Here is a 50,050-nt window from a genome sequence, read left to right as displayed (position 1 = left end):
TGGAAGCGGCCGGAGCAGACCGCGGAAACGCTGGAAAGCGGCTGGCTGCACACCGGCGACATCGCCCGCAAGGACGAGCGCGGCTACATGTTCATCCTCGACCGCAAGAAGGACATGATCGTCTCCGGCGGCTTCAACATCTTCCCGCGCGAGGTCGAGGATGTGCTGTCCTCGCATCCCGATGTCGCCATGGCCGCGGTGATCGGCGTGCCGCACGAGAAGTGGGGCGAGACGATCAAGGCGCTGGTGGTCGTGGCGGACGGCGCGTCGGTCACCGAGGCGGAGATCATCGCCCACTGCAAGGCCAGGCTCGCCGGGTACAAGGCGCCGACGTCGGTCGAGTTCCGCGACGCCATCCCGCGCACGGCCACCGGCAAGATCCAGAAGTTCCGGCTGCGCGAGCCCTACTGGGAGGGGCTGACCCGGAAGGTGAACTGACCCACCCCCGGTGTGCCCGTGACACGTGTGGTTGATGGTGCACGTGTGCCCGGTGGCGACAACGGGGTGGGGGTGGCACGCTGCCAGGAAGCACCGGTACTAGGCCGTTCGGCCCAGTACCGGCGGGCTGAACGGTGGGAGGTGACGTCGTGTCCACACGACGGGCGGTCGCTCGGATGGCGGTCTCCGCGCTGGTGGCGGTGGCCGTGGCGCTCGCGCAGGCGGGTCCGGGGTCCGCGGCCCCACCCCCACCGTCCAACCCCAGCGACTCGGACATCAGCGCCGGGCGCGCGGACGCCGACGCGAAGGCCGCCAGGGTCGGCGAGCTGACCGGTGAGCTGACCCAGGCCGAGGCGCGCCTGCAAGAGCTGACCGACGAGGTCTCGCGCAAGATGGAGCTGGTCAACAAGGCCAGGGTCGACCTGGAGGCGGCGCAGGCCGAGGCCGCGAAGGCCCTCGCCGACGCCGAGTCGGCCCGCGTCGAGGCCGACGCGGCGGGCAAGGCCGTCGAGGACGGCAGGCGCGACCTGGACGAGTTCGCCGCCGCCAGCTACCAGCAGGGCAGCACCATCGGCTCGATCAGCGCGTACCTGGGCGCGACCAGCCCCGAGGACCTCCTAGCCCGCGCCCAGCTGCTCGAAGCGGTGTCCGGGTCGAGCCTGAACGCCATGGAGCAGATCGAGCTGAGCCGCACGGAGAAGGCGAACAAGGACTCCGCCGCCCGCGCCGCGCTCGACGAGGCGAACCGGAAGCAGGCCGCCGCCGACGAGGCCAAGAAGGCCGCCGACGAGGCTCAGGCCGTCGCCGTCCAGGCCCAGCAGGACCAGGCGGGCCAGGCCGCCCTGATCAGGGACAGCAAGGCGGGCGTCGAGGCGCAGCTCGCCGAGGCGCTCGGCGCGGTCGACGGCCTCACCGCCCAGCGCGCCCAGTACGACGAGTGGGCCGCGAACAAGCAGCGCGAGGACGACGAGAACGCCCGCCGCGCCGCCGAGTCCGCCGCCGCGCAGCAGGAGGAGGACGACGCCCCCGCCCAGGCCCAGCCCGCCCAGCGGCCGCGCCCCGTCCAGTCCGCCCCGAGCGGCGACGGCGTCGAGATCGCCATCTCCCGCGCCATGGCGTACATCGGCACGCGCTACTCGTGGGGCGGCGGCAACTACAACGGGCCCACCGTGGGCATCCGCGACGGCGGCGTCGGCGACTCCTACGGCGACTACTACAGCGTGGGCTTCGACTGCTCCGGCCTGATGATGTACGCCTTCGCGGGCGCGGGCGTGTACATCCCGCACTACAGCGGCTACCAGTACAACTCCGGCCGCAAGGTCCCGCTCAACCAGGCGCAGCGCGGCGACATGCTGTTCTGGGGTCCCGGAGGCGGCACCCACGTCGCCCTGTACCTCGGCGGCGGCATGATGATCGAGGCCCCGTACTCCGGCTCCAGCGTCCGCGTGTCCCCGGTCCGGTACGGCGGCATCATGCCGTACGCGACCCGGCTGCTCTGATCGGTCACCCGTTCCGGATATTCCCGTTCAGGGCGAAGAACTCCGCAAAGATGCGGATTCCGAATGCTCCATTCGGATGTCTTCCACTATCCCGCGGTCGCGGCGACGTGCTGTTCCGGTCACCTCCCGAATAGCCCGAAGGGCTGAACCGTTGCCAGTGCCGCTCGATTGTCGAACAATCGAGCGGCACTTCGTCCTAGGCTGCCCCGAACACGGCTAAGGTGGTCCGGTGCACCCGCCTGGGGTGAATTCGTGGGGGTGGTGCTTCGTGGCGTTACACCGGGCGATCGTCCTGGTCGACATCGCGGGCTTCACCGATCCCCTGCGCACCGCCGAGGACCAGAAAACCGTGCACCACGCCCTTTACGAGATGCTCGACGGCACCTTCGCCGAATCCGGGCTCGACCTGGAGCGGTGCTCGGTGGAGGACCGGGGCGACGGCGCGATGGTCCTCGTCCCGCCCGAGTTCCCGAAGATCCTCCTCGCCGACCAGTGGCCGACCAGGCTCGCGGCGGCCCTGCGCAGGCACAACGCGGTGCACTCCGAGTCCTCCACGATGCGGCTGCGGGTCGTCCTGCACGCCGGTGAGATCCACCTGAGCAGCAACGGCGTGGTCAGCCAGGCGGTCAACCTCGCCTTCCGCCTGCTGGACGCCCAGGCCGCCCGCGAGGCGCTGGCCGAGTCCGGCGGCGTGCTCGCGCTGATCGCCTCCGAGCGGTTCTACGAGGAGGTGGTCCTGGCCGACCCGGCCGCCGACCCCACCTCCTACCGCCGGATCCCGGTCTCGGTGAAGGGGACGGAGACCTCCGCCTGGCTGCGGCTGCCCGACCGCAACGGGGCGGCACCGCGCCGGGAAACGAATCGCGCGGCGCGGCCGGGAAACATTTTCGAACTGGTCGACGCGGTGCTCGACATCGCGGTGGTGAACGACGTGGCGGGCAGGCAGTCCGTGCTCGACCTGTTGAGGCCGGAAATCAGCGCCTCGGTCCCCCACGATTCCCGCACGCGGGTGCACGTCGTGTCATTGCTGCGCACCTGTCTGCGGTACGACGGAGGTCTGGCGGAACTCGTCGAGGTGTTGAGCGCCTTCGACGGGAATACGCCCGCTGTGCGCCGTCTGGTCGAGGTGTCCCGGAATTGGCCGTCGGATCCGCCGCGCTGAATCCGGCGACCGGTCATCCGGGTCACGACCAGCCGACGAGGGAGGGGTGTGGGGTGCGATCACCGACCGGTCCGGACGCGTCGCTGTGGGTGCTCGTCGACGCGCTGGAGCAGGTGCACGTCCTGCGCGACCCCAACGGCCGGATGCTGTGCCTCGACCTGCTCGCCGACGAGCTCGGGTTCACCCCGCAGGTGCAGGCCTTCCCCTCCCTGCGCATGCACCTGTTCAGCATCGTGCTGGCGTGCAGGCAGCACCGGGACGGGCTGGTGACGCTGCTCAAGGTGCTGGACCAGATGGATCCGCGGTCCACGACGGTGCGGCGGGCCTGCCAGGTGTTCGAGAACATGCGCGCCGCCGACCTGCTGTCGCACCGCGAACGGGAACGGCTGCTGGACCTGTTCTCCCACACCACGTGCACGACCGTGGCCGAGCTGTGCCGGACCGCCGCCGGTCCCGCCGCCGCCGAGCCCGCCGTGGAACCCGAGGAGCTGGCCGACGCGCTCGCCCACCTGGAGCAGCTCAACGCCCGGTCCGACGGCCTTCCCCCGCTCGTGGTGTTCGTCGAGCACCTGGCGAGGCGCCTGGACGGACCGCACGCGGACCAGCTCAGGGACTGGAACGACCAGCTGGCGCGCAAGCTGGACGTGGTGGACCAGCTCAGGTCCCTGCGCGGCCGCGACGCCGAGGTCGACCCGCCAGAGGTGGACGTCGAGGCCTGCCTGGTGCTGCGGATCGAGCGGCACGGCTTCGACCGGGACACCTTCGTGCTCACCGACTGGCGGCAGAGCCACCCGACCGGCTGGTACCCCCAGCGCGGCGACGACTTCAAGGGCTCCCTCGCGGAGATCGAGGCGCGGGTGGCGGACCTGGTGGAGGAGGCCGAGGCGCACTGGGCCCGGAACGCGGACTCCATCCGGGTGGAGTTCCTGCTGCCCCACGACCTGCTGAACCTGCCCGTCGACCAGTGGAAGCTGGAGGCGAGCACCGACCTGCCGCAACCGCTCGGACTGCGCTACCAGGTCGTGCTGCGCAGCCTGGAGCGCGCCCGCACCCACCACTGGCACCGGAGGTGGCGGCAGCGGTGGGCGAGGCTGCGGTCGAGCCGGGACCACTCGGTCAACGGCGTGCCGATGACGCACTGGTGCTCGGGGAAGGCCCGCGACCTCGGCGCGCTGGAGCGGGTGCTGGTGCTGCGGGAGGAACTGGTGTCGCTCGTGCTGAGCGCCCCGCCGCCGCCCGCGCCCGCCACGACCGTCGACGAGGTCGTCATCGGCCTGCGCAGCGGCCTGCCGGTGATGATCTGGCACCGCGACGACGGGTCCCGCCGCCCGTTCGACGCCGCGATCCGCCCGCTGCTCAAGGGGCTGGGCGAACTGCCGGAGGGCGTGAGGCTGCTGCGCGGGCGGGCGCCGGGCACGGTCCGGTCCACCGGGCGCATCGGCGGCCACGTGTCGCTGCTGTGGGACGACCCCGATCGACCAGTCGAGCCGGTGGAGCTGCCCACCGCGCCGTGCAAGGAGGTACCCGCCCCATGAACCAGACGGACCCGGTCGGCGACGGCGACCCGCGCTGGTGGATCTACCGCGGCACCGGCCGGCCCCGCGCGGAAGCCGATCCGACCTCCGTCCTGCCGCCACCGCCCTCGTGGCGGACGTTCGACGGCGGCCCGGTCACACCGGTGGACCTCACCGGGGGGCGGACGGAGTACGAGCGCAGGCTCGGCGTCACGTCGGTGGTGCGGATGCAGGACATGCCCACCGACGAGATCACCATGGTCAACGCGGCCCTGTACCTGCGTCGGCCGCTCCTCGTCACGGGTCGGCCCGGCACCGGGAAGTCCAGCCTCGCCTACAAGATCGCCAGGGAGCTGAAGCTCGGTCCGGTGCTGCGGTGGCCCATCAGCAGCCGCAGCACGCTCCAGGACGGGCTCTGGGAGTACGACGCCATCGGCCGCGTGCAGGCCGCCGCGGTGCAGCGCGACCAGGAGCCGGACATCGGGGAGTTCGTCCACCTCGGACCGCTGGGCACGGCGCTGCTGCCGTACTCCTCGCCGAGGGTGCTGCTGATCGACGAGCTCGACAAGTCCGACATCGACCTGCCGAACGACCTGCTGAGCGTGTTCGAGGACGGCGAGTTCCGGATCCGGCCCCTGCTGCGGATCGCGGGCCGCCAGCCCGACGTCCGGGTGTTCACCGCCGACCAGGACAGCTCCGCCGTGGTGCACCGCGGACTGGTGCGCTGCAACGCCTTCCCCGTCGTGGTGGTCACCAGCAACGGCGAGCGGGAGTTCCCTCCCGCGTTCCTGCGCCGGTGCCTGCGCCTGGAGATGCCGGAGCCGACGGTCGAGCAGCTGGCCAACATCGTCGCGGCGCACTTCCACGGCGTGGAGCTGACGCACGCGACCGAGCTGATCCGCTCCTTCGTCGACCGCAGCGCCCGCGACGGGGGACTGGCCGCCGACCAGCTGCTGAACTCCATCTACATGGCGACCTCGGGCGCCTACGCCGTCGACGACAGCTGGCAGCGGCTGTGCGACTCCCTGTGGCGCGAACTGGGCGTGGCGGGCGTGGAATGACCGGGGGGCGACGCGACCACCTGGGCACCGGCCAACTCAGACCGGACGAGTTGGCCGACGCGCTGTGGCTCGCCGCCCAGATCCGCAACGCCAGGGACGCGCCGCCCACACCCCCGCCGGGGGCGCGGCCACCCGCGCCCCCGGCCGAGCCGCCGGAACCGCCGGGGTTCGACCCGGTGGACCCGGCCCTCCCGGAGACCACCGGCGGACCCGTCGACCGGGTGCCCGGCCGGGGTGAGCTGACGGTCGACGTCGTCGAGCCCGCGCACTTCCGGTCGGCGAGCCGCCGGGTGGCCGCCCGGTGGCGGGGGCCGTCGCAGCTGCCCGACGCCCGCGGTGTGGTCCGCGCGCTCCGGCCGCTGACGCGCACCGTCCCCTCGCGGGTGGACCTGGTCCTCGACGAGGAGGCGACCGCCGTCCGCGCCGCCGAGGAGGGCCTGTGGCTGCCCGCCCGGCGGCCCGCGCAGGTGCACCCCTTCGACGTCGTCCTGGTCGTGGACGACAGCGCGTCGATGCGGATCTGGCGCAGCGGGGTGGTCGAGTTCCGCGACCTGCTGCGGCGGCAGGGCGCGTTCCGGGACGTGCGGGTGGTGCACCTCGACACCGACCGCGAGCACGACGCCCTCGTCCTGCGCGGGCAGTCGCCCGGTGCGGTGCCGCAGGCGCCCGCCAGGGTGGCCGACCCGACCGGCCGCCGGATCATCCTCGTGCTCACCGACGGCGTCGGCGCGGGCTGGCGCACCGGGGGGATGCACGACCTGCTCGCGGGCTGGGGCCGCAGCGGACCGGTGGCCGTGGTGCAGGTGCTCCCGTCGGGCATGTGGCCGTCCTGGTCCGTCATCCGCACCGCCATGGCCAGGTGGAGCAGCCCGGCGCCGCTGCTGCCGTCCGCGCGCTGGGTCGCCGTGCCGACCGACGCCTCCGTGCTCCACGACCACGAGGGCGTGATCCCGGTGCCCGTGCTCGAACTCGACGGCCGGTGGTTCGGCCGCTGGGTGGACCTGGTGACCGCGAGCGGGACGGGAGAGGTGGAGCTGCCCGCCCTCCGACCCGCGGGTCTCGCCCCCGCGGACCCAGGGCCCGCGGTGCCGTCCGACCCGGTCGAGCGGATCCTCCGCTTCCGGCGGATCGCCACCCCGACCGCGTTCCGCCTGGCCGTGCTGCTCGCGGCGGCGCCCCTGTCCGTCCCGATGATGCGGGTCGTCCAGGAGGCGCTGCTGCCGTCGTCGACGGCGGCGCACCTCGCGGAGGTCTTCCTCGGCGGCCTGCTCCGCCCGTACGCGCATTCGGCCAACGGAATCAGTACGGGCGTACTCGAATACGATTTCCACCCCGGTGTGCGGTCGGAGCTATTGGCGGGCGGAGCGCGGTCGGACACGTCGGCGGTATTCCGGCTGGTAGCGGATTTCCTCGGCCCCCGCGTCGAGGCCGTGGGCAATCTGCGCGAAGTGCTGCGGGCACCGGACACCGCCGCGATACCGGTCCTTTCCGGTGCCGCTCTCCCGTTTCTGAGACTCCAGCACACGGTGCTCCGCGCGCTCTCCGGTCCGTATGCGCGCCGGGCGACCGCGCTCGAAGCCATAATATCGCCCAATAGGGGGGCATCGGGGAATTGGGGGGCGCCGGAGCTTGAGTCAGATGGACGAAAGCCGATAGGTTCAGCGCCGGCCGGACGGCCGGCGGTCACGCATGCGTGGCCGCCTGAGGCGATGAGAAAAACTGATGGGGTGGCTCGAATTCATGCGCACCGCGAAGACGACGTGACCGCGCTCAGCCCGAACAGGGAAGCAGCGGTGCTGCCGCACGCACGTCCCGCGCAGCAGCCCGCCGTGCTCGGCGGCGTGCCGCTGCGCAACGTCAACTTCACGGGGCGCGCCGCACTCCTCGACGACCTCCACCGGCGGCTCAACCAGGGCGACACCACAGCGGTCCTGCCGGAGGCCCTGCACGGCCTCGGCGGCATCGGCAAGTCCCAGGTGGCGGTCGAGTTCGTGCACCGCCACATGGCCGACTACGACCTGATCTGGTGGATCTCCGCCGAGGACGTCGACCAGATCCAGGCCGCGTACGTGAACCTGTGCGCCAAGCTCAAGCTGCGCGCCGAGCCCGCGGCCGACACGGCGGTGCCCGCGGTGCTGGAGGCCCTGCGCCTCGGCGACCCGTACCGCCGCTGGCTGCTGATCTTCGACAACGCCGACTCGCCGGAGGAGGTCCGCAGGTACTTCCCGCACGGCGCGGGCCACGTCCTGATCACCTCGCGGAACGCGAGCTGGGCGAGCGTGGCGTCCTCGCTGTCGGTGGACGTGTTCACCCGCGAGGAGAGCCGCAAGCTGCTCCAGCGCCGCAACCCCGCCCTCCCGGACGCCGACGCCGAGCGGCTCGCCGAGGTGCTCGGCGACCTGCCGCTCGCGGTCGACCAGGCCGCCGCGTGGAGCGCCGAGACCGGCATGTCCGCGGACGAGTACGTCCAGCTCTTCGAGGACAAGCGGGCCGAGCTGCTGAGCCTCGACCCGCAGCCCTCCGACTACCCGCTGACGGTGGCCGCGGCGTGGGACGTGTCGCTCGACCGCCTGCGCGAGCAGCACCCCGCCGCGTTGCAGCTGCTGCGGGTCTGCTCCTTCTTCGCCCCGGAGCCGATCGCGCGCAAGCTCCTCGCGGGCGTCCGCAACCTGCCGTTCCCGCAGGAGCTGGCCGACGCGCTGCGCGACCCGGTGCTGCTGGGGCGGGCGATCCGGGCGATCAACCGGTACAGCCTCGCCACGATCGACCACCGCAACGACACCCTCCAGCTGCACCGGCTGGTCCAGACCGTGCTGCGCAGCCAGATGAACCCGGAGGAGCTGCGGCAGATGCGCCACGTCGCGCACCTGCTGCTGGCCAACGGCGACCCGAACCAACCGGAGGACGTCAGCCACTGGCCGCGCTACCAGGAGCTGCTGCCGCACGTGCGCGCCACGCGGCTGATCGAGTGCGACGACCCGTGGGGGCGCAAGCTCGCCATCAACATCGCGAACTTCCTGTTCTCCTGGGGCGACCCGGAGCGGGCCCGCGTGCTGGCGTCGGAGATGGTCGAGAAGTGGAAGGTGCAGCTGCCGCCGGACCACCTGGACACGCTGATCGCGAGCCGGTGGCACGGGCGGGCACTGCGGGCGGTCGGCCGCTACGCCGAGTCCGGCCGCATCGCGGAGAACACCCTCGACCGGCTGCGGGCCACGCTCGGCGACGACCACGAGGAAACCCTGCTCACCGCGCACGGCGTCGCGTCCGACCTGCGGGCGCGCGGCGAGTTCCAGACGGCGCGGCTGCTCAACGAGGACACCTACCTGCGGGCGCGCGCCGCGTTCGGCGAGGACGACCCGGAGACGCTGCGGGCGGCGAACAACTACGCGTTGAGCATGCGCCTGACCGGCGACCTCCAGGCGGCGAGGGAACTCGACGACGACACGTGGCGCAAGCGGGCCATCGCGCTCGGGGAGGACCACCGGTTCACCCTGCTGACGCTCGACAACCTGTCCGTCGACCTGCGCGAGTGCGGTGACTACAACGGGGCCTGCCGCTTCCAGGAGAACACCGTCCGCCGGTTCCGGGACATCATCGGCAGCCACAACAGCCTGACGCTGTCCGCCATCAAGAACCTGTCCGTGGCCAGCCGCAAGGCCGGTGACCACGAGGGTGGCCGCGCGCTGTCGGAGGAGTCCTACCGGGGGCTGCTCGACCGGTACGGCGCCCGGCACCCCGACGCGATGTCCGCGGGCATGAACCACTCCGTGTCGCTGCGCCAGACCAAGGACCTGAAGGGCGCCAGGCAGCTCGGCGAGAAGATCTGGGGCCTGTACCGGGACGCGATGGGCGAGGACCACCCGTTCGCCCTGGCGGGCGCGACGAACCTCGCGGTGACCCTGCGCAACCTGGGGGAGCCGGAGAAGGCCAGGGAGCTGAACGAGCGCGCGTTCGCGCGGTTCGAGCACGTGCTGACGCCCAACCACTTCTTCACGCTGGTCTGCGCGACGAACCTCGCGAGCGACCACCACGCCCTGCGCGACTACCGGACCGCGTACGACATGGACGTCGCCGCGCGGGAGCGGTCGGAGCTGGTGCTCGGCCGCGACCACCCGTCGACCCTCGCGCTGGACGCCAACATCGCGCTGGACCTGCGCGGTCTCGGCGACGACGACCGCGCCGACGAGATCCAGGCCGAGACGGTCTCCCGTTTCCAGCGGGTGCTGGGTCCGAACCACCCGGCGACGATGGGTGCGATGCACAACGTGCGGGCCGACTGCGACATCGATCCTATGCAGATCTAACCCGTCGTGTTCCATTCGGTCGCCTTCCGGTCAACCGAATCGGAGCAGCGGCCGAAGTACGAGAATTGCGGAGAACGGACTCGCCCGGTGCCGCCGGGGTGAGTCCGTTCTCGTCATTCGGTGTGCTTTACGTCTAGTGGCGCTGACCCCGGCGCTCGATCTCATGCATGATGAAGTCGTGTCGTCGCCATTGCGAGGAGGATCGACATGATGGGGACCCCTGCGGCTGATCTGGAAACAGACCTGGCAGACCTGTCCGAATTGTCCTTGGCGCAGGTGCGGACGACGAACGGCTCGGTGTTGACCGGTTCCGTCGCCAGGCTGGTCGCCCGTACCGAACGCGCGGTTCACGTCGTTCTGGAGAACAGCGTATGCCGCGACAAGAGGTGAAGCGGATCGGCTGAGGGCACGTGACGCGTCCCCACCAGTTGGCCAGAGCGGACTTCGACTCACTCGCCACCGGTGGCGGAGGTCCGAACGCGATCAGGCACCTCGTCACGACCAACCGCAGCAAGCACCTGGCCCTGCTGCGCGCCGTGCTGGACTCGGCCGAGGCGCGGCCCGACTCGCACGGGCCCCTGGCGCCCCCCGGCGCGGCCTGGGACCTCCTGGCCGCGGCTCAGCGCGACCGGCCCGAGGTCGTCGAACGCCTGCTGCGCCACCCCGTCGTGGCCGTCTGGGCGGTGCACGCGCTGCGCAGGCTGCACCGCGCCACCACCGACCCCGCCCCGCTGTGGGTCGCGCTCGGGTACCTGCACTGCGTCGCCGCCGCCGCGGCGGTCCTCGCGGGCCTGCGGTTCAGCCTGGACGTGCCGGTCGCCGACGGGGCGGTGGTGCTGCCGACCGTCGGGCTCGCGCGCGTCCCGCACGTCCGGGAGCGGTGGGCGGTCGCGACCGCGGGCGGTGGTCCCGGCAGGCTGCGGGTCCGCGGCCCCACGGGCACGGTGCGCGTGGACGGCGACCTCACGGCCGACGCGGACGGCTGGTGGGCCGCGCACCGGCTCCGCGGTCCGGCCGCGGACCTCCTGCTGGACGACCTCGACCCGTTCCGCGGCTTCACCGGCAGGCTGCCGCCCTCCCGGCTGAGCGAGGACGAGCTCGCCCGGTGGCAGACCGGCCTGACCGAGACGTGGACCCTGCTGACCGAGCACCACGCCGAGACCGCCGCCGCGCTTGCCACGGGGCTGACCGTCCTGGTCCCCAGGCCCCCGGCGGGGCCGTTCCAGCCCTACAGCGCGTCGGCCGAGGACGCCTTCGGCTGCGTGGCGCTGTCGCTGCCGCCCACGGCGGTCGACTTCGCGGCGACGTTCGTGCACGAGTTCCAGCACAGCAAGCTCTGCGCCCTGCTGGACCTGGTCGAGCTGCACCGCGACGACGGCTCCGACAGCCGGTTCTACGCCCCGTGGCGCGACGACCCGAGGCCGCTGGGCGGGCTCCTCCAGGGCACCTACTCGTTCGTCGGCGTCGCGGGGTTCTGGCGCGCGCAGCGGCGGGTCGACGACACGCCGCTGGCGCACTTCGAGTTCGCGCACTGGCGGGAGCAGACGCGCCGGGCCGCCCGCACGCTGCGCAACGCCCCCGCCCTCACGAGCCTCGGCCGCCGGTTCGTCGCGGGCATGTCGGAGCAGCTCGCGGCGTGGTGCGCCGAACCCGTGCCCGCCGACGTGCTGTCGACGGCGCGGCTCGCCGCCGCCGACCACCACGCGACCTGGAGGCTGCGGCACCTGCGCCCCGACCGGGAGCACGTGGCGGCGCTCGCGACCGCGTGGCTGGCGGAGCGGGCGCGCCCGCTCCTGCCGGAGCCGCAGCCGACCATGATCCCGGCCACCGAGGCCCCGGACGACCCCACGCCGCGCACGACCCTGGTCCGCGCGAGCCTCGCCGACCCGGACCGGTTCGCGGCGATGACCGCCGACCCCCGGACCGTGCCCGGCACCACCGAGGCCGACCTCGCCCTCGTCACCGGCGACCCGCGCTCCGCCGCCGACGGCTACCTGGACCTGGTGCGCGACCGGCCCGACCACGCGTGCGCGTGGACCGGGCTGGGCCACGCGCTGCACGCCCAGCCCGCGGGGGCGGCGCTGCTGCACCGGCCGGAACTGGTCAGGGCGGTGCACCGCGAGGTCCAGCTCCGGTGCGGCTCCGCGCCCGACCCCGTCCGGCTGGCGGCCTGGATCGGCGTCACCTAGCCACCCCTCGCCGGGTTTCGCGCCGGTCAGGACGAGGGCCCACCTGAGCCGGGCGAAACCCGGTGGGGATCGCGGTCACCGCCGCACTGGGCGAGGCCCAGTTGGCGCCTGCCGGTCTCGGTCAGGTCGGCGGCCGTCGGCCTGCCCGTCCAGTCGACCTCGTAGTCCTCGGCCGCGAAGTCGCCGGGGCTCCTGCCCTCCAGGAACGCCCGGCCGCACCGCTCGGCGTAGGCGGCGTTCTTCTCGCAGTGCGGGCTGGCCGGGATGTACATGACGTTGCCCCAGCCCTTCTGGTCGGTGACCTCGCCGACCGAGTGGATCACGTCACCGTGCCACCAGACCGTGTCGCCGGGTTCGACGGCGGGGATCGGGGTGAGGGCGGGCAGCAGGACCGGGTGCCACCGCTCGTCGACCGGGAGGGCCTGGCCGTTGGCCGCGCCGCACAGGTCGTCGTCGGCCACGTCGTCCCGCAGCGCGCGCAGCAGGAGGTAGGCCATCGCCGACGGGATGGGGACGACGTGCAGGACGCCCTCCGTCGGCTCCATGTCCGACAGCGCCGTCCAGCCCTGGAAGGTGCGGAAGGCCGAGCACATCACGGTGGACTCGAACTCGTGCACCTCGGTGCGGTAGGCGCCGTCCCACGGGTCGTAGGCGTCGACGTCGCCGTCGAAGACGTGCCGGAACACGTCCTGGTAGGCGGGGAGCAGCCAGCGCTCGACCGAGCCGGAGTCGGTGTGCGGGGACAGGCCGCCGGAGGTCGCGCCGGGCGCGCGGCGGCGGACGCGGTCGGGGTAGGCGGTGTCGCGGGTGGGGTCGAACCAGGTGCGGCCCAGCGATTCGTGCTTCCAGAAGCCGTTGAGGAAGCGGCGCACGGCGACCATGCCGTCGTCCTCGCGGGCCTCCATCTGGGGCTTGGACCAGTAGATCGGGAAGATGGACGGCTTGCCCGCGGCCAGTCCGCCGAAGACGCCGTCGTCGACGTACTCGTAGGTCTTCTCGAACTCGTTGCGGTCGAGGTAGTCGACCAGTTCGCGGTCCCACGCCTCGGCCCGTGCGCGCGGGAAGGTGCCCTTCACCACGGCGCACCCGCGCCGCCGGACGGCCTCCACGACGTCGGCGGGCACGGTGCCCGCGGCGACGTCGGCGAAGCGGACCACCGGCCAGACCTGCTCGCCGCGCTCGCGCTGGGCCACGACCTCGGCGACCTCCGCGCGCATCAGCTCCTCGGCGCGGGCGAACGCCTTCTCGACATCGCCGATCCGGGCGCGGAGCTGGGCCTTCACCGCGGCGATGGCGGCTGGCACGTCCGAGGGAACCGTGGTCACGGGGTACCTCCGAGTATTTGGTAAGGTGACCTAACTAGAACATTCGCCTACCGTAGGCCCCCCGACGGAGGGAGCGCAAGGGTGGAACGGGCGTTGCCCCAGTCGGTCCTGCGCGCGGCCACGGACCGCGCGCTGTTCGACGAGGTCGTCGGCCGTGACCGCGTGACGAGGGCCGAACTCGCCGCCGCGACCGGCTTCTCCAAGCCCACCGTCTCCGAGTCCGTGCGTCGGCTGACCGGCGGCGGGCTGCTCGCGGCCACCGGACCGCAGGAGACCGGCAGGCGCGGCCGGGTCGGCACGTTCTACGAACTCGGCGCCGCGGCGGGCTGGGTGCTCGCGGTGGAGGTCGACCAGTCCGGCGTCCAGTCGTGGTCGGCCGACCTCGCGGGCCGCGTGCGGCACCGGCACGAGCGGCCGCCCGGCGGCGCGGGCGACACCGGCGCGCTGGTCGACGCGCTGCGCGCCGTCGTCACCTCGGCGCTCGCCACGGCCCCGGCGGGCCCGCTGCGCGCCGTCGCGGTCTCCCTGGCGAACCCGGTCCACCCGACCACGCACGAGGTCATCGCCCTGCCCGGCACGCCGTTCCCGGAGGGCCTGGTGAGCCCGTCCGCCGTCCTCGCGGACCTGGTGACCGCGCCCGTGCTCGTCGACAACGACGTGAACCTCGCCGCGCTCGCCGAGCAGGGCTCCGTCGGCGCGTCGAGCTTCGCCTACGTCTACGTCGGCGCCGGCCTCGGCCTCGGCCTCTACCTCGGCGACCGGCTGGTGCGCGGCGCGCACGGCCTGGCGGGGGAGATCGGCTACCTGCCCGGCTCCGGCCCCCGCACGCTGGCCGCCGAACTCGCGGCCGACGGGTTCGGCCGCTCCGACGCCCCCTCCAACGACGTCGCGGCGGTGCTGGAGGCCCTGGACGGGCACGACCGCAGGGCGCTGGCCGTGCTGGTCTCCGCCGTCACGCGCGTCGTCGCGTCCGTCACGGCCGTCGTCGACCCCGAGGTGGTCCTCCTCGGCGGCCCGGTCGGCACGCACCCGACCCTGCTCGCCCCGGTCCGCGAGGCCATGGCCGCCCTCTCGCCCAGCCCCACCCTGGTCGACCACGGCACGCTCGGCGTCCTCGCCCCGCTGCACGGCGCCGTCCGCCTGGCGCTCGACCACGCCGTGCGGACGGCCGTCACCGCCCTGCCCTAGCGTGGGGGGCATGACGAACTGGGCCGCGATCGTGCTCGCCGGGGGCTCCGGGCGCAGGCTCGGCGGCGTCGACAAGGCCGGGGTCGTGCTCGGCGGCGCGACGCTGCTCGACCGCGCCCTCGCGGCCGTCGCGGGCGCGGCGCCCGTCGTCGTGGTCGGGCCCGAGCGCGCCGCCGACGGTGTCGTGTGGACACGGGAGGACCCGCCCGGCGGGGGACCGGTGGCGGGACTGGCCGCCGGGTTGGCGGCCGTGACCGATGTGGACCTCGTGGCCGTCCTCGCGGTCGACCAGCCGGGGGTCACGGCCTCCACTGTGGACCGTCTGCGCGCCGCCGTCGGCGACGCGTCCGGCGCGGTCCTGGTCGACGACGGGCACCTCCAGTGGCTCGCCGGGGTGTGGCGGACGTCCGCCCTCCGCGCGGCGCTGCCCGCGGAACCCGGGGGGCTGCCGCTCCGGTCCGTGCTCCGCCCGCTCGCCCCCGTCGAGGTCCCCGCGCTGGCAGGCGAGGCGGACGACGTGGACACGCCGGAGGACCTGTCCACCCTTCACAAGCGCCATACCGGTGACCGGGTTGACTAGGCTCGCGAAACCGCCAGTGCCGTGTGTTTTCTAGGAGGTTGACACGTGACCGAGTCCGGTCCGGGTACCGAGGGTGCGGTGGGCGAGTCGACGCCCAACACCCCCGCGCGTGATGCCCAGTTGCTCGAACGGACCGTGTTCGAGGTCAAGCGTGTGATCGTCGGGCAGGACCGGCTGGTCGAGCGGATGCTCGTCGGCCTGCTCGCGAAGGGCCACCTCCTCCTCGAAGGCGTGCCCGGTGTCGCCAAGACGCTCGCGGTCGAGACCTTCGCGAGGGTCGTCGGCGGCTCGTTCTCGCGCGTCCAGTTCACCCCCGACCTCGTGCCCGCGGACATCCTCGGCACGCGCATCTACCGGCAGAGCAGCGAGACGTTCGACGTCGAGCTCGGCCCGGTCGTCGCGAACTTCGTCCTCGCGGACGAGATCAACCGCGCGCCCGCCAAGGTGCAGTCGGCGATGCTGGAGGTGATGGCGGAGCGGCACGTGTCCATCGGCGGCAGGACGTTCCCCATGCCGAACCCGTTCCTCGTGCTCGCCACCCAGAACCCGATCGAGAACGAGGGCGTCTACCCCCTCCCGGAAGCGCAGCGCGACCGGTTCCTGTTCAAGATCCAGGTCGAGTACCCCACGGCCGAGGAGGAGCGCGAGATCGTCTACCGCATGGGCGTCGAGGCGCCCGTGCCGAGCCAGGTGCTCAGCCCCGAGGAACTGGTGCGCCTCCAGGGCGTCGCGTCCCGCGTGTTCGTGCACCACGCCCTGGTCGACTACGTCGTCCGAGTCGTGATCGCGACCCGCGCGCCCAAGGAGCACCAGCTCGACGACGTCGCGGGCTGGGTCGCCTACGGCGCCTCGCCCCGTGCCAGCCTCGGCATCATCGCCGCCGCCCGCGCGCTCGCGCTGGTCCGCGGTCGCGACTACGTGCTGCCGCAGGACGTCGTCGACGTCGTGCCGGACGTGCTGCGCCACCGCCTCGTGCTGTCCTACGACGCGCTCGCCGACGGCGTGCCGCTCGACCACATCATCACGCGCGTCCTCCAGACCGTGCCGCTGCCGCAGGTGTCCGCCCGGCCGCAGCCGCCCACCGGCCAGCCGGTCGCGCAGGCCGGGATGGCCGGCAGGCCGTGAGCGCCGAGAAGGCCGGCGAGCGCCCGTCCTGGGCGCCGCCGGTGATGCACGGCGGCCGCATGGAGGCCGCCCTGCGCACCCTCGAACTGGAGGTGCGCCGCAGGCTCGACGGGTTGCTCCAGGGCAACCACCTGGGTTTCGTGCCCGGCCCCGGCTCCGAACCGGGTGAGGCGCGCACCTACCAGCCCGGCGACGACGTGCGCCGGATGGACTGGGCCGTCACCGCGCGCACCACCGTCCCGCACATCCGCGAGACGGTCGCCGACCGCGAGCTGGAGACGTGGATGGCGATCGACCTGTCGCCCAGCCTCGACTTCGGCACCGCCGTCTGCGAGAAGCGCGACCTGGCCATCGCCGCCACGGCCGCCGTCGCGCACCTCACCAGGGGCGGCGGCAACCGGATCGGCGCGCTCGTGTCGACCGGCGACACGCTCGTGCGCGTGCCGGCCCGAGGCGGTCTCGCGCACGCCCGCGGCCTGGTCCGCCGCGTCGCGGAGACGCCCCGCGCGCCCGAGGGCACCAGGGGAGACCTGGCCGGGGTTGTCGAGCAGCTTCGCCGCCCGCCGCGCCGCCGCGGTCTCGTCGTGGTGGTCTCGGACTTCCTGGGCGACACCGGCTGGCAGCGCCCGCTGCGCGCCCTGTCCGCCCGGCACGACCTGGTCGCGATCGAGGTCGTCGACCCCCGTGACATCGACCTGCCCGAGGTGGGCACGGTCGTGCTCGCCGACCCGGAGACGGGACGGCAGCGCGAGGTCACCGCGTCGCCGCTGCTGCGCCGCGAGTTCGCCGCCGCCGCCGCGGAGCACCGCGCCGACGTGGCCTCCGGTCTGCGCCAGGCGGGGGCGGGCCACCTCGTGCTGCGCACCGACTCGGACTGGATCGCCGACGTCGTCCGCTTCGTCGTCGCCCGCAAGCGCCGCTGGTCTGGAGGAGTCGCCTGATGTTCGGGCTCAGCTTGGGTGGGTTCGCGACTCCCTGGTGGTTCCTGCTCACGATCGCGGTCGCCGCGCTCGCGGGCGTCTACGTCGTGCTCCAGCGGGTGCGCCGCAGGCGGATGCTGCGCTTCGCCAACCTGGAACTGCTGGAGAGGGTCGCCCCGAAGCGCGAGGGCTGGTACCGCCACGTCCCCGCCGCGTTCCTGCTGGTCGCGTTCCTGCTGCTGACGGTCGCGCTGGCCGGGCCGACCGCCGAGCAGAAGGTGCCGCGCAACCGCGCCACCGTCATGCTGGTGATCGACGTGTCGCTGTCGATGAAGGCCACCGACATCCAGCCGTCCCGCCTGGAGGCCGCCCAGGTGGCCGCGAAGTCGTTCGCCGAGGGCCTCACCCCCGGCATCAACCTGGGCCTGATCTCGTTCGCGGGCTCGGCCACCGTGCTCGTCGCGCCGACCACCGACCGCGACGCCGTCAGCCAGAGCATCGGCGACCTGAAGCTGGCGCAGTCGACCGCGACCGGTGACGCGATCGTCGCCGCCATGGCCGCCATCGACTCGTTCGGCAAGGTCGTCGGCGGCGCGGACGGCCCGCCGCCCGCCCGCATCGTGCTGATGACGGACGGCAAGGAGACGGTCGGCACGCGCAAGGCGTTCGACGCGGCCGAGGACGCCAAGACCGCGGGCATCCCGATCTCCACGATCTCCTTCGGCACCGAGGAGGGCGTGGTCGAGATCGAGGGCCGCCGCCAGGACGTGCCGGTGGACGACGACTCGATGAAGGAGATCGCCAAGCTGTCGGGCGGTGAGTTCTTCAAGGCCGCCAGCGCCGAGGAGCTGCGCCGCGTGTACGACACGCTCGGCGAGCAGATCGGCTTCGAGAAGAAGCAGGCCGACGCCAGCAAGCCGTGGCTCGTGCTGGGCACGATCCTGGCCATGCTGTCGGCGGCGGGAGCCCTCGTGTTCAGCCAGCGCCTGCCGTAGCCCCCGGAAATTGTCGGACCCGTTCGGCAGCATGAGCCGTGTTGCCCGATCCGACGACGAGGAGAAGCACGTGGCACTGGTTCCGGTCGACCTGCCCAGCCCGCGGGACATGCGCGCGAGGTGGGCCGCGCACTCGGCGGTCGTCGCGGCGCTGGGGTACGGCGACAGCTCCCACGCCGACGGCGGCCGGTGGTACTACGACGACGGTGGCGGCAACTGGGTGGAGCTGCACCGGCTCGACGGAGACCGGGCGGTGCTGCTCGGCCACGACCACGAGTACTCCGACACCTACTACGGCCAGGCCGCCGAGTACTTCGGCGAGGACGAGACCGACCTGCTCGACGGCGCGCCCGACTGGTGGGGTGAGCCGGTGCGGGCGACGGAGGAGCCGGGGCGCTGGATCGGGTTCGTCTACGGCTACGAGGACGGCGGGTGGCAGCGGGCCGACTACGACCTGGCCGACGGCTTCACGTCGGTCGCGCCGCCCGCGGTGTCCGACGAGAGGTGCCGCGCCCTGATCGCGGCGTTCACCGGGAGACCCGAGGACGACGCGGCGGTCAGCGGCCTGATCGCCGCGGGCGCCGCTGCCACGGAGGAGCAGGTGGCGGGCGTCGTCGGCCCCTCGAAGGACGCGGCGGCGGGGGTGGTGGCCGCACGGAGGTTCCTCGACTAGGGCCGTCCGGTGCTGCTCGCCCGCGTCGTGCTCGTCGGTGGCGGGCACCGACGAGCCCGTCGCCGTGGATCGCTGTGGTCCTGCGTCGGTGTGGGTGGGCTCGGGTGGTTCGGGAGTCGCGAACCGGGCGTCCCCGCCCGTCTACCCGTGCAGGTCGCGGTAGGCGGCGGCGGCTCCGGGGTGCAGCGGGACGTCCGTGGTGCCGATGAGGCTGCGGGCGTCCAGGAACTGGGTGCCCAGTGCCTGCTCGGGCACCAGTGCGGCGGCGCGCTCGACCAGCACGCGGGTCACGGCTCCCGCGATGTCGTCCGGCAGGTCCGGGCGGCAGACGAGCAGGTTGGCGACGCCCACCGTGGGGACCTCGGCGGGGGCGCGGTAGACGCCCGCGGGAACGGAGACGGGTTCGTAGGCGCGGCCGTAGCGGTCGCGGAGGGAGGGCAGCAGATCGGAGAGCGGGAGCAGGCGGATCGGGATCCGGTCGTCCAATGTGGACACCGTCGGCGTGGGGACGCCGCCGGACCACAGGAACGCGTCGATCCGGCGGTCCGCCAACGCTTGCGCGGCCTCCGCGAGCGGCAGGTGGTCGACGCGCTCGCCCAGCTCCGCCTCCGCGACGAGCCGGTCGCCGAACACGCTGGCGCCCGAGCCGCGAGCGCCGAGCGACAGCGGTCGGCCCGCCAGGTCGCGCGCCGAGCGGGCCGGGTCGTCGGCGCGGACGACGAGCTGGAAGTAGTTCTCGTAGACGCGGCCGAGCGCGCGCAGGTCGGTGCCCGTGGCGGTGTCGGCCAGCGTGAGCCCGAGGTCGGCCCGCCGGTCGCGCAGCAGCGACAGGTTCTCCAGGCTGCCCGCCGTGACGCGGGGTGTGACGCGCACGGTCGGCCCGAGCTGGCGGGCGAGCAGCGTGGCGAAGTCGAGGTAGAGGCCGCCCTGTTCCCCGGCCGCGAGGGTCAGGTCGGCCGTCGGCGCGGTGGTGCCGCAGGCCGTGACGGCCAGCGCGCCCAGCAGGAAGGTCCGGCGCTTCACAGCGGCGGCTCCAGGGGGAGGGTGAGGCGGGCGCGCAGGCCGTGCGGGTCGACCGGCGACAGCACCAGCGCACCGCCCCGCGCGGTGGCCACGCGGTCCGCGATGGCCAGACCGAGGCCGGTGCCGCGGGGCTTCGCGCCGCCGGTGTCGCCGCGCCAGAACCGGGTCGTGGCGAGCGGGAGGTCCTCGGCGGACAGACCGGGGCCGTGGTCGACCACCTCCAGCCAGGCCGTGCCGCCCGCCCGGTCCGCGCCGATCGACACCCGGCCGCCACCGCCGTACTTGGTCGCGTTGTCCAGCAGCACGTCCAGGACCTGCGCGACGTCGGACTCCGGCCAGCGGACCAGGATCGCGAGCCCGGTCGGCACCTCGGCCTCCGCCGACCAGAAGTCCGCGCGGTCCGCCACCACGGCGCCCAGGTCGGCCAGCGCGGGCTCCCGGCCACCGGCCGCCGCCTCGGTCGCGGTGCTCTCGGCGGTGGCCAGCGCCAGCAGGCCGTCCAGCAGGGACTCCAGCCGCTCGACCTCGGCCACGGCCGCGCGGTAGGTGCCGTCCGGGCCGACCTGAGCGGACAGGACGTCCATCCGCAGCCGCAGCGCGGCCAGCGGGTTGCGCAACTGGTGCGAGGTGTCGGCGATCAGCCTGCGCTGCTGGTCGGCGGCCTCGCTCACGGCGTCGGACATGCGGTTGAACGACTCGGACAGCGCCCGCAGCTCCTTCGGGCCGCTGCTCCCCGGCACGTGCGCCCGCTGCTGCCCGGCCGCCACCGCCCGCACACCGCCCTCCAGTTCCGCGAGCGGCCGCAGCAGCCACCGCGACACCACCAGCGCCAGCAGCACGCACCCCAGCGCGGCGGCCAGCGCGCCCGCGAGCACCCACGCCCAGCCGACCGCCACGTCGGCCGCCGCCCGCTCGGTCGACGCGCGCAGCACGACGACACCGGCGACGCTCGTCCCGGTGCCCACCGGCCGGGCGAACACGACCGGCCCTCCCGACCACGGCCGGACGGTCGGGACCGGCGCGGCGGGCTGGTTGCGCAGCGCGGCGTCCACCGCCGCGGCCAGCGCCGGGTCGTCGGGGGAGAGGTCGCCGGAGCGGGCCACGACCCGCCGCTGCACGTCGATGACCAGCACCGGTTCGTCGTACAGCGCGGTGTAGGCGGTGATCTCGGCGGTCAGCGCCTCCCGGTCGCCCGTCGCGAGCGCCGCGAACCGGTCCACGTCGGCCGTGCGGCTGATCGTGAACCGCTGGGTGCGCTCGGCCGCCGTGCTCGACAGCAGCGGCAGCGCGAACGCCGTGACGGCCGTGGCCGAGAACAGCAGCAGAACGACCAGCAGCCGCCTACGCATCCGCGCTCAACCGGTAGCCGAACCCGCGGATCGTGGTCAGCACACCGGGCCGGTCGAGCTTCGCCCGCAGCTGCGTGAGGTGCACGTCCAGCGTCCGCGACACCGCGAGGTACGCGTCACCCCACACCTCGTCCATGAGCTGCTGCCTGCTGACCGCCGTGCCGGGACGGCCCGCCAGCACGGCCAGCACCTCGAACTCCTTCGTCGTCAACGCGACCTCCTCGCCCGCCACGAGCACGCGCCGCGCGTCCAGGTCGATCTCCACGTCGCCGCACCGCACCACCCGGCCGCCGGGCGCGGCCCGAGCGGCCGACCGCCGCGCCACCGCGTCCATCCGCGCCAGCAGCTCCGCCAGCCGGACCGGTTTGACCAGGTAGTCGTCCGCGCCGAGCCGCAACCCGCGCACGATCGTCCGCTCGTCACCCCGCGCCGTGAGCACCACGATCGGGATGTCGGCCACGCGGCGGACCTTCCGCAGCACCTCCAGCCCGTCGGTGTCCGGCAGGCCCAGGTCGAGCAGCAGCAGGTCGAAGTCGCGGTGCGCCGTCAACGCGTCCGCGCCCCGCCCGACCCGCTTCGGCTCGTGGCCGTTCGCCCCGAGCGCCTCCACCAGGGCGTCGGCCACCCCGTCGTCGTCCTCGACGAGCAGTACCCGCACAGTGCTCCTCCCGCGTGTGGTGGTTCAGTATCGCTTCCGGGGTGTGGACAATGCTGGGGTGAGCATCGACGAAGTGGAGTCGGCGGCCCGACTCGACGAGGCCAGCGCGGCCCTGGAAGACCTCCAGGGAGTGCTGGCCGGGGAAGAGCCCATCGAGGAGGCCCTGAAGGGGCTCGCCGAAGCCGCCGTGCGGGTCACCGCCGACGCGGGAGCGGTCAGCATCACCGTCATCGACGGCGACGACGCCAGGACGGTCGCGTCCACCAGCGACGACGTCATCCGCATCGACGCCGAGCAGTACGCCTCGGGCAACGGCCCGTGCCTGGAGGCCGCCCGCACCCTCACCCCGGTGCGCGTGGTGGTCGGCGAGACCCTCGAACGCTGGCCCGCGTTCGCCGACGCGGCCACCGACGCGGGCGTCCGCGCCTACCTCTCCGCGCCCCTCGCGGTCGGCGACGACGTCCTCGGCTCGCTCAACGTCTACGGCTACACCGACGAGGCCTTCGACCCGTACGACGAGGCCCTGCTCCGCCTCTTCACCACCGCGGCCTCCGGCGCCATCACCGCGGCCCGCCGCTCGGCGCGCTCACGCCAGATCATCGCGAACCTGACCAAGGCGCTCGTCTCCCGCGCCGAGATCGACCAGGCCAAGGGCGCGCTGATGGCCGTGCACGGCATCGAGCCCGACGTGGCGTTCCAGCGGCTCGTGGAGGAGTCGCAGGTGACGAACACGAAGCTGGTCGAGGTGGCGCGAAGACTCCTGCTGTCGCTGCGGGAGAAGTCGGGGTAGGTGCTCGACCAGGGCCGCTGAGCTGCGCGAACCCCTGTTTCGGGGTTCGGCGCGGCAGGTCGGGGCGCGGGTGTTCCCCGGTGGTGTCGAGAACTCGTCGTGCCACGCCGTCGATCTCGGGTGCTCCCGTTCGTCGGGTCACCGACACGACGAACACCGGAGGTGCGCCACGCGCCACATGCCGCTGATCTGCGCCAGGGAGGGCGCCGACCTCGACGAGGCGGCGGGGATCGCGGGGGCGGTCCTGGTGCCCGAGGCGACGATGGCGCAGCGGCTGGTGCGCGCCAAGAGGAAGATCCGCCTGTGCGGGAGGCCGGCGCGGCTGGTGCCCTCACCCGTCGTGGAGCTGAACCGGGCCGTGGTGATGGCCGACGGGCCCGCCGCGGGGCTGGTGCTCGTGCGGGCGGTGGAGTCGTCGGGTGGGTTGGAGGGCCACCACCTGCCGGCGGTGACGCGCGCGGACCTGGTGCGGCGCTTGGGGTCGCGGGCCGAGGAGGCGACCGCCCACCGGAGGCGCTGGTGCTGGTGACCGCCGACGCCGAGGCGGCGACCGCCTGCCGGGAGGCGCTGGAGCTGGTGACCGCCGACGCCGAGCGGCGGTTCCTGCCGCGGCGGGGGCGGAGGTGGATCAGTCGGGGTCGCCGACGGACTGGAGCCGCAGCGCCCGCACCTCCTCGCGCAGGGCCCGGATCTCCGCCAGCACCTCGTCCGGGGCCTCGCGCGGCGCGGGCACGGTCGGCTGGGCCCCGATCTCGGACTCCATCGCGCTGCACACCACCGCGATGAACAGGTTGAGCATCGTGAACGTGCCGACCAGCAGGTAGCAGACGAAGAAGACCCAGGCGAGGGGTTGGGCGGGCATGAGGTCCCGCATCATGTCCGACCAGCCGTCGCCCGTGGTGATCTGGAACAGGGTCAGCACGGTCGCGCCCAGGTCGCTGAACCTCGGGTCGCCGGTGGGCTGGAACAGGTTGCTGGCCACCACGCCGCCGACGTAGAGGAGCAGCACCAGCAGGCCGGACAGGGAAACCAGGCCGGGCACGGACTTCACCAGCGCCGAGATGACGCGGCGCATGCTCGGGACCATCGACACCAGGCGCAGCGCGCGGAGGATGCGGAGCGAGCGGATCACCGCCAGCGCCCCCGCGGCGGGCAGCAGGGACACGCCGACGACCAGGAAGTCGAAGCAGTTCCACGGGTCCCTGAAGAACCCCGGCCCGTGGGCGTAGAGGCGGGCCGCCAGCTCGGCCACGAAGACGCCGAGGGCGACGCGGTCCACCGCGGTGAGGAACGCGCCGTGCTCGGCCACCAGCGACGGGGAGGTCTCGCAGCCCAGGGTCACCGCGTTCACGACGATGACCGCGATGATCACCCGCTGGAACCGCGCGCCTTCCACGACGTGGCCTACGCGGTCGCGCACCGACATGGGAGCTCCTGACAGGTTCCGTCCTCGCCTCGGCGCTAACTCCATTGGGTGACAAGGGTTGTGCGCCTCGGGTTTGTCCATTGCGGACGATAACAGGCGAGCACGGCTCGGCTTCGCGGTGTGTCCCGGTGGGAGCGGGCGGACGGCGGGGCGTCGGGCGTCCCTAGGGTGGTGGCATGACTGAGTACACGGAAGAGGAAGGCCGGACGTTCCGCACGGCCGTGTTCGGGGCGATGGTCCTGGTGTCCACGGCCGCTCCCGGTTCGCTCGACCAGGAGAGCCACGCGGGCGCCAGGGCGGTGGCCCACCTGTCGCCCGCGCTCCGCGAGGTGCTGCGGGCCGGGAAGCCCGTCCTGCCCGTGGGGTCGGTGGCCGACGTGGAGGACGGCGTGCTCCTCGCGCTGCGGCGGTCCGTCGAGATCCTCGCGGCCAAGGCGCCCGCCGAGGCCGAGGCGTTCCCCGCCGCCGTCGTGGCCATCTGCCGCGAGGTCGCCGAGGCCGACGGCCAGGTCGCCGCCGAGGAGAGCGCGGTGGTCGCGAAGGTGAGGGCCGCGCTCGCGCGGTGACACCCGGCGCGGAGGTCCGGTCCGAAGGGGACCTCCGCGCCGATCATCACGCGGTCCGAGCGCGGAGGTGCTCGCGCCGCGCCAGTTCCTCGTCGTCGACGAGCGTGAACATGGGCTCGCCGGGAGCGCACAGCATCGTCACGGTGAAGCGCAGCGGCGCGTCGGCGAGGTTGTTGCCGTCCTGGTAGTGGACGACGTCGCCGCCCGGCTCCCAGAACGCGTCCCCGGCGCGCAGCACCCGCGCGGGCTCGCCCTCCAGCTCGAAGAGCATCTCGCCCTCCAGCACGTAGCCGAACGCCGGACCGGAGTGCCGGTGGGGCGGTGAACCGGGGTCGCCCGGCGGGAACTCGACCACCACCGTCATGCCGTGGGCACCGTCCGGGATGAACGGGATCTCCACCTCCTGCAACGAGGTCAGCGCCGTCTGCCAGGCGGTCGATCGCGGTTCGGTGTCGGTCACGGGGTCCTCCAGCGGTGGTGGGTGCTCTCGCGGGGAAGACCGGACAGCGGCCACGGCTGTGACAGCCGCGCGCCCGTCTGAGTCATATGACCTTGTCGGACGCCCGTGGTTCCAGAGACTGCACAGGCACGACGGCGATCGGTCCCGCCGCGGAGGCGGGGCGCGGGCACCCACCCGGAAATTCGGGAACACGACCTCTGGTTCCCGTGACACCGGGATCGGGAGGCTCGACCACGACCACACCTGCAGACCGGAGGAAGACCGAATGTCCGCACCCACCGAAGACCGAGGTCAGCTGTCGCACCCCGTCCTCGGCGACCTCGCGCAGTGGCACGAGGCGTTCGTCGCCTACGCGGCGGCGGCCCCGACCGGCAACCCGCACTTCCCCAGCTCCCACGTCGTCGGCGCGCCGTTCGACGCGGACCGGGTGCGGGCGGGGCTGAGCTGGTTCGAGGCGACCTACGGGGGACTGGTCGGGCCGGGGCTGCTGCCGGACCTGGCGACCCTGCGCCAAGCCCTCGACCGCTGGAAGCAGGCGGGTGGGCGCACCGCCGACGGCGTGCACCGGCACCCGCACCCGGCCGCGGCGGCGGGCGCGGCCGTCACCCTGACCGGCGGTGGGCTGGCCGGGTCGGTGGAGCTGGCCTACGGGACCGCCGAGACGAACGACGAGGGATCTCCGTGCCACAACTTCTGGCACTGGCTCAACGGCACGTCCTGAACCACCGCGGGGGCGGTGTTCGCGGATTCCCACGAGGGGGGCGCATGTTATCGGGGTCGACGGCGGGAACTCGGAGGGACAGCGGGGCCGTGCTCGGTTCCCGGCTGCTCGCGGCGGGGGCGTTCGCGCTCGTGGCGGGCGCGGTGGTGGTGCACGCGATCACCTCCACCGCGCCCGAGCACCCGCACAACTGGTTCATCGCGGTCGTGTACTGCCTGCTGGGCGAGCGGATCGTGGCCCACGCGCGGCGCAACGCCGTGGGCTGGACGCTGCTCGTGACGGGCGTGTGCGGCGCCGTCGCGGCGGGGGCCGGGGCGTGGCCGGACGAGCGGTGGGCGGCGTGGGTCGGCACCTGGGTGTGGTGGCCCACGTACGCGGCGCTGCCGGTGGTGCTGCTGCTGTTCCCCACCGGACGGCCGCCCGGCCGCTGGTGGTGGGCGGCCGTCGCCGTCGCGGGCGTCGGAGTGGTGCTGCCGCTGGTCGGGCTCGGGTGGGCCTCGTGGGCCGAACCGGCCGCGTTCTGGCGGCAGGTCTCCAGCGGCACCGCTCGGCGCGGTGTCGCGGTCGGGCTGGCGATCACCGGGTTCGCCGCGTTCGGGGCCGCGCTGGCGGCGGCCGTGGCCTCGCTGGTCGTGCGGTGGCGCGGGGCGCGGGGGACGCACCGGTTCGTGGTGGGGTGGGCGCTGGTGGGCACGCTGGTGCTCGTCCCGACGCTGGGTCTGGAACTGCTGTTCGGCTCCGCCTGGGGCGCCTGGCTGGCGGCCGCGGCGGCGTTCCCTGCGGCGCTGGCGGTCGCGATCGTCCGCCACGACCTCTACGACATCGAGCTGGTCATCCACCGCACGCTGCTCTACGGGCTGCTCGGGGCGCTGCTCGTCTGCGCGTACACGGCCGTCGTGCTGGTCACCACCGCGCGCGTGCCCGCCTACCCGACCGTGATCGCCACCGTCGTGGTCGTGGCCGCTCTCGGTCCGCTGCACCAGAAGCTGCGCCGCGCGCTGGAGCGGTGGCTCTACGGCGACCGCTCCGACCCGTACCGCGCGATGGTCGCCCTGAGCCGCACGCTGGCGGAACCGCGCCGCCCGCACGAGCTGCTGCCCGCGCTCGCCGCGTCGGTCGGCCGGTCGCTGAGGCTGCCCTACGTCGAGGTCCAGCTGAGCGCGGACTCCGCGCGGTCGGGCGTCCACGGGCGCTCGTGCGGGTGGGACCGGCTCCAGGTGGACCTGTGGCACGGCGAGCAGCGGGTCGGGGTGCTCGTGGCCGAGGAGCGGGCGGGGGACGAGAAGCTCGGACCGCGGGACCGCCGCCTGCTGGAGCACATGGCGGTCCAGGCCGCCCCCGCCGTGCACGCGGCGCGGCTCGCGCTGGCGCTGCGCGCGGCCGACGCCCGGTTCGAGCAGCGGCGCAGGCAGGAGCTGCACCGGATCGGCAACGACCTGCACGACATCATCGGTCCCAGCGTCGCGGGCATCCACAAGCAGGTGAAGGGCGTGCTCAGGGCGATGAGCGACGACGACGGGAAGGCCCGAAGACGGCTCAGCGACGCCGCCGCCGACCTCGAAACGCTGACCGGGACGGTGCGGGAGGTGGTCCGCTCCACCCACGTCCTCGACCTGCGGCTGGGGCTGGAGCACGCCCTGCACCGCCTGGCCGAGCGCTTCGACGGCGAGACGGCCGTGCGGGTCGTCGCCACCGGCCGGTTCGACGACGTCCCGGCCGAGGTGGAACTGGCCGCCTACCTCGTGATCAGCGAGGCGCTGACGAACGTCGTCCGCCACGCCGAGGCCTCGAACTGCCGCGTCGACGTGGTGGGCACCGCGTGCGGCCTCGACGTGGTCGTCGCCGACGACGGCAGGGGGATGCCGGACGATCCGGTTCCGGGAGTGGGACTGGAATCCATGGAGGAACGCTGCCAGGATCTCGGCGGGGAGTTCCACGTCGAACCGTCGTCCCCCGGTACCCGCATCACGGCGCGCATCCCGTTCGGACGGACCTGACCAGCCCGTGGTGCCGGAACCCCTGCCGCCGTGTCACCGCACTGGGAGCGCACCATGACGCACACCACCGGATACCGGGTCCTGGTCGTTGACGATCACCCGATCTACCTCAGGGGCCTGCGCGACGAGTTCGAGGACGCGGGGGACGTCCACGTGGTCGGCGAGTGCGCGACCGGTGAGGACGCCGTCGCCCTCGCGGAGCGGGAACGCCCCGACGTGGTGCTGGTCGACCTCAGGATCCCGCCCGCCGCGGGCGTGTCCGCGCAGTTCTGCGGGCCGGACGTGATCCGCCGGATCGTCGAGCGGGTTCCGGAGACGAGGGTCCTCGTGCTGTCCATGCACGAGGAGCCGGAGCACGTCCGGGCCGCGCTCGCGGCCGGGGCGCTCGGCTACCTGCGCAAGGAGGAGAAGGAGATCGTGCAGGCGGTGCGCACGGTCGCCGAGGGCAAGATGGTGCTGGACCCGCTCGTCGGCAGGGCCCTCGTCGTCCAGCAGCCGCGCCCGCTCGGCCGCCTGCCGTTCCGCCTCACCGGCGCCGAGGGCCGCATGCTGGAGCTGATGGTCGGAGGGCTGACGAACCCGCAGATCGCCGCGAAACTGAGGATATCGCCCAAGACCGTGGCCAACCGGGTGCTGGAGGTCCAGCACAAGCTCCAGGTCGCCGACCGCGACGGGGTCGTCGAGAAGGCGAGGGAGATCGGCTTCACGGCCGACGGCGGGCACCCGTGAATCCGGGACGAGGCACCGCTTGTTCCTGGGAAGGCGGGAACGAGAACGTTGCCCCATGGTCAACGCACACACGCGGCACCCCGTCTACCGCATCGCGATCGGGGTCGACATGGAGGGCTCGACGAGCCGCAGCAACCGGGAGAAGTCGGTGCTGCGCGGGGTGGTGCACCAGGCGGTCGCGGAATCCCTGGCCGCGCACGGGGTGCACGGCGACGACATCGACCGGTTGGTGGACCTCGGGGACGGCGTGATCGTCCTCATCCGACCGTCCGACCGGGTTCCGAAGACGCTGCTGCTCGAATCGGTCGTGCCCGAGCTGAGCGGCGCGCTCCGCCGCCACAACGAGCAGTTCCCGAACCTGGCCGTCCGGCTGCGGGCGGTGGTGCACGCGGGCGAGGTGCACTTCGACGAGCACGGCCAGTTCGGCGAGCTGCTGGACGTCGCGTGCAGGCTGCTCGACGCGCCCCGGCTGAAGCTCGCGCTGCGGGAGACCAGCGCGCCGCTGGTCCTCGTGGTGTCCGACGACCTCTACTGGTCGGTGGTGCACCACGGCTACGACGGCATCGCGGTGCCGTCGTACGCGCCGCTGGTGAACGTCCGGATCGGGTCCGTGCCGCGCCAGGGCTGGGTGCACGTCCCCGACGAGCCGCGCGCCTGGCCGCACCCCCTGCCGAGCTGACGCGGTCGGTCAGGTGAGGCGGGCGGCCAGCGCCGCGCGCAGGGAGTCCCAGTTCGGGCGGTCGGCCCAGCAGGCGTGCACGACGGCCTCCGCCACCGCGTCGGCCGGGTTCGGCGCGAGGGCGGCCATGGCGGCGGCGTAGGCGTGGGAGCGGGCCACCAGGGCGTGCTCCTCGGTCGTGTCGGCGCGCCTGCGGACCTGCTCGGCTCGCAGGCGCGCGATCGGGTCCACCTCGTCGGGCGGCGTGCACCGGTCCCAGCGCAGCTCCAGGGCCCGGTGGTAGGCCGCGCGGGAGAGGGCGGCCAGGTCGTCGGCCCGCTCGTGCTCCGACGCCGGGTCGGCGCCGGTGGCGGCGCGGGCCCGTGCCGCCACCTCGGAGGCCAGGTCGCGCAGCACGGCCGGGTCGGCCCCCGGCAGGGCGGCGGACACCTCGGGCGCGTTCACGGCCAGCCAGCCCGCCGGGGCCGCCGGTCCGGCGGGGTCGACGACGGCGGTCGGGTGCGCCGCCGCGGCCCAGTCGGCGTCCAGCCGCACGCCGGAGACCCGTTCGACGAACGCCAGCGCGGACGCGCACAGGACGGTCGCGTCCTCGAAGTCGAGACCGTCCAGCAGCGGCGCCAGCGGACCAGGGGGCGGGTCGCCGCCGATGGTGAACTCGTAGGACCCCACGACGGCGCCGTCCCGCGCCAGGGCGAGCGCGCTGTCGAAGTCGACGTTCCAGTAGGCGCTGGCGGCGACCGAGCCCTCCGACAGGCGGGCCAGCGTGCGGGGGACCGCGCCGCGGAAGCCGTTGTTCTCCACCAGGACGACCCAGCCGTCGTGCTCGCTCACCACCACGAGCGGCAGCTGGTCGGGGAAGGCGTTGGTGGTGGCCGCGCCCGCGTCCGCGAGCGTCGTCGGCCGGGTGGTCCCGGCCGCGTCGAACCGGGCCAGGGCCTCGGCGGTGGACAGGCCGCGCACCGCCGTGAGGCACAGCGCGTCGGACGGCAGGGCGCCGGAGGCCAGCAACTCGGCGTAGTGCTCGACCGCGGGGACCGGTGACGGCATGGTGACGACCTTTCCACGAACGGGCCGCCGGGTCCCGGCGGAACCCGGCGGCCCGTCTCGATCAGGGCTGGATCCACACCAGGTACGGATCACCGTCCAGCACGCGCTTGGACGAGTAGAACGCGCCGAGCGCGGCCCCGCCGTTGCGGTTGTCCGTGGCGTCGATCATGCAGGACGACCAGCCGGTGGGACCGGTGACACCGGTCGGAACGCCCCAGGCGGTGTCCATGTGGCACCAGGCGGTGTTCGGCGGCGCGAACGTGCGCGCGGTGCCCTTGGGCGTCTGGGTCGACGCCCCCTGCTTCGTCGAGCGGAACGGGTACTCGTCGCACGACCTGCCCTGCGGTCGCGCCCACCCCGCCGGGCAGGCGGTGCGGCCGTTGCTCGCCTTGTCCGTCGCGTTCGTGATGCGGTTGAGCACGGCGCCGTTCGGGTACGCCCCCGGCAGCCCGCTCTGCTGGGCGGCCTCGATGTGCGTGGCCAGCGTCGGGTAGAAGCCGGTCTTCGAGTAGACCATCACCGGCAGGATGCCGAGGAAGACGCAGCCCGCGCCCGCCGCCGCGACGGCGAACGCCGGATCGCCGGAGTTGTTCTCGTTGTCCCCGATGGCGTTGTCGCACCGCACGGTCGGCAGGTCGACGTACAGGCTGTTCGTCGGCGGGAACCCGGCGTAGGTCAGCCAGTACTCCCACTGCCCCTCGGCGAGCCCGACCTCGCCCAGCTCGCTGGACGTCGAGGTGTTGTACGCCTCCCCGTCGTTGGCGACGTCGGTGGCGAAGTTGCCGGGACGCAGGCCGGTGTCGGTGTCCTGCTTGCACTCCCCGCCGCACGTCGAGAAGCCCGACACGGTCGCCGCGCCGTTGCCCGCCGCGGTGCCCCAGTACTTCTCCACGCGGATCTGGTGCGCCCACGTGTCCAGGTCCGCGCTGGTGTACGCGAAGTTGATCTCCAACCACTGCGCCTGCCCGAGCAGCCGCACCGGCACGCCGTTCTGGTACAGCCACAGGTTGACCAGCCCGTCGGCGATGCTGCACATCTCCGTGCGGGTGCCCCACCACCCGTCGAAGGCGTGGTCGAAGCACCAGTCCGGTGGTTCGAGGTAGTCCCGCGCCGTCGGCCCGGCCGCGCGCGCCGAGGCGAGCGCGCCGTCCCGCGCCGCCGAGGGCGTGCCCCTCTCCGTCACGACGGCGCACGACACGGCCTTCGCGCCGACGTGCTCCGCGCCGTACTCGGCGCCCACGGGCTCAGCCGACTCGGCCGCCGCCGCCAGCGCGGCCGGTGAACAGCCCTCCGAGCGGGTCGCGACGCCACCCAGCCTCACCGGCGGCACCGGCGTCGCCCTGCCCTCGGCCTCGTCCAGCACCGCGGACGACGTGACCTGCGCCGGTCTGACCAGTGGACCGCCCGCCGACGCCCCCGGCGCGACGAGCCCCCCGCAGAGCAGCGCCACCCCCGTGAGAACGACCAGTGCCCTTCTTCTCAGTGTTCTCGACACGTTTCCCCCACATCGCGGAACAACGGCGCCGCGCGCACCCCGCGCGCGGCGGCGCTCCGACGGGTCGACGGCGACCGATACGCGCGCTGCGCCACCACCCGAGCCTGCCGAGGGCACGAGGTGCCCGAACGTCAGCCGTCACGTGGTCGAGAAAGAAGAGGACACCCTGTGCGGACAACCCCGCGGTGCCGAACCCCCCGGTTCCACCCCCATCGATAACGCGCTCAAAACCTATCGATCCCGTTCGCCCGGTCGCAATACTCCGGTCGGGTAACCCGAGGAACGGCGCGGTGGCAGGAAATCGTCCACTGTGGACGGTGCTCCGGGACGTCGCCCGCCCGTCGGGCGCAGCGCCGCGAACCACGGGTTCGGGCGCGCCACCGGTTCGGGCTCGGCGGCGGCGCGGTGGTGGCGGAGGGAGTCGACGCCCGCCGCGCGCGCGGCGGCGAGGTCGGCGCCCGTGCTCCCGACGAACACGCACGACCCCTTCGGCACGGCACCGCTGTGCACCGCCGAGCTGATCAGGTCCGACACGGGCGGCGGACCGGCGTGGTCCGACTCGACCCGGCCGACCACGTGCCGCACGTGCTCGTCCAGCCCGTGCAGCACGAGGAACGCCCGGATCGCCTCGACGTCCAGCGCGCCGACCACGGTGATCCGACCCCCGGCCGCGGCCACCGCGGCGAAGGCCTCGCGCACCCCGGCCGCGACCCGTGCCGCGGCCACCGCCCCGTGCTCGATCCGCCGCCACTGCGCGTACACCGCCCGCCTGGTGGCGGGCCCGATCGACCCCGCGTGCGCGAGCACCGCGTACGGGTCCCCGGTCCGCAGCACCCGGCGCGGCAACCGGTCCTCGGCCAGCAGCACCCGCAGCCGTTCGGCCACCGACCGCACCGGCAGCTCCTCGGCCACCGGACCGTCCAACGCCACCAGCACGTGATCGCGTTCCACGAGCAGGTCTCCAGCACCCACGACGTCCCCCTCCGATCGGTCGGAGGACCAGGATGTCGTGAACCGGGCGGTCGTGGGGGTGGAGTCCGCTCCGCCCCGGTCCGGCGGTCGGGGGATCGTTCCAGCGCCGCGCGCTCACCAGCGTTCCCACCACGACGAACACCGGGAGGACCTCGCGCGAGCAGCGGCAGCGCTTCCCGCCGCGGACCGCCCTCGTGGTGAGCGGGCCCGCACCGCGGCGACGTCCCTGCCGGGCGGGTCCGCGCGGAAGATCCACAGTGGACCGGTCCTCGCGTTCTCGACCGCGTCCCGCCTGATCGGTCCCGGCCCGCTCGGTGACCCTGGGTCTCGATGGACGTCGTGATGTCATACGAACGTGTGGTTTGCGGTCCGTTCTCCCTCGGCTGCCCCACGATGGCGTGAGCGCGCCCGCGACCTGTCCGCGAGCATCGGGGCCGCGACCGAACGTGATCCGGGAGGTGCGCGTGGCCAGAACGGCGTGGGACGCGGAGTTGGAGCGCTTGGCCGCCGTGCGGTCGCTGAAGCTGCTCGACACGCCCGCCGAGGAGCGGTTCGACCGGATCACCAGGTTCGCCCAGCACGTGTTCGACGTGCCGATCGTGCTGGTGTCGCTGGTGGACCTCGACCGGCAGTGGTTCAAGTCGAGCCAGGGCATGGACACCCGCGAGGGGCCGCGCAGCGAGTCGTTCTGCTCCAGGGCGATCGAGAGCGCGGACCTGATGGAGGTCCCGGACGCCACGTGCGACGCGCGCTTCGCCGACAACCCCGTGGTGCTGGGCCCGCCGCACATCCGGTTCTACGCGGGCCAGCCGGTCAGGGGCCCGTCGGGGCACCGGGTGGGCACGCTGTGCCTGATCGACCGGCGGCCCCGCGAGCTGGGCGTCGAGGACCGGCAGCGGCTGCGCGACCTCGGGAGCTGGGTCGAGGTGGAGTACGCCGTGGCGGCGGCCGAGCGGGACCGCGCGCTGGCGCGGGACGTGCGCGCCGAGTTCATCTCGGTGATCAGCCACGAGCTGCGCACCCCGCTGACCTCGATCCACGGGTCGCTGGAGCTGGTGGGGTCGGGCCGGTTCGGCACGCTCGACCAGCGCGCGGCGCGGCTGGTGTCGATCGCGGCGAAGAACACCGACCGGCTCATCCGGCTGTCCAACGACGTGCTGGACCTGACGCGGTTGCAGAGCGGGCTGCGGCTGACGCTGGCCGACGTGGACGTGGCCGAGGCGGTCGAGAACGCGGTGCACGCCGTCGAGGGCGTTGCCGACCGGACCGGCGTGTCGCTGGAGGCGGACTGCGCGGCGTGCCCCGTGCGGGGCGACCTCGACAAGCTGGTGCAGGTGTTCACGAACCTGCTGGCCAACGCGGTGGAGTTCGCGCCGGCGGGCAGCACCGTCCTGGTGAGCTGCGCCCGCGCGGGCGACCGCGTCGAGGTGGCGGTCCGGGATCGGGGACCGGGGGTGCCGCGGCACGACGTCGACCGCATCTTCGATCCGTTCGTGCAGCTCGAAGGGGCGAGCGCACGCGGGGTCGGGCTCGGGCTGTCGATCACCCGAGGCATCGCCGAGGCCCACGGCGGCAGCGTCGCGGTCCGCTCGACGGTGGGGGAGGGCAGCACGTTCACCGTGGTGCTGCCGGTGGCCGGACCCGCCACCGACCGGCCCTGGTGGTAGGCCTCAGGCCACCCAGTCCAGCAGGGCGGCCAGGTCGTCGGCGATCCGCAGCGGGTCGAACGGCTTGCGCAGCACGGCCAGCGCGCCCAGCCCTCGCAGCTCATCCTCCAGGTCCGGGGCGGCGGTGATGAACACGACCGGGAGCGAGCCGAACCGCACGGCCTCCCGCAGCGCGCGCAGGGTGCGGCGACCGTCCAGCCCCGGCATCTCCACGTCCAGCAGCACCGCGTCGACCCCTCCGGCCAGGCACCGGCGCAGCGCCTCCTCCCCGCCGCTCGCCGTCTCCACCAGCCACTCGTCCCGGAAGCCCAGCGACAGGCTGAGCACCTCCAGCACGTCGGGGTCGTCGTCCACGACCAGCAGGGTCCTCATCGCGCGTCCCGGTTCACCCGGTAGCCGACGCCGCGCACGGTGGCGATGAACCCGGTCGCGCCCGCGCTCGCGAGCTTGCGCCGCAGGTTGGACAGGTGCACGTCCACCGCGTGGTCGTCGGCGAGCCACGGCTCGCCCCAGGCGCGCTGCCGGAGCTGGTCGCGGGTGCGCACCAGGCGCACGTTCTCGGTCAGCAGGTCCAGCAGCGCGAACTCCAGCCGGGTGAGCGCCACGTGCGCCCCGTCCACGGTGACCTCGTGCGCCGCCACGTCGATCCGCACCGGTCCGACGACCCGCTCGGTCGGGAGCGGTGCGGCCGGGGCGTCGCCCAGCGCCTTCGGCCTGCGCAGCATGGCCTGGATCCTGGCCACGAGCTCGCGCGGCGAGAAGGGCTTGGTCAGGTAGTCGTCGGCCCCGGCGGAGAGCCCGACGAGCTTGTCGACCTCGTCCGCCCTGGCCGTCAGCATCAGCACGTAGGCGTGGGAGAAGTCGCGCAGCCGCGAGCACACCTCCAGCCCGCTCGGGCCGGGGATGTTGAGGTCCAGCACCACCACGTCGGGCCGCCAGGCGCGCAGCTCCAGCAGCGCGCCGTGGCCGTCGCCCGCGGTGCGCACGTCGAAGCAGGCCTCGGTCAACGCCATCTCGACGATCTCGCGGATGCTCTCGGTGTCCTCCACGACCAGTACCCTCGTCATGGGCTGGATTGTGCCCAGACCGCTCGGCCCCGGCAGGGCCGGAGAACCGGTCACCTCCGGTCCCGCAGCGCGCGCTTCGCCGCCACGAGCACGCAGAGGCCCGCGAACGCGATCAGCGCCACCTCGACCGGGGCGTGCCGTCCGAGCAGCGCGACCCGGCCGATCCAGGGCACGTCGCCGAGCACGACGGGCACGGTCGCCGAGGTGATGCGCAGCCGCTGGGGGTCGACGTCGGTGTTGTTGTCGCCCTTGGTGCGCAGCAGCGGCTCGCCGCGGGACAGGTCCACCTCGACGACCCGGTGCGCGAACCGCTCACCGGGGGCGTCCGGCCGGGGCAGCACCACGACGTCGCCGACTTCAACCGATCGAGCGTCGATCGGACGGGTGGCGAGCAGGGCTCCGGGGTCGAACGCGGGGGACATGCTCGGCGAGAGCACCGGCGCGAAGCCGACCCGGAAGCCGACCACGAGCACCGCGCAGGCGACCGCGGCCAGCGCGAGCACCGCGAGGACGGCACCGGGGAGGCGTCGGGGGAGCCGCGACGACGTGCGCGCGGCCGTGGAGCGGGTCGCGGCGTGGGCTGCGGGCATGGGTTCCCCTAGGAGTTGGTGGTGGTGGCGGCGCGGACGTGCGCGCCGTTGGCGACGGAGACGCCGACGGTGGCGTTGGTGGTGCCGCTGAGGGCCCCGGTGAGGCTGATCCGGATGCCGAGCTGACCGCCGACCGCGAGGGCCGTGGCGGGCGATCCGGTCCCCGCGGCGGAGGTGACCAGGGTGGTCACCGTCCCGGCGCAGGTGTTCGCGGTGGTGTTCCACGCGGCGCCGACGCACGCGTCCACCCGCACCGGGCTCGCCAGCAGGCCGTTGACCGACGCGGTGTAGGTCTGGCCGGTCAGCGCCGCCGTGCCGGTGTTGCGGACGCTGCCGAACCGCGGTGCGCGGTCGCCGATCACCGCCCACCCCGCGGTGAGGGGCCTGCCGGTCTGGGCGACCCCCGAGCCGTCGACCAGCACGGCCGACCAGGAGAGGCTGGTGGCGCCGACGGGGGGACCGGCGCTCGCGGCGCCCGCCCCCGCGGTGGCGGTGGCGGGGACGGCCGCGACCAGCGCGACCGCCGTCCCGACCACCGCCGCGACCCGCTTCGACATCGGCCTTCTCCCTGGGAGTCGTGGATCAGGAGTTGGTGGTGGTGGCCGTGCGCTGGGTCTCGGCGAAGGTGTAGGTCAGGTTCGCGGTCAGCCCCTGGATCGTCGCGGCGGGCAGGACCCCGTTGACCGTGGTCTCGGTCTGGTCGGGCAGCTGCACCGAGATCTGGAGGCGCTGCACGGCGCCCGCGGCGACCACGCCGGGGATCAGCGACTGCGCGCTCGCCAGCGTGCTCAGCGGGACCGGGCCCAGCAGCGTCGTCGCGCTTCCGCCGCACAGGCCGGTCGCGGGGGTCCACGTGCCGTTCGCGCACTGCCGCACGGTGACGCGCAGCGCCCTCGTGGTGGCGCCGTCGGTGACCAGGCCCGCCGAGCCGGTCGCCGCCACCTGGAGCGTCAGCGCCTGGGCGTCCAGCGTGCCGCCGCTGGTGAGGTCGACGTACCGGTTGACCACGTCACCGGGGGCCATGTTGGCGATGGCCTGGTCGAACCCGGAGCCGTTGGCCGCCATCGCCAGCTTCAGCGTGCCGGTGGTCACCTGCTCGGGCGTCCCGTTGGCCGTCGTCGCGCTCAGGGTGGCCCAGACGCCGCCGCCGACCGCGACGACGGCGGACACCGCGATCGCGGCGAGCGCGATCGGCCGCCAGGGGGAGCGGCGGCGGTGGGGAACGGGGAGGGCGTGGTTCGGCATGGCGCGTCCTTGTCCGGTGTGCACCGCCTGTCGCGGTGCGGTGGAGCGAGGATCGACGGCGGACCTCTGGCCTCCCTCCGCCGTTCCTCAAGCTCCCGTCAAGTTCCCGCCGCCGCGGTCGCCTGTGGACGGTGGACCGAGGCCGGACAACTCCGAGTACCGCTCCCTCACGGGGTGATCCCCCTATCCGGTGATCTCGCCGCCGAATCCCGGCGAAGCTCCGACACGTCGAACTCGATCATGAGACGGTGCCGGGGTGAACAGGGCATTGGGGCGACTCGCCATTCTCACCGCATCCGCGGCCATCGTGTTCGGCGCCACCGCGGGTACCGCGTCAGCGGTGCCCTGGGTCTTCATCGGCAGCTACCCCACGGAGGCGCAGTGCCTCGTGGCCGCTGACGCGTGGGCCAGCAGCGACGTGCGCACCCGGTGCCAGTACACGCAGTCGGACGGCTGGCACCTCTACGCGTACTCGATCGGGGGCTGATCCCGACCGCCGCGGCCGGGTCGCCGTCGACGACACCGACCCGACCGCGGCCGACCGTTCGGCTCCACTGTGGACCACGGCGTCCCCTGTCCCCTGTGGACGTCGGGTGGGCGCGGTCGAGCCGGGTACCCCTCTGACGACCCCGCGGACGGCGGGGACGTCCGTGACGAGCGCGCGGCACTCCTCGACCACGTGGTCCCTCTTGACTGAATGTTCGGTAATGTGGGGGGATGGCGCGACCACCTTCCATCGACGAGGCCGAACTGCTGGACGCGCTCATCGCGGTGTTCCGGGACAAGGGGTTCGACGGCACCGCGATCGGCGACCTGTCGGCGGCCTCGGGGTTGCGGCGGGCGAGCCTCTACCACCGCTACCCCGACGGCAAGGAGGGCATGGCGGAGGCGGTCCTGGCCGAGGTCGGGCGGCGGTTCCGGTGGATCCTGCGACCGATGGGCGAGGACGAGGACCTCGCGCGGGGGATGGACGAGACCGCGCGCAGGCTCGGTGACTTCTACGGCGCCGGTGCGCTGTCGTGCGTGCTGGACACGATGACGCTGGCGGGCGCGCCGGAGAAGGTCCGCGACCAGGCGAGGGCGCTCGCGAAGACCTGGATCGACGTGATGGCCGACGCGTCGCGGCGCGCGGGGCGCGCGCCGGACGAGGCGGTGCGCGCGGCCAGGGACGCGTTCCTCCGCATCGAGGGTGCGCTGGTGCTGGCCAGGGTGCTGGGCGACACCAGCGCCTTCGTCGAGAGCGTGGCGCTGATGCCGAGCATCCTGGCGCCGGGGCCCGCGGAGCGCTGATCCCGGCCCCCTGGTGGGGTCGGACGGTCCGGCAGCAGCCTAGGCGCGCCGTGCGGGAAGCGGGTGACCGTGGACACCTTGAAGTTTACCGTACGTTCGGTAATTATGGTGGGCGTTGGCCTTCCGAACAGCGAGGAGCGCGCGTCCATGAGCAGCAAGACCGCCGTAGTGGTGCTGTCCGACCCGTCCACCGGCACCGACGAGGCCCTGGGCCGCGTCGTCAACGCGCTCGCCGCCGCCCGGGAGTTCGCGCAGGGCGGTGAGGCGCTCGTGCTCTTCCAGGGCGCGGGCACCCGCTGGCCCGCCGTGCCGGCGGACCCGGCCCACCCGGCGCACGAGCTGCACACCGCGATGAGGCAGCAGGTCGCCACGGTGGCGTCCGGCGGCTGCGCGACCGCCTTCGGCGCGACCGGGGGCGTCGAGGCCGAGGACGTCAAGCAGGTCAGCCAGAACCAGGCGCCCGGCACCGCCGGTGTCGCGAGCATCGGTGAACTGGTGCGGTCCGGCTACCACGTCCTGACCTTCTGACGCCGTGGCCGACCTCGTCGACCGGCTCGCCTTCCACCCCGGCGAGCGCGAAGCGCAACGGGTGGCCGGAACCTCCGAGATGGCGGAGAGGGTCCGGCCCATCATCTCGGACGCCATCCCCCGCGGGGCGTTCGACTTCCTCGTGCGCCGGCGGATGCTGGTGCTCGGCGCCCGGGACCGCGACGGGCGGCCCTGGGCCACCGCCCTGGTGGGGCCGGAGGGGTTCCTCTCGGCGGCCGACCCGCACACGCTGCGGGTCGACGCCACCCCGGTGCCCACCGACCCGCTGGCGGACGTCCTGCGGGACGAGGTGGACGTCGGCACCCTCGCCATCGACCTGCTGATGCGCAAGCGGTTGCGGGTCAACGGGCGGTGGCGGCCGACGCCGCGCGGCGGCGAGGTGGAGGTGCACCAGGCGTTCGGCAACTGCCCCAAGTACATCCAGGCCCGCGTCATGACCGGGGAACCCGCGGCCTCCCACCCCGTCGTGCGCCGCGCCGACCGGCTCGACACGAGCCGGTCGGTCCTCGTGTCGACCGCCGACACGTTCTTCATCGCGACGGCGGCCGACGTCGGCGCGGACGTCTCGCACCGCGGCGGCAACCCCGGTTTCGTCCAGGTCGTCTCGCCCACCGAGCTGTCCTGGCCGGACTACGCGGGCAACGCGATGATGATGACCGCGGGCAACCTCGGGGTGAACCCGTCGGCGGGACTGCTGTTCCCGGACTGGGAGTCCGGGGCGACCCTCCAGCTGACGGGCGCGGCGCGGGTGCGCGAGGCCGTCGAACGGGGGAGCGGGCCCGCCAACGGCCTGGAGACCGTCTTCCGCGTCACCGAGGCGGTCTGGACCGAGAACGCCTTCCCCCCGGCCTGGACAGCGCCCGCGTACTCGCGCTTCAACTGACCGCCCCCGACCCGAGGGGGCGGTGCGATGAGCACGCCGTCAGGACTTGCCGCGGAAGAAGGCGCGGATGTCGTTCGCGAGCAGCGTCGGCACCTCCATCGCGGGGAAGTGGCCGCCCTCGGTGAACTCGCTCCAGTGGTCGACCGCCCTCCACGGGTCCACCACGCGGCGCACGAGCGGGTGGGTGTCGAACACGGCCCACCCGGACGGCACGTCGGAGGCCATGGCCAGGGCGAGTCCGGAGTGCTCGGACTCGTAGTAGAACTGCGCGCTCGACGCGCCGCTGCGGGTGAACCAGTACAGGCTGGTGTTGGTGAGGAGCTGGTCGCGGTCGACCGACTCGTCCGGCGTCCGGTAGCCGCCGCCGGACCTGGTCCTGAACTTCTCGGCGATCCACGCGAGCTGGCCGACCGGCGAGTCGGTGAGCGCCGCGCCGATCGTGTCGGGCCGGTGGTCCTGCAACCGGAGGTACCCGTGGTCGGCCGCGTCCTCGGCGCGCACCGCCTCGATCCGGGCGGTCTCGTCATCGGACAGGCCTTCGGGGTAGGGGAACTTGACGCCGAGCAACCCGAGCAACCGGGGGTCGCTGCCGATGTGCGTGCCGATGACGCGCTCCGGGTGGACGGCCGCGAGGCGGCCGGTGGTGCCCGCGCCGATGTCGGTGCCGTGGGCCGCGAACCGCTCGTAGCCGAGACGCGTCATGATCTCGGCGTAGGCGTCCGCCGTGCGCGCCAGCTCCCAGCCGGTCCCCGACAGCGGGGTGGAGAACCCGAAGCCGGGCAGGGACGGGACGACCACGTGGAACTCGTCGGTCAGCAGGGGGATGAGCCGCTGGTAGTCGACGAACGACCCCGGCCAGCCGTGGTTCAGGATCAGCGGGGTGGCCTCCGGGTTCGCGGACCGGACGTGGACGACGTGGAACGTCTGGCCGTCGACGACCGTCGTGACCTGCCCGTGCTCGTTGAGCTTCTCCTCCTGCGCCCGCCAGTCGAACCCGTCGCGCCAGTACTCGGCGAGCTCCTCCAGGTACACCGGCGGGATGCCGCGGCTGAAGTCGGTGCGGTCGTCCCGGCCCGGCACGGGGATCGGCAGGCGCGTGCGGGCCAGCCGGTCGCGCAGGTCGTCGACGTCCGCCTGCGGGACGGCGACGCGGAACGGCGTGAGTGCGGTGTTCTCGTTCATGACGTCGACGCTCCCAGGCAATGCGGCAGGATCCCTTCCGCGATTCCCGGGATGATCGAGACATGGTGGAGACCTCGGCCCGGCTGCTCCGACTGCTGTCGCTGCTCCAGCTCAAGCGCGACTGGACGAGCTCCGAACTCGCGGGCAGGCTCGGCGTGAGCACGAGGACCGTGCGCGCCGACATCGGCAAGCTGCGGTCGCTGGGGTACCCCGTGGATGCGCGCCCCGGCGTCTCGGGCGGGTACCGGCTGGCCGCCGGGACGGCGATGCCCCCGCTGCTGCTCGATGACGACGAGGCCGTCGCCGTCGCGGTCGGACTGGGCGCGGTCGCGACCCAGGGGCTCGGGGTCGAGGAGACGTCCCTCACCGCGCTCGCGAAGCTGGAGCAGGTGCTGCCCTCGCGCCTGCGCCGCCGTGTGGAGGCGGTGCGCGAGGCGACGAGCGTCGTCCAGGGGGCCGGACCGCCGCTCGACCTCTCCGTCCTCGGCGCGGTCGCCGCCGCGATCCGCGGCCGCGAACGGCTCCGGTTCGGCTACACGAAGCCGGGGGACGACGAGGGGTCGCGCCACGCCGAACCGCACCGGCTGGTGACCTGGGGAGCGCTCTGGTACCTGCTCGCGTGGGACCTCGACCGTGACGACTGGCGGGTCTTCCGCGTCGACCGCATGGCTCCGCGCGCACCGACGGGGGCGCGGTTCCGACCGCGACAGATCCCGGGGGACAGCGCCGTCGAGCACGTCGTCAGCCGCGTCAGCAGGGGAGCCTGGAGGTACCGCGCCCGCGTACTCGTGCACGCTCCCGCCGCGGAGGTCGCGGCGAGGATCCACATCCCGGTCGACGTCGAGGCGGTCGACGAGTCCACGTGCCGCGTCGAACTGGGCGCCGACGACCCGGACCGCCTCGCGCTGTGGATGGCGCAGCTCGACGTCGACGTCGAGGTGGTCGACGGGGACGAGCTGGCGGCGGCGTTCGACCGCCTCGCGACGAGGTTCCGCCGCGCGGCGGGCGGCGCGTCCGCGTGAATCCCGGCGCTCGCGGGCCCACCGTCCTCGGGGAGTGCCACGACCACGCGTGGTCCTGCGGCGACTCGCGGTACCGGGTCGCTGGTCCAGTCCGGTCGCATCCGGCGTCCCGACCTCACACGCGGGCTCGCCGCACCAGCCGGAGCAGGGCGCCCACGGCCAGGACGGCGGCGCCGATGAGGACCGAGTCGACCGGCAGCGCGGCGGCCAGGACGAGACAGCCGAGCAGGCCTGTCGCGGGCACGACCCGTGGCGGGCGACCCTCGTCGGCGCGCAGCGTCCACGCGGAGGCGTTGGCGATCGCGTAGTAGACCAGCACCGCGAAGGAGGAGAACCCGATGGCGCCGCGCAGGTCCACCACGGCAGCGAGAACCGCGACGGTGGCACCGACGGCGATCTCGGCGTGGTGGGGCACCTGGTGGCGGGGGTGGACGGCGGTGAGGGTGCGTGGGAGGTGGCCGTCGCGGGCCATCGCCAGGGTGGTTCGGGAGACGCCGAGGATCAGGGCGAGCAGCGAACCGAGCGCGGCGACCACGGCGCCGACGCGGATCACGGGCACCAGCCACGGCCACGGCGCTGCCGCGGAGGCGAGCGGGTCCGGGGTGACGGCCAGCGCGGCCGGTCCGAGCGCGGCGAGCGTGGCGACGGCGACGGCCGTGTAGACGACGAGCGTGATGGCGAGGGCGAGCGGAACGGCGCGGGGGATGGTGCGCGCCGGATCGCGGACCTCCTCACCCAAGGTCGCGACGCGGGCGTACCCGGCGAAGGCGAAGAACAGCAGACCTGCCGACTGCACCACGCCGAACGTGCTCGTCGTGCCCGGTGTCCACGCCAGGTTCGCGGTGTGGCCGCCAGTCGCGGCCGCGGTGACGGCGAGGACCAGCACGACCAGGACCACCGCGACCATCGCGCGGGTGGCCGCGATCGACTTCCGGACGCCGAAGCAGGTGACGGTGGTCAGCGCGAGGACGGCGAGGACGGCCACGGCGGCGCGCACCGGCCTGGCGGCATCGGGCAGTGCGTAGGTGGCGACGGTGAGGGCCATCGCCGCGCAGGACGCCGTCTTGCCGACGATGAAGCCCCACCCGGCGAGGTGACCCCAGAACGGGCCGAGGCGTTCGCGTCCGTAGACGTACGTTCCTCCCGACGACGGGTAGCGGGCAGCGAGCCGTGCCGTCGACGTCGCGTTGCAGTAGGCGACGACGGCGGCGATGGCGAGCCCGGCGAGCAACCCGGCCCCCGCGGCGCGGGCCGCGGGAGCGAGGGCGGCGAAGACGCCCGCGCCGATCATGGAGCCCAGACCGATGGTCACCGCGTCGCCGGTGCCCAGTCGACGAGCCAGTCGAGGAGGTGTCACGTTCGCGTCCTTCGCTTGGACGTGCTGGTGGCGGAGGTTCCCATTGTCCGGTGGGACGGTGTCCGGACGCCGATGGTGGAGACCGTCCCGGATCCCGAGTTCGTGACCGGGGTGTAGCGGTGACCGGGGGCGGACCAGCGTGCGTCCAGGCCCACCGCGACCGGGCTCGGGAGCGTCCCGCCGACTGACCCACCTGCTTCACGCACGTGATCGACCTCCACGGGGTTCGGCTGTACCGACACTGTCGGTGGGAGCTGGTTGACTAGCCGAATGTTCGAAACCCCCGACGAACTCCGCAGCCTCCAGGTCCTGCTCGACACGTCCTTGGCCGGCTCCAGCAGCCACCTCAAATCGATCATCCGGCCAGGTGAGAGCACCTTGGACGCCGAGCAGGTCGTGCGGGTCTGCCAGGGCATGCGCACCCTGGCGATCGCCACGGTCACCCGGCGCGGTGAGCCACGCATCAGCGGCGCCGACGGGCACCTCCTGCACGGCCGCTGGATCGTCGGCACCCACCGCCAGGCCGCCAAAGCCCGTCATCTCGCGGCGCGGCCCGGCATCAGCGCGACCTACATGCGCGGCGAGCAGCTCGGCATCTTCACGCACGGGCACGCCGTTCCGCTGAACCCCGAGGGGACGAGCGGCGACCCGACCTGGCCGGCGATCCGCGACTACCTCGTCACCCACTACGACGGCGACGGCGAAGACCCGTTCTGGGACGAGAACATCTGGTACCGCATCGACCCCAGCTGGATGGTCGCCTACAGCACCGACCCCGTCGGGCTGCTCGACCAGCACCCGTCAGCCTGACGGCCGCCATCTTCGGCATCCGCCTGCTCGCCTTGCCGTGGACCGGATTTCTCCTCGGTAGCCGAGGTGTGCGCGCACCGTCGCTCCCACGAGCGAACAGCGGAAGCCGCGAACGAGCGCTGGAACCCGGCGTGCCCGACGAGGCGATCCTGAACCGGCTCAAGCGCCACCGGGCGGCGGCCACTCGCTACGACAAGCTGATTCCGCCCTGTCGTTGGAGAAGAAGGGCGCGACGGCGCTCCTCGGGGACCTCGACTCGCTCCGCCGCGGGGAAGCACCTCGGGTTCGTCGGCGACTTCTCCGCCATGTCCATGGCCGCTTCCAGCGCGCTCACGCGGGAGAGCCTGTCCTGGGAGCCGACCGGGCCGACGCTGGCCGAGGACGTCGGGTCCGGCGCCTGCGGCACGGCCTGAGCGCCGATCGGGATCAGTCGGGGATGCCGATGGTCGTGGCCACCCGGCCCATCTGGTACCCGAAGTAGGCCTCGCGGGCTTCCACGACGTTGTTGAGCTGGCCGAAGAGTTCGAAGCTGACGGCGCCGAAGAGCTGGATCCAGCCCATGCCGCCGCGGGCCAGGAGTTCCTCCGGCAGGCCCGGAACGGTCCGGTCGCGCAGGCGGGCCATGTCGGCGTGCAGGACCGTGGGCAGGTGGTCGGTCGCGGTGGAGAAACCCGCGTCGTAGCTGTCCTTGAGGACGTTGATCAGGGCCAGCGGGGTCCTGGAAGCGGCGGCGATCGTGTCCTCCGGCGCGTGGTACTCGGGGACCGGGCTGCCGAACAGGAGCGCGTACTCCGACGGGTTCGCCAGGGCCCAGGTGCGGACGGCGTGGCAGATCGCCAGCCAGCGCCCGCGCAGGGCCGTGCGGTCGGCGACCGAGGTGTCGCCCGCCTCGGCCGCGGCGCCCAGGGAGTTGTACGCGTCGACGATCAGGGCGGTCAGCAGGGCGTCGCGGCTGGGGAAGTAGCGGTACAGGGCGGAGGACACCATGCCCATGTCCCTGGCCACGGCGCGGAGGGAGAGGTTCGCGCCGTCCGTCGCCAGGTGGCGGCGAGCGGTCGTCTTGATCTCCTCGGTCATTTCGGCCCGGACACGGGCGCGGAGGGAGCCTGCTGACATGACGAGATTGTCGCACGAGACAGAGAGCACTGCTCTCGGAAAGTGTGCTCTACTTAGAGAGCACTGCTCTTTCTCCGAGGAGGATCCCAATGTCGTTGCACGTGGTCGTCGGCTCCGGACCGGTCGGCTCCGGTACCGCCCTGCTGCTCGCGTCGCGTGGTGACCAGGTGCGGGTGGTCAGCCGGAGCGGCGGCGGGCCCGAACACCCGAACGTCGAACGGGTCGCCGCCGACGCCGGGGACGCCGGTCGGCTCAGCGCGCTGGCCGAGGGCGCGGTCGCGCTCTACAACTGCGTCAACCCGGCGTACCACCGGTGGCTCACGGACTGGCCGCCGATCGCGTCGGCGCTGCTCACGGCCGCCGAGCGGTCCGGTGCGGTGTACGTGATGACCGGCAGCCTGTACGGGTACGGCGAGGTGGACGGTCCGATGACCGCGTCCACGCCGCTCGCCGCGACCCACCCGAAGCTGAAGCTGAAGGCGGACATGTGGCGCGCCGCGCTCGCCGCCCACGAGGCGGGCCGGATCCGGGCGACCGAGGTCCGGGGCAGCGACTACATCGAGGCCAACTCGATCTTCTCCTTCGGCCTCGGCGCGCCGCTGCTCGCCGGGAAGCGGGCGTGGTCGCCCACGCCGCTGGACGTGTCGCACAGCTGGACGTCGATCAGCGACGTGGCGGCGGTGCTGACCACCGTCGCCACCGACGAGCGGGCGTGGGGCAGGGCGTGGCCCGTGCCCACCGAGCCGCCGCTGACGGTGCGCGAACTCGCCACCCGGTTCACCGCCGTCGCCGGTGTCGGCGAACCGAAGCTCAGCAGGATCCCGGCCCCGGTGCTGGGCGCCATCGGCCTGTTCTCGCCGATGGTGAAGGAGTTGCGCACCACGGCGTACCAGTTCACCCGGCCCTTCGTCCTCGACTCCTCCGAGTCCACGGAGGTGTTCGGGCTCAAGCCGCGACCGATCGACGACTCGCTGCGCGAGGCGGTCCGTTCCCTCTCCGAGGGGTGAGCCCTTGCCCCGCGGCACGGCGGGCGAACACGATGGTTCCGTCGGGTTCGTCCGCCAGGCCGGGGAGTCGCGCACATGACCACTTCTCCCGTCGAGACCGAACACCTCGACGTCCTGATCATCGGCGCCGGGATCTCCGGTATCGGTGCGGCGTACTACCTCCAGCGCGACCACCCGAACCGCGACTACGCGATCCTCGAAGCCCGCGCGGCCACCGGTGGGACCTGGGACCTGTTCCGCTACCCCGGAATCCGCTCCGACTCCGATCTGCACACCTTCGGCTACGAGTTCAAGCCGTGGCGGGACGAGCGGGCCATCGCGAGCGCCGACAAGATCCTCGACTACCTGCGCGAGACCGCCGCGGAGCACGGCATCGACCGGAAGGTCCGCTTCCGGCACCACGTGCTCGGCGTGACGTGGTCCAGCTCCGACGCGAGGTGGACCGTGGAGGTCGAGCGCGCCGACGTCGGTGACGTGGTGGCGTTCACGGCGACCTGGTTGTTCTTCGCCACGGGCTACTACCGCTACGACAAGGGCTTCTCACCGGATCTTCCGGGCCGGGAGAACTTCGCCGGACCCGTGGTGCACCCCCAGCACTGGCCGGAGGACCTGGACTGCGCGGGGAAGCGCGTCGTCGTGATCGGCAGCGGTGCCACCGCCGTCACCGTGGTTCCGGCCCTCGCCGCCACCGCGGCTCACGTCACGATGCTCCAGCGCACCCCGAGCTACGTCCTCCCCGTGCCGTCGAAGGACGCCATCGGCAACAGGCTGCGCGCCCTGCTCGGCGAGGAACGCGCGTACCGGGTCATCCGGCGCAAGAACATCGCCCAGCAGCGGGCGATCTGGTGGCTGTGCCAGAGGTTCCCGCGTCCGGCCCGCGCGGTGATCCGCCGGATCAACGCCACGCTGCTGCCCGCGGGCTACCCGGTCGACGAGCACTTCAACCCGCCGTACGGCCCGTGGGACCAACGCCTCTGCGTGGCACCCGACGGTGACCTGTTCAAGGTGATCCGCGAGGGCGACGCGTCGGTGGTCACCGACCGGATCGCCGGGTTCACCGAATCGGGCGTGCTGCTGGAATCCGGCCGCGAACTCGGGGCGGACGTGGTCGTCACGGCGACCGGGTTGACCGTGCGACCGTTCGGCGGGATCGCCGTCACCGTCGACGACGTGCCGGTCCGGTTGGCGGACACCGTGGCGTACAAGGGGATGATGCTGTCCGGCGTGCCCAACCTGGCCTTCGCGGTCGGCTACACCGCGTCGTCGTGGACGCTCAAGGTCGGTCTCCTGTGCGAGTACTTCTGCCGGCTGCTGGCGCACATGGACGCGCACGGGTACGAGGTCTGCGTCCCGGCGGTCCCCGACGCGGCCATGCCGAAACGACCGTTCCTCGACCTGGCGTCCGGGTACGTCCAGCGCGCGCTCGACCAGCTGCCGAGCCAGGGCGACCGGAAACCCTGGCTGACGTCCATGGACTACCACGCCGACGTCAAGCTCCTGCGCCGATCTCCCGTCCAGGACGCGGACCTGGCCTTCTCGCGGGTGAACGGGAGCGGGGCCGGGCGGGCCGCCCGGCCCCGTCCGCCTGCACGGGAGAGGTGACCCGGTCGTCCGCCGGGGCCGGGGACGTCCTGAGGGAGAGGGGGCCGTGGGGGTGCCACGGACCGGGGGTGTCGTCGCTCGCCCGTGTCGGGAACGCCCCGCCTGCGTGGGAAGGGAGTGGTGGTCGGCAGGGCGTGCCCGGCATCCGGTCCGGGGGAACGCCCAGCGCGCGCAGGAGGCCGTCCAGCACGTAGCCGGCGTCCGGGGCGGTGCCGGTCAACGGGCGCAGGTCGGCGTGCAGCTGGCCGTCGACCACGTCAGTGGCCACGCGGTGGGCGTGGTGCGGTGCGAAGTCGCCCTTGCCGACGCCCACCGGACCGGTGATCACCACGGGCGCCGCGGCCGGGGTGCGGAGGCGGTGAGTTCTGCGATGAAGGAATTTGATCATGGTTCTCCCGGCCCCATCGTCCTAAGGGAGTGTTATGACCAGGCACGATTCTGACCTGCGACGACTCGTGGCGCCAAGTCGCTGACCTGCTGGTTTTATCCGGTTGCATCCGGCTGGAACTGGTCGTTTTTGGACCTGCGACGGCCTGTGGACGGCCTGATCTTGGTCCGTTGAAGCGTGAGCCTTTACCGAGAAGTTCGCATGACCGTGCGCCTAGATCTGGATGCCGCTGCTTGGGAGTTACTCGGAAGGCGGCATTCGATGCTTGATCGCCTGCGGTCTGGCTGGATCTCGTGTCCGTGCTGACTTCGTTGCGGAAGTCCGCCTCAACGTGAACCGCGTGTGTTGCTTGCCGCTGAAGGGATCTGTGGTCGGACTGTTCGTCGTTTACCTTCTGTGGCGACTCGGACCGGAGCCTTAGTGGGCATGCGCTATGCGGCCGTGGCGGACGTCAACGAGCACGGTCAGTGGCATGTGCGGACGTTCGGTTGCTCTCGAACCGGCGATATCCGCAGTTGTGCGTTGTGCTGGGCGGTGGGGTCGATTGTCGTGACGATCGGCTAGACAGGCTGGCCATTGAGTTGTGAGGTGAAGGTTGGTCGGCTCCGAGGCTAATGGTGTGCCAGGCCCAGTCACTCAGAACAGCACGGCCTCGGATGGAGGGCAGAACTATCACGCGGGGCGGGATCTCACGCTCCACACCTCGCCGGTCGTGCCGCGAATGGAATCGGTACCTTCGGTCTCGGGTGTTGGTCGTCGGCCAGCGGGTTCGGTTGTGTTCGTGGGCCGCGTGGGCGAGTTGGCGCGGTTGGACGCCGCTGTCGCGGGTTCGGGTGGTCGTGCGGTGGTGGTGGCGGTGCATGGTCTGGGCGGGATGGGCAAGTCGACATTGGCGGCCCGGTTTGCCGAGTTACATGCGGACCGGTTTTCGCCGGTGTGGTGGGTGACGGCGGATTCGCTGGCGGCGGTCGAAGCGGGGGTGGCGGACTTGGCCGTGGCGATGGCGCCGCAGGCCGCGGCCTTGTCGGTGGAGCAGCGAGTGGAGTTGGGTGTTCGGTGGCTGGCTGGTCACGACGGGTGGTTGTTGGTGTTGGACAACCTGAGCACTCCGGCGGATGCGGTCGGAGTGTTGGAACGGGTGCGGACGGGAACGGTAGTGGTGACCAGCCGCAAGGCCAGCGGGTGGCGCGGTGTTCCCACCGTGGCGCTGGACGTGCTGTCTGCCAACGAAGCTGCGGATCTGGTGAACGGGTCTGCTGCACCGATAGGTGACATCTGAGGTGGCTAGCCGTGAGGCTGGCCTGGGAGGATGTCGTTGTGCCCAAGCCCTACCCCCAGGAGTTCCGCGACGATGTCGTGCGGGTCGCTCGTGATCGCGAGCCCGGTGTGA

At 73.2% G+C, this 50,050-nt stretch carries 48 protein-coding genes; 31 read left to right on the top strand and 17 right to left on the bottom strand.

The genetic code is table 11. From position 1 onward, the window contains the following. From VFZ92_RS37775 to VFZ92_RS37740, 8 genes are all read left to right on the top strand, one after another. Positions 1–438, top strand: a 438-nt coding sequence (locus tag VFZ92_RS37775) for an AMP-binding enzyme (protein WP_414720106.1), incomplete at its 5' end; no start/stop codon positions are given. Positions 439–614: 176 nt separating this feature from the next. Beyond that, complete coding sequence (locus VFZ92_RS37770) at positions 615–1,937, top strand: NlpC/P60 family protein (protein WP_414720107.1); 1,323 nt, start codon at positions 615–617, stop codon at positions 1,935–1,937. 268 nt (positions 1,938–2,205) lie between these two features. Then, positions 2,206–3,099, top strand: a complete 894-nt coding sequence (locus VFZ92_RS37765; protein WP_330882062.1) for an effector-associated domain 2-containing protein — start codon at positions 2,206–2,208, stop codon at positions 3,097–3,099. Positions 3,100–3,152: 53 nt separating this feature from the next. Continuing rightward, positions 3,153–4,634 carry an effector-associated domain 2-containing protein gene (locus VFZ92_RS37760; protein WP_330882060.1) on the top strand — a complete coding sequence of 494 codons (1,482 nt, stop codon included), beginning with the start codon at positions 3,153–3,155 and terminating at the stop codon, positions 4,632–4,634. Further along, entirely contained in the window at positions 4,631–5,674 is a 1,044-nt protein-coding gene (locus VFZ92_RS37755) for a MoxR family ATPase (protein ID WP_330882059.1), read from the top strand. Before VFZ92_RS37760 ends, VFZ92_RS37755 begins: the two co-directional genes overlap by 4 nt. Continuing rightward, on the top strand, positions 5,671–9,978 hold the full coding sequence (fxsT, locus tag VFZ92_RS37750; RefSeq protein WP_330882058.1) for an FxSxx-COOH system tetratricopeptide repeat protein: 4,308 nt from the start codon (positions 5,671–5,673) through the stop codon (positions 9,976–9,978). The genes VFZ92_RS37755 and fxsT overlap by 4 nt, the downstream gene beginning before the upstream one ends. Before the next feature lie 207 nt (positions 9,979–10,185). Continuing rightward, complete coding sequence (locus VFZ92_RS37745) at positions 10,186–10,368, top strand: hypothetical protein (protein ID WP_330882055.1); 183 nt, start codon at positions 10,186–10,188, stop codon at positions 10,366–10,368. A gap of 20 nt (positions 10,369–10,388) precedes the next feature. After that, entirely contained in the window at positions 10,389–12,167 is a 1,779-nt protein-coding gene (locus VFZ92_RS37740; RefSeq protein ID WP_330882054.1) for an HEXXH motif domain-containing protein, read from the top strand. A gap of 26 nt (positions 12,168–12,193) precedes the next feature. Here the strand turns inward: VFZ92_RS37740 and VFZ92_RS37735 are convergent, their stop codons facing one another. Then, positions 12,194–13,492, bottom strand: a complete 1,299-nt coding sequence (locus VFZ92_RS37735) for a DUF1479 domain-containing protein (RefSeq protein WP_330882052.1) — start codon at positions 13,490–13,492, stop codon at positions 12,194–12,196. An 81-nt stretch (positions 13,493–13,573) separates the two neighbouring features. On the opposite strand from VFZ92_RS37735, the gene VFZ92_RS37730 reads away from it, so the two are divergent. From VFZ92_RS37730 to VFZ92_RS37705, 6 genes are all read left to right on the top strand, one after another. Beyond that, positions 13,574–14,680 carry an ROK family transcriptional regulator gene (locus VFZ92_RS37730; RefSeq protein ID WP_330882050.1) on the top strand — a complete coding sequence of 369 codons (1,107 nt, stop codon included), beginning with the start codon at positions 13,574–13,576 and terminating at the stop codon, positions 14,678–14,680. Positions 14,681–14,690: 10 nt separating this feature from the next. Then, entirely contained in the window at positions 14,691–15,260 is a 570-nt protein-coding gene (gene mobA / locus VFZ92_RS37725) for a molybdenum cofactor guanylyltransferase (RefSeq protein WP_330882048.1), read from the top strand. A gap of 45 nt (positions 15,261–15,305) precedes the next feature. Beyond that, positions 15,306–16,385, top strand: coding sequence for an AAA family ATPase (locus VFZ92_RS37720; protein WP_330882047.1), 1,080 nt, complete (start codon positions 15,306–15,308; stop codon positions 16,383–16,385). Positions 16,386–16,429: 44 nt separating this feature from the next. Further along, positions 16,430–17,326, top strand: coding sequence for a DUF58 domain-containing protein (locus VFZ92_RS37715; RefSeq protein WP_330882065.1), 897 nt, complete (start codon positions 16,430–16,432; stop codon positions 17,324–17,326). Further along, positions 17,326–18,300, top strand: a complete 975-nt coding sequence (locus VFZ92_RS37710; RefSeq protein ID WP_330882045.1) for a VWA domain-containing protein — start codon at positions 17,326–17,328, stop codon at positions 18,298–18,300. The genes VFZ92_RS37715 and VFZ92_RS37710 overlap by 1 nt, the downstream gene beginning before the upstream one ends. A 70-nt stretch (positions 18,301–18,370) precedes the next feature. Then, entirely contained in the window at positions 18,371–18,973 is a 603-nt protein-coding gene (locus VFZ92_RS37705; RefSeq protein WP_330882043.1) for a proteophosphoglycan 5, read from the top strand. Positions 18,974–19,114: 141 nt separating this feature from the next. Here VFZ92_RS37705 and VFZ92_RS37700 read toward each other — a convergent pair whose 3' ends face one another. From VFZ92_RS37700 to VFZ92_RS37690, 3 genes are read right to left on the bottom strand one after another with little or no spacing between them, the layout of a single operon-like run. Beyond that, positions 19,115–19,996 (bottom strand): TAXI family TRAP transporter solute-binding subunit, encoded by an 882-nt coding sequence (locus VFZ92_RS37700; RefSeq protein WP_330882041.1) that lies wholly within the window; start codon positions 19,994–19,996, stop codon positions 19,115–19,117. After that, the gene (locus VFZ92_RS37695; protein WP_330882039.1) at positions 19,993–21,345 is read right to left on the bottom strand and encodes a HAMP domain-containing sensor histidine kinase; all 1,353 of its coding nucleotides are present in this window, start codon (positions 21,343–21,345) and stop codon (positions 19,993–19,995) included. Before VFZ92_RS37695 ends, VFZ92_RS37700 begins: the two co-directional genes overlap by 4 nt. Next, positions 21,338–22,003, bottom strand: coding sequence for a response regulator transcription factor (locus VFZ92_RS37690; RefSeq protein WP_330882037.1), 666 nt, complete (start codon positions 22,001–22,003; stop codon positions 21,338–21,340). The genes VFZ92_RS37695 and VFZ92_RS37690 overlap by 8 nt, the downstream gene beginning before the upstream one ends. A 58-nt stretch (positions 22,004–22,061) precedes the next feature. Here VFZ92_RS37690 and VFZ92_RS37685 point away from each other — a divergent pair, with 58 nt between their 5' ends. Next, entirely contained in the window at positions 22,062–22,793 is a 732-nt protein-coding gene (locus VFZ92_RS37685; protein ID WP_330882035.1) for a GAF and ANTAR domain-containing protein, read from the top strand. Positions 22,794–22,971: 178 nt separating this feature from the next. Beyond that, positions 22,972–23,322: a hypothetical protein gene (locus tag VFZ92_RS37680; RefSeq protein WP_330882033.1), complete on the top strand. Its 351-nt coding sequence runs from the start codon at positions 22,972–22,974 to the stop codon at positions 23,320–23,322. 99 nt (positions 23,323–23,421) lie between these two features. On the opposite strand, the gene VFZ92_RS37675 is transcribed toward VFZ92_RS37680, so the two are convergent. Then, positions 23,422–24,219: an ion transporter gene (locus tag VFZ92_RS37675; RefSeq protein ID WP_330882031.1), complete on the bottom strand. Its 798-nt coding sequence runs from the start codon at positions 24,217–24,219 to the stop codon at positions 23,422–23,424. 176 nt (positions 24,220–24,395) lie between these two features. Here VFZ92_RS37675 and VFZ92_RS37670 point away from each other — a divergent pair, with 176 nt between their 5' ends. Beyond that, complete coding sequence (locus VFZ92_RS37670; RefSeq protein WP_330882029.1) at positions 24,396–24,785, top strand: hypothetical protein; 390 nt, start codon at positions 24,396–24,398, stop codon at positions 24,783–24,785. A 46-nt stretch (positions 24,786–24,831) separates the two neighbouring features. On the opposite strand, the gene VFZ92_RS37665 is transcribed toward VFZ92_RS37670, so the two are convergent. Further along, positions 24,832–25,245, bottom strand: coding sequence for a cupin domain-containing protein (locus VFZ92_RS37665; RefSeq protein WP_330882027.1), 414 nt, complete (start codon positions 25,243–25,245; stop codon positions 24,832–24,834). 265 nt (positions 25,246–25,510) lie between these two features. Here VFZ92_RS37665 and VFZ92_RS37660 point away from each other — a divergent pair, with 265 nt between their 5' ends. The 4 genes from VFZ92_RS37660 to VFZ92_RS37645 all read left to right on the top strand — a co-directional run bounded on the left by VFZ92_RS37660 (position 25,511) and on the right by VFZ92_RS37645 (position 29,371). Further along, positions 25,511–25,966, top strand: coding sequence for a hypothetical protein (locus VFZ92_RS37660; RefSeq protein WP_330882025.1), 456 nt, complete (start codon positions 25,511–25,513; stop codon positions 25,964–25,966). Between the two features lie 89 nt (positions 25,967–26,055). Next, on the top strand, positions 26,056–27,963 hold the full coding sequence (locus VFZ92_RS37655; protein WP_330882023.1) for a sensor histidine kinase: 1,908 nt from the start codon (positions 26,056–26,058) through the stop codon (positions 27,961–27,963). Between the two features lie 54 nt (positions 27,964–28,017). Continuing rightward, positions 28,018–28,692: a response regulator transcription factor gene (locus tag VFZ92_RS37650; protein WP_330882021.1), complete on the top strand. Its 675-nt coding sequence runs from the start codon at positions 28,018–28,020 to the stop codon at positions 28,690–28,692. Positions 28,693–28,747: 55 nt separating this feature from the next. Then, positions 28,748–29,371, top strand: coding sequence for a hypothetical protein (locus VFZ92_RS37645; RefSeq protein WP_330882019.1), 624 nt, complete (start codon positions 28,748–28,750; stop codon positions 29,369–29,371). 9 nt (positions 29,372–29,380) lie between these two features. On the opposite strand, the gene VFZ92_RS37640 is transcribed toward VFZ92_RS37645, so the two are convergent. The 3 genes from VFZ92_RS37640 to VFZ92_RS37630 all read right to left on the bottom strand — a co-directional run bounded on the left by VFZ92_RS37640 (position 29,381) and on the right by VFZ92_RS37630 (position 32,885). Beyond that, complete coding sequence (locus VFZ92_RS37640; RefSeq protein WP_330882017.1) at positions 29,381–30,418, bottom strand: DUF6461 domain-containing protein; 1,038 nt, start codon at positions 30,416–30,418, stop codon at positions 29,381–29,383. A gap of 61 nt (positions 30,419–30,479) precedes the next feature. Then, positions 30,480–31,913: a NucA/NucB deoxyribonuclease domain-containing protein gene (locus VFZ92_RS37635; protein ID WP_330882015.1), complete on the bottom strand. Its 1,434-nt coding sequence runs from the start codon at positions 31,911–31,913 to the stop codon at positions 30,480–30,482. Positions 31,914–32,144: 231 nt separating this feature from the next. Beyond that, on the bottom strand, positions 32,145–32,885 hold the full coding sequence (locus VFZ92_RS37630) for an HAD hydrolase-like protein (protein WP_330882013.1): 741 nt from the start codon (positions 32,883–32,885) through the stop codon (positions 32,145–32,147). Positions 32,886–33,349: 464 nt separating this feature from the next. Between VFZ92_RS37630 and VFZ92_RS37625 the strand changes: the two genes are divergently transcribed. Next, positions 33,350–34,552 carry a GAF domain-containing sensor histidine kinase gene (locus tag VFZ92_RS37625; RefSeq protein WP_330882011.1) on the top strand — a complete coding sequence of 401 codons (1,203 nt, stop codon included), beginning with the start codon at positions 33,350–33,352 and terminating at the stop codon, positions 34,550–34,552. 3 nt (positions 34,553–34,555) lie between these two features. Here VFZ92_RS37625 and VFZ92_RS37620 read toward each other — a convergent pair whose 3' ends face one another. From VFZ92_RS37620 to VFZ92_RS37600, 5 genes are read right to left on the bottom strand one after another with little or no spacing between them, the layout of a single operon-like run. Then, complete coding sequence (locus VFZ92_RS37620) at positions 34,556–34,924, bottom strand: response regulator (RefSeq protein ID WP_330882009.1); 369 nt, start codon at positions 34,922–34,924, stop codon at positions 34,556–34,558. Then, entirely contained in the window at positions 34,921–35,619 is a 699-nt protein-coding gene (locus tag VFZ92_RS37615) for a response regulator transcription factor (RefSeq protein WP_330882007.1), read from the bottom strand. Before VFZ92_RS37615 ends, VFZ92_RS37620 begins: the two co-directional genes overlap by 4 nt. Before the next feature lie 50 nt (positions 35,620–35,669). After that, a complete protein-coding gene (locus tag VFZ92_RS37610; RefSeq protein ID WP_330882005.1) occupies positions 35,670–36,209 on the bottom strand; it encodes a signal peptidase I in 540 nt (179 codons plus the stop codon). Between the two features lie 8 nt (positions 36,210–36,217). Then, positions 36,218–36,766, bottom strand: coding sequence for a hypothetical protein (locus tag VFZ92_RS37605; RefSeq protein WP_330882003.1), 549 nt, complete (start codon positions 36,764–36,766; stop codon positions 36,218–36,220). 25 nt (positions 36,767–36,791) lie between these two features. Beyond that, complete coding sequence (locus VFZ92_RS37600) at positions 36,792–37,454, bottom strand: TasA family protein (protein WP_330882001.1); 663 nt, start codon at positions 37,452–37,454, stop codon at positions 36,792–36,794. A 340-nt stretch (positions 37,455–37,794) separates the two neighbouring features. Here VFZ92_RS37600 and VFZ92_RS37595 point away from each other — a divergent pair, with 340 nt between their 5' ends. From VFZ92_RS37595 to VFZ92_RS37580, 4 genes are all read left to right on the top strand, one after another. Then, positions 37,795–37,941, top strand: coding sequence for a hypothetical protein (locus tag VFZ92_RS37595; RefSeq protein ID WP_330881999.1), 147 nt, complete (start codon positions 37,795–37,797; stop codon positions 37,939–37,941). Positions 37,942–38,171: 230 nt separating this feature from the next. Further along, entirely contained in the window at positions 38,172–38,744 is a 573-nt protein-coding gene (locus tag VFZ92_RS37590) for a helix-turn-helix domain-containing protein (protein WP_330881997.1), read from the top strand. Positions 38,745–38,891: 147 nt separating this feature from the next. Next, a complete protein-coding gene (locus tag VFZ92_RS37585) occupies positions 38,892–39,272 on the top strand; it encodes a hypothetical protein (RefSeq protein WP_330881995.1) in 381 nt (126 codons plus the stop codon). Positions 39,273–39,276: 4 nt separating this feature from the next. Next, positions 39,277–40,176, top strand: a complete 900-nt coding sequence (locus VFZ92_RS37580) for a pyridoxamine 5'-phosphate oxidase family protein (RefSeq protein ID WP_330881993.1) — start codon at positions 39,277–39,279, stop codon at positions 40,174–40,176. Positions 40,177–40,215: 39 nt separating this feature from the next. Here the strand turns inward: VFZ92_RS37580 and VFZ92_RS37575 are convergent, their stop codons facing one another. After that, positions 40,216–41,358 (bottom strand): epoxide hydrolase family protein, encoded by a 1,143-nt coding sequence (locus VFZ92_RS37575; protein ID WP_330881991.1) that lies wholly within the window; start codon positions 41,356–41,358, stop codon positions 40,216–40,218. Between the two features lie 62 nt (positions 41,359–41,420). Between VFZ92_RS37575 and VFZ92_RS37570 the strand changes: the two genes are divergently transcribed. Continuing rightward, the gene (locus VFZ92_RS37570) at positions 41,421–42,380 is read left to right on the top strand and encodes a helix-turn-helix transcriptional regulator (RefSeq protein ID WP_330881989.1); all 960 of its coding nucleotides are present in this window, start codon (positions 41,421–41,423) and stop codon (positions 42,378–42,380) included. A gap of 115 nt (positions 42,381–42,495) precedes the next feature. Here VFZ92_RS37570 and VFZ92_RS37565 read toward each other — a convergent pair whose 3' ends face one another. Further along, positions 42,496–43,737 (bottom strand): APC family permease, encoded by a 1,242-nt coding sequence (locus VFZ92_RS37565; RefSeq protein WP_330881987.1) that lies wholly within the window; start codon positions 43,735–43,737, stop codon positions 42,496–42,498. A 270-nt stretch (positions 43,738–44,007) separates the two neighbouring features. Between VFZ92_RS37565 and VFZ92_RS37560 the strand changes: the two genes are divergently transcribed. After that, the gene (locus tag VFZ92_RS37560) at positions 44,008–44,547 is read left to right on the top strand and encodes a pyridoxamine 5'-phosphate oxidase family protein (protein ID WP_330881985.1); all 540 of its coding nucleotides are present in this window, start codon (positions 44,008–44,010) and stop codon (positions 44,545–44,547) included. A gap of 426 nt (positions 44,548–44,973) precedes the next feature. Here the strand turns inward: VFZ92_RS37560 and VFZ92_RS37555 are convergent, their stop codons facing one another. Then, positions 44,974–45,663 carry a TetR/AcrR family transcriptional regulator gene (locus VFZ92_RS37555; protein ID WP_330881983.1) on the bottom strand — a complete coding sequence of 230 codons (690 nt, stop codon included), beginning with the start codon at positions 45,661–45,663 and terminating at the stop codon, positions 44,974–44,976. 89 nt (positions 45,664–45,752) lie between these two features. On the opposite strand from VFZ92_RS37555, the gene VFZ92_RS37550 reads away from it, so the two are divergent. The 3 genes from VFZ92_RS37550 (at position 45,753) to VFZ92_RS37540 (ending at position 49,939) form a co-directional block, all read left to right on the top strand. Next, complete coding sequence (locus VFZ92_RS37550; RefSeq protein WP_330881981.1) at positions 45,753–46,670, top strand: NAD-dependent epimerase; 918 nt, start codon at positions 45,753–45,755, stop codon at positions 46,668–46,670. Positions 46,671–46,745: 75 nt separating this feature from the next. Beyond that, a complete protein-coding gene (locus VFZ92_RS37545; RefSeq protein ID WP_330881979.1) occupies positions 46,746–48,272 on the top strand; it encodes an NAD(P)/FAD-dependent oxidoreductase in 1,527 nt (508 codons plus the stop codon). Between the two features lie 1,178 nt (positions 48,273–49,450). After that, complete coding sequence (locus VFZ92_RS37540) at positions 49,451–49,939, top strand: hypothetical protein (protein ID WP_330881978.1); 489 nt, start codon at positions 49,451–49,453, stop codon at positions 49,937–49,939. The last annotated feature ends 111 nt before the right edge of the window (positions 49,940–50,050 follow it).

It is taken from the genome of Umezawaea sp., from assembly GCF_036375055.1.
Classification (GTDB): Bacteria; Actinomycetota; Actinomycetes; order Mycobacteriales; family Pseudonocardiaceae; genus Umezawaea.
This window is presented reverse-complemented; position numbering and strand designations above follow the sequence as displayed.

Coding starts and splice junctions, on each gene's coding strand:
- VFZ92_RS37555 (WP_330881983.1), bottom strand. CDS start 45,663: ATGTCAGCAGGCTCCCTCCGCGCCCGTGTCCGGGCCGAAATGACCGAG.
- VFZ92_RS37620 (WP_330882009.1), bottom strand. CDS start 34,924: ATGAGGACCCTGCTGGTCGTGGACGACGACCCCGACGTGCTGGAGGTG.
- VFZ92_RS37570 (WP_330881989.1), top strand. CDS start 41,421: ATGGTGGAGACCTCGGCCCGGCTGCTCCGACTGCTGTCGCTGCTCCAG.
- VFZ92_RS37560 (WP_330881985.1), top strand. CDS start 44,008: ATGTTCGAAACCCCCGACGAACTCCGCAGCCTCCAGGTCCTGCTCGAC.
- VFZ92_RS37590 (WP_330881997.1), top strand. CDS start 38,172: ATGGCGCGACCACCTTCCATCGACGAGGCCGAACTGCTGGACGCGCTC.
- VFZ92_RS37610 (WP_330882005.1), bottom strand. CDS start 36,209: ATGCCCGCAGCCCACGCCGCGACCCGCTCCACGGCCGCGCGCACGTCG.
- VFZ92_RS37615 (WP_330882007.1), bottom strand. CDS start 35,619: ATGACGAGGGTACTGGTCGTGGAGGACACCGAGAGCATCCGCGAGATC.
- VFZ92_RS37585 (WP_330881995.1), top strand. CDS start 38,892: ATGAGCAGCAAGACCGCCGTAGTGGTGCTGTCCGACCCGTCCACCGGC.
- VFZ92_RS37755 (WP_330882059.1), top strand. CDS start 4,631: ATGAACCAGACGGACCCGGTCGGCGACGGCGACCCGCGCTGGTGGATC.
- VFZ92_RS37645 (WP_330882019.1), top strand. CDS start 28,748: ATGGTCAACGCACACACGCGGCACCCCGTCTACCGCATCGCGATCGGG.
- VFZ92_RS37605 (WP_330882003.1), bottom strand. CDS start 36,766: ATGTCGAAGCGGGTCGCGGCGGTGGTCGGGACGGCGGTCGCGCTGGTC.
- VFZ92_RS37550 (WP_330881981.1), top strand. CDS start 45,753: ATGTCGTTGCACGTGGTCGTCGGCTCCGGACCGGTCGGCTCCGGTACC.
- fxsT (WP_330882058.1), top strand. CDS start 5,671: ATGACCGGGGGGCGACGCGACCACCTGGGCACCGGCCAACTCAGACCG.
- VFZ92_RS37745 (WP_330882055.1), top strand. CDS start 10,186: ATGATGGGGACCCCTGCGGCTGATCTGGAAACAGACCTGGCAGACCTG.
- VFZ92_RS37680 (WP_330882033.1), top strand. CDS start 22,972: ATGCCGCTGATCTGCGCCAGGGAGGGCGCCGACCTCGACGAGGCGGCG.
- VFZ92_RS37575 (WP_330881991.1), bottom strand. CDS start 41,358: ATGAACGAGAACACCGCACTCACGCCGTTCCGCGTCGCCGTCCCGCAG.
- VFZ92_RS37660 (WP_330882025.1), top strand. CDS start 25,511: ATGTCCGCACCCACCGAAGACCGAGGTCAGCTGTCGCACCCCGTCCTC.
- VFZ92_RS37770 (WP_414720107.1), top strand. CDS start 615: ATGGCGGTCTCCGCGCTGGTGGCGGTGGCCGTGGCGCTCGCGCAGGCG.
- VFZ92_RS37650 (WP_330882021.1), top strand. CDS start 28,018: ATGACGCACACCACCGGATACCGGGTCCTGGTCGTTGACGATCACCCG.
- VFZ92_RS37640 (WP_330882017.1), bottom strand. CDS start 30,418: ATGCCGTCACCGGTCCCCGCGGTCGAGCACTACGCCGAGTTGCTGGCC.
- VFZ92_RS37715 (WP_330882065.1), top strand. CDS start 16,430: ATGCACGGCGGCCGCATGGAGGCCGCCCTGCGCACCCTCGAACTGGAG.
- VFZ92_RS37695 (WP_330882039.1), bottom strand. CDS start 21,345: ATGCGTAGGCGGCTGCTGGTCGTTCTGCTGCTGTTCTCGGCCACGGCC.
- VFZ92_RS37670 (WP_330882029.1), top strand. CDS start 24,396: ATGACTGAGTACACGGAAGAGGAAGGCCGGACGTTCCGCACGGCCGTG.
- VFZ92_RS37545 (WP_330881979.1), top strand. CDS start 46,746: ATGACCACTTCTCCCGTCGAGACCGAACACCTCGACGTCCTGATCATC.
- VFZ92_RS37710 (WP_330882045.1), top strand. CDS start 17,326: ATGTTCGGGCTCAGCTTGGGTGGGTTCGCGACTCCCTGGTGGTTCCTG.
- VFZ92_RS37600 (WP_330882001.1), bottom strand. CDS start 37,454: ATGCCGAACCACGCCCTCCCCGTTCCCCACCGCCGCCGCTCCCCCTGG.
- VFZ92_RS37675 (WP_330882031.1), bottom strand. CDS start 24,219: ATGTCGGTGCGCGACCGCGTAGGCCACGTCGTGGAAGGCGCGCGGTTC.
- mobA (WP_330882048.1), top strand. CDS start 14,691: ATGACGAACTGGGCCGCGATCGTGCTCGCCGGGGGCTCCGGGCGCAGG.